The organism is Pseudomonas fluorescens, from assembly GCF_000730425.1.
GTDB classification, from domain to species: Bacteria; Pseudomonadota; Gammaproteobacteria; order Pseudomonadales; family Pseudomonadaceae; genus Aquipseudomonas; species Aquipseudomonas fluorescens_X.
The window spans coordinates 3436575-3491270 of the sequence record NZ_CP008896.1; the positions used below are offsets into that span (position 1 = coordinate 3436575).

The window sequence follows — 54696 nt, forward strand, 5'->3', positions numbered from 1 at the left end:
TAGTCAAGACCGACCATCCACAGGCCCAACGCGAACAGACCGAACACCACCAGTGCCACACTCCAGTGAATAACAATGCTGACCCAGCCGTAGCGGGTCGATGTGTTTCGTAGTTGCATTCCCCAAATCCCGTAAGAGCCGTGCCCAAGACTAGCGTTTTACCTATCGATATAAAGCGGAAATTTTTGCTTTGAAAGATCGATTTATCCGATCTTGAGCCTATGAACAGTAAATTAACTAGGGATTAAGGACTATTCAGCACAAACGTGACAGACCGTCCTGCATTTACCACCAATTCATCGTTCATGGGTTGTGACACCGCCCGCCATTGCATAGGCTTGCGCGATTGTTTTGCCTGCGCGGTTCACGGCAGCGCTTCGAGGAGACTAAAACATGGGCTTGAATAACCAGTGGATGCAACGCGACCTCGCGGTGCTGTGGCATCCCTGCACCCAGATGAAAGACCACCAGCAACTGCCGCTGGTGCCGATCAAGCGCGGCGAAGGCGTGTGGCTGGAAGACTTCGAAGGCAAGCGCTACCTCGATGCCGTCAGCTCCTGGTGGGTCAACGTATTCGGCCACGCCAACCCGCGCATCAACCAACGCATCAAGGATCAGGTGGACCAGCTGGAGCACGTGATCCTCGCCGGGTTCAGCCACCAGCCGGTGATCGAGCTGTCCGAGCGCCTGGTGAAGATCACACCCGAAGGCCTGACCCGCTGCTTCTACGCAGACAACGGCTCATCGTGCATCGAAGTCGCGCTGAAGATGAGCTTTCACTACTGGCTCAACCGCGACCAGCCGAAGAAAAAGCGCTTTGTCACCCTGACCAACAGCTACCACGGCGAAACCATCGCCGCAATGTCGGTAGGCGATGTGCCGTTGTTCACCGAGACTTACAAGGCCCTGCTGCTGGACACCATCAAGGTGCCGAGCCCGGACTGCTACCTGCGCCCCGAGGGCATGAGCTGGGAAGCACACTCGCGCAACCTGTTCCAGGCCATGGAGCAGACCCTGGCAGACCACCACGAAACCGTCGCCGCGGTGATCGTCGAGCCGCTCATCCAGGGCGCCGGTGGCATGCGCATGTACCACCCGGTGTACCTCAAGCTGCTGCGCGAAGCCTGCGACCGCTATGGCGTGCACCTGATCCACGACGAAATCGCCGTAGGCTTCGGCCGTACCGGCAGCCTGTTCGCCTGTGAGCAGGCAGGCATCCGCCCGGACTTCCTGTGCCTGTCCAAGGCCCTGACCGGCGGTTATCTGCCACTGGCCGCCGTGGTCACCACCGAAGAGGTGTACAGCGCCTTCTACGACGACTATCCAACCCTGCGTGCCTTCCTGCATTCCCACAGCTACACCGGCAACCCGCTGGCATGTGCGGCGGCCCTGGCGACCCTGGATATCTTCGAAGAAGACAACGTCATCGAGAACAATAAGGCCCTGGCCCAGCGCATGGCTACGGCCACCGCCCACCTGGTGGACCATCCCCATGTGTCCGAAGTGCGCCAGACCGGCATGGTGCTGGCCATCGAGATGGTGCAGGACAAGGCCACCAAGACCGCCTACCCCTGGCAGGAACGACGCGGCCTGAAAGTGTTCGAGCATGCCCTGGAGCGTGGTGCACTGCTGCGGCCCCTGGGCAGCGTGGTGTACTTCCTGCCGCCCTACGTGATTACCCCGGAGCAGATCGACTTCCTGGCCGAAGTGGCCACTGAGGGCGTTGATATCGCCACCCATAGCAAAGTCAGTGTGGCCGTGCCCAAGGACTTCCACCCAGGCTTTCGCGACCCCGGCTAACCCTCCTACAGGAAAACCGTCGCTCCCGCTGCATAGCAACACACACATTATTTGCAGAGAACAGAAATGAGACTGTCCCGTTTTTTCACCGATACCCCGCTGAGCCTCGGCGACCACGAGTTGCCTGAAGCCCAGGCGCATTACATCAGCCGCGTGTTGCGTATGAACGAAGGCGATGCCGTGCAACTGTTCGACGGTTCTGGCCAGGAGTTTCGCGGCAGTCTGCTGGAAGTCGGGAAAAAACGCGTGACGGTGCAACTCACCGAAGCCTTCGCCGGCCCGCTCGAATCGCCGTTGCACATTCATCTGGGCCAGGGCCTGTCCCGTGGCGAGCGCATGGATTGGGCGATCCAGAAAGCCACCGAGCTTGGGGTCAACGCCATTACGCCGATCTTCAGCGAGCGCTGCGAAGTGCGCCTCAAGGACGAACGTGCCGACAAACGCCTGCTGCACTGGCGCCAGGTCGCCATCAGCGCCTGTGAGCAATGCGGGCGCTCTACGGTGCCGGTGATTCACCCACCACAGTTGCTGGCTGATTGGTTGAAACAGGTCGAGGCAGATTTGAAGTTGGTGCTGCACCCGGTGGCGGCACCGCTGGTGAGCCACGCCAAGCCGTCGAGCCTGGCGTTTTTGATCGGGCCGGAGGGTGGCTTGACCGATGGCGAAGTCCAGACCGCACAAGGCGCCGGCTTCCACGCCGCACGGCTCGGCCCGCGAGTGCTGCGCACCGAGACGGCGCCCGTCGTCGCGCTATCCGTCGCTCAACAACTCTGGGGCGACTTCTAAGCCCACTTTGCAAACCCAATCAAACGGTAGGCGCTGGCTTGCCTGCGATGGCGGCATCAAGGCCTGCGCAAGACTTGCGGGCCTCATCGCAGGCAAGCCAGCGCCTACCGTTTTGATCGGGTGCTCGCCTGTTTATTCCACCGGATCGCTGACCGGCTTGGCAATAATCGCCTTCAGCTCGCTGGTCATGGGGAATTCCAGGTTCAAGCCCTTCGGCGGGATCGGCTGCTCAAACCAGCGCTGGTAGATCCCATTGATTTCCCCCGAGCGGTACAGCTCGCCCAGGGTCTCGTTGACCACCGCCAGGAACTGCGGGTCGTCCTTGCGCACCATGCAGCTGTAGATTTCCCGCGACTGCTCCTCGCCCACCACCACCCACTTGTGCGGGTCCTTGGCCTTGGCGCGCTCGCCGTAAAGCAAGGCGTCATCCATATAGAACGCCACGGCCCGGCCCGATTGCAGCATCTGGAACGCTTCGCCATGGTCCTTGGCGCTGATCACCGACATCTTGAGCTTGTGTTCATGGTTGTAGCTCTTGAGGAACCGCTCGTTGGTGGTGCCGGCGGTGGTCACCACGTTCTTGCCCCGCAGGTCAGCGAAGCGTTGGATGCCGCTGTCTTTGGCCGTGAGCAACTGGCCCTTCACGTAGATAAAACCGTAGGAGAACGCCACCTGCTTCTGCCGCTCGGCCGTGACCCCGGTGGAGCCGCACTCAAGGTCCACGGTGCCGTTGATCACCAACGGGATGCGCGTCTGCGAGGTGACCAGGTTGTACTTCACGTTGAGCGCAGGCACGCCGGTCTTCTGTTGGATGCGCTCGACAATCTTGCTCGCCAGGTCCACCGAATAGCCCATGGGCTTGCCGGTAGCGTCACCCACATAGGAAAACGGCACCGACGCATCGCGATAGCCCAGAGTAATGCTCTTGGCATTCGCGACCTTGGCCAGGGTGCCCGTCAGCAGCGCTTCATTGGCCTGGGCCTGGGCCGTCAACAACAGCCCCAGTGCAGTGCCGATCAACGTGATTTTTTGCATTGTTATTCTCCGTTGGTTTTCTTGTTATGGACGGCGGACAGCGATGACGCTGATTTCCACCAGCACACTCGGGCGTGCCAGCTCCGCCTGCAGGGTGGTGCGGGTCGGTGCCTGGCCGGGCGTAAGCCAGGCAGACCAGGCATCATTCATCGGCGCAAAGCCCTCCTGGATGTTCTTCAGGTAAATGGTCGCGTTGAGCAGATGATCCTTGTCGCTGCCGGCCTCGGCCAGCAGCGTATCAATCTTGGCCAGCACTTCCTTGGTCTGGGTGGCGACATCCAGGCCCTCGCCCGGCACCTGGCCGGAGAGAAACACCAGGTCCTGGAAAGCCACGGCGCCCGACAGGCGATTATTGCTGTTGATCCGGGTGATGGTCATTGCGCAGCCCTATGCAGCGCGGGGCGCGAGGCCCTGCATGTCAATGGAAGTTCTGTGCTGGCCGATCAGCTCGGCCAAGACCTGGCCGCTGCCACAGGCCAGGGTGAAACCCAGGGCCCCATGACCCAGGTTGAGCCACAGGTTGCGGTAAGCGCTGGCACCGATCAGCGGCACGCCGCTGGGCGTTGCCGGGCGCATGCCAGCCCATTCGATGGCCTGGCTGTAATCGCCGGCCAAAGGGAACGTCTCACACGCCTGGCGCTTGATCAGGGCCAGGCGCTTGGGCTCAAGGCCGCTGTCAAAACCGACGATGTCGACCATCGCCGCCACCCGCAACTGCTCGCCGATCCGTGCATAAACGATCTTGCGGTCGTAGTCGGTGATGCTGATGCGCGGGGCGGCATGCCGCTCGCCAATCGGCACGCTCAGGCTGTAACCCTTGAGCGGGTACAACGGCAGTGCGACGCCCGGCAAGGCCAACTCGGGGCTGCGCACCCCCGCCGCCAGCACCAGGTGCTGCACCGGCATCACCTCGTTGCCCAACTCAATCGCCTGCACCGCGCCGTTGGCGTGGCGCATACCCGTGACCCTGCGCCCCAGCACAAACCGGCAGCGTCCCGACGCCTCAAGACGCACGGCCAGCTGCTGGCAGAAGGCGTGACAGTCCGCCACTTCTTCATTGGGCGTGTAGATCCCCCCGACAAAATCCTTCGCCGCCAGGGTCGGTTCCAGTCGCGTGCAATCCGCCGCCGACAACACTTGCTGCTGCAGGCGATCGAGCACCTTATTGCGAGCATGCTCAAACGTGTGATGGCTGCGAAACGTCACCAGCTTGCCATTGCGCTGCCAGTCAAAGCCGTCCAGCCCGTCCTCTTCGCGCCATTGCTGCAAGATGCCCTGGCTCAAGGTGGCCAGGCGCAACAGATGGCTGGCATTGCGCTTGTTCACCGAAGCCCGGCACGCCCCCAGGAACGAGGCCATCCAGCGCCATTGCGCCGGGTCCAGGCGTGGGCGCAGCTTCAACGGCGAGTCGCCGCGCAGCAGCCAGCCAATGGCTTGCAAGGGCACACCTTTGTCCGCCAGCGGCGCGACGTAGCGATAGGACAGTTGGCCGCCATTGGCAAAACTGGTCTCGCTGCCCAGGTTGTCCCGGGCTTCGACTATCGTCACGTCCATACCGGCGCGCACCAGGGCATAGGCGCTCGCCAGACCGATGACCCCACCGCCTATGATGCAAACCTGCTGAGCCATGTCGATTCCCGAGCGTTGTAATGAGCGCCCAAGGTTAGGGGCAGGTGACAGGCGCCGGACAATGAATAAAGATGGGCCACCTATAAACAAAGGTTATGGGCCCGCCATGCGCTTGCGTCATATCGAAATCTTCCAGGCCATCCGCCAGACCGGCTCGGTCAGCGCCGCCGCACAACTGCTGCACGTCTCGCAGCCGGCGGTGACCAAGGTGCTGCAACACGCCGAGCTGCAGCTGGGTTTCCCGCTGTTCCTGCGTATACGCGGCAAGCTGCAGCCCACCCCGGAAGCCCTGGCCCTGGAGCGGGAAGTCGACAAGGTCAGCGAAAGCCTGCAAGGCGTGCGGCGCCTGGCCCAGAACCTGCGGCGCGCGCCCGGCCAAAGCCTGCGCATCGGCGCCACGCCGGCCCTGGCCTTGTCGTTGTTGCCTCCGGCCATTGGCGAGTGGACCCAAGGCTACCCGGACATCGCCTGCGAATTGTCCAGCGCTCATAGCCGCGAGTTGGTGCAGAACCTGTTGATGCGCGAGATGGATGTGGCACTGACGCTCAAGTCGCCGGACCATCCGGGGCTCAAGGCCCAGGCGCTGGCCCACGGCGTACTGGTCGCCCTGGCGCCACGGGGATACTGGCCGGCGACCGAACAAGGCAAACCCTTGCCCCTGATGGCCCTGGCGGGCGCGCCGTTGATTGGCCTGTCCAGTGCCGACCCGCTGTCGGCGCGGCTCGACAGCTACCTGGAAGCGGTCGAGCCACCGCCCAGGGTGCGTATTTCAGTGCAGACCTATTCCCTGGCCCGGGCCATGGTGGAATCCGGCGCCGGCCTGGCCGTGATCGACCCTTTCACCGCGCTGGGCGCCTCCACCGAGAGCACCTGCATCCGGCCCCTGGCCCCGCCGCTGCCCATCACCTTGTATGCCCTGACCCGCGCCGATGAACCGCCGCCGCATATGCTGGCGAGCCTGCTGGAGATTTTCGCCCACCGTGCCCAGGAACAGTTAGACCGCCTCTAAGCCGGCGCCTACAGAGGTGCGTCAGAGCACATAGCGCATGATCGCCACAAAATGCAGCAGGCTGCCGCCGATCACAAACAGATGCCAGATCCCGTGGGAATGCCGCAAACGGTGCTCCAGGGCAAAAAAGATGATCCCCACCGTGTACAACACCCCACCCGACGCCAGCCAGATAAACCCGTGCGTACCCAGCGCGGCAATCAACGGCTTGACCGCCACCAGCACGATCCAGCCCATCACGGCGTAAATCACAATCGACAAAATGCGCGCCTCGGAACGCGGCTTGATCTCCTGCAAGATCCCGATCACCGCCAGCCCCCAGACAATCCCAAACAACGTCCAGCCCCATGGCCCGTTCAAAGTCACCAGGCAAAACGGGGTGTAGCTGCCGGCGATCAGCAGGTAGATCGAAAAGTGGTCGACCTTCTGCATGATCGCCTTCTTGCGACCGCGCACGCTGTGATAAACCGTCGAGGCGCTGTACAGCACCAGCAGCGTAAACCCATAGATTGCCACGCTGACGATCTTCCACGGACTGCCGTCCATACTCGCCACCACCAGCATCCACACCGCGCCGATAAAGGCGGCCACGGCACCGAGCAAATGGCTCCAGGCGTTGAATCGCTCTCCGTGATACATGTGTTGCCGACCTCCAAAAACGACTGCACTGGCCCCCAAGGCTCATGCCCCAAACGCGATAGTGCAAGGCTGTTATGACGGCCCAGAGGCTTTAAGGGCACAATCGAACGCATTCGAACAAGAGCCACCGCCATGTTGATTGACGAAGAATTCACCCTCAAGAAGTTGGAAATCTTCCTGGCCTTCATGCGCACCGGCAACCTGGCCCGCGCCGCCGCCGAGTTGCAGACCAGCAATGTCAGCGTGCACCGGGCCATTCACTCCCTGGAGAACGCCCTGCGCTGCCCGCTGTTCAAGCACGAAGGGCGCAACCTCACCCCGCTGGAAAGCGCCTACGTACTCGAAGAGCAGGCACAGAAGCTGGTGCAGGAGGTGGTCGACAGCGTGCGCCTGACCCGCGAGGCCGCTGGCTTCTGCGCCGAACGCTTCAAGCTCGGCGCCCTGTATTCGCTGACGGTCAAGACCGTGCCGCAACTGATCATGGGCCTGAAAATCCGTCGCAGCGAGCTGAATATCGACCTGATCCTGGGCTCCAACGTCGACCTGATGTACAAGCTCAAGAACATGGAAGTCGACGCAATCCTGATCTCCCTAGACGACCAGGCCATCGAGCCGGACTGCGCGCAGATCCAGCTGTTTTCCGATGACATCTTCCTCGCCACCCCCGCCGACTCGCCCTTGGACCGCGAACAGGAGATCGACCTGGCCCAGGTGCGCGACGCCACCTTCATCACCCTGACCCAAGGCTTCGCCACCCACCAGGACGGCGCACGGGTGTTCAAGCAGGCGGGGTTCGAGCCGAAGGTGGCGATGCAGGTCAACGACATCTTCACCTTGCTGAGCATGGTCAGCTCGGGCGTGGGCTATGCATTGCTGCCAGGCAGGATTGCGGCGGTGTATGAGAACCGGGTGAAGCTGATTCCCTTGCAGGCGCGCTACCGGTTGCAGCAGCACATTGGTGTGGTGTTCTTGAAAGCCAAGGAGCGCGATCCAAATTTGCTGGCGTTGTTGGCGGAGTGCCGGATGTATGCCAACCGACAGGTTGCAGTCTGAAAGACCGCCATCGCAGGCAAGCCAGCTCCCACCGTTGAATGTGTTCACAAATCAAAATGTGGGAGCTGGCTTGCCTGCGATAAGGCCCTATCTTTCAACAACGATCTACGCACTACCCCACCAACCCCCGCATCAGCAAGAACAACAACGAAGGCCCCAGCAAACACCCCAGCGCCGTATAAAACGCCGCCGTCAGGCAGCCATAAGGCACCAGCTTGGGATCTGTCGCTGCCAACCCGCCCGCCACACCGCTGGAAGTCCCCATCAGCCCGCCAAAGATCACCGCGCTACGCGGGCTGTTCAGGCCGATCAGCGGTGCCACGAACGGGGTCATCACCATCACCAGAATGGCCTTGATCAACCCCGCCGCGATGGACAGTGCCATCACCTCGGAGCTGGCACCGATCGCCGCCCCGGTAACGGGCCCGACGATATAGGTCACGGCCCCGGCGCCAATGGTGGTCAGGCTCACCGCATCGGTGTAACCAAACGCCATGGCCACTGCGACGCCCGCGATAAATGACGAGCCAACGCCCACAAACAGGGCAAGCACCCCCACATATCCAGCACGCTTGAGCTCATCGACACTCACCCCAAACGCGGTGGCGACGATGGCAAAGTCACGCAGCATCGCCCCGCCCAGCAGGCCGATGCCCGATAGCAGCGGGATATCCACCACGCCCTTGGCGCCCCCCGTAAACGCACCGCCCACATAGGACAAAACCAACCCCAGCAGGATCGCGATGGCTGAACCATGCAGGCGGCCCTTGGTGAATGTGTCGCTGATCCAGTAGGACACCCACATGGTCAGGCCGATAACCGCAAAACCACTGATCAGGCCGTAACCGGTGATGACTTTCAGCAGGGACTCGTACATGGCGCTCACCCTGCCGACTTGGTGGTGGCGACCGCATCCGGCTCACGGTTGCCGATGCGTACCAGCACCGGCACCAGGGCAAACGCCACCAGCACCGCGCAGGTGCCGGCGAGGATCGCCATAGGGCCGCCACTGATGGCGCCATACACGTTTTGCTGGGCAGCCATGGCCACCACAATCGGGATATACACGGCTGCCCAGAAGCTCACGCCCTGCTCCGACTTGCCGGTAAACAGGCCACGCTTGCCCAGGTAACTGCCCAGGCCGATCAGCAGCAACATCGCGATCCCCACTCCGCCGACGTTGGCCGGGATGCCCATCCATTTGCCCAACAGCTCGCCGACAAACAGGCCCGCCAGGGTACACAAGGCCAGAAACGCCACACCGTAAATAATCATGCTGGTAGTCCTCTTGATGCTTGATCGAAATTGTTGTTTTTGTGCTTCGAAAGCCAAGGTCATGCTTTATCGATGATGGCGGTCCTCCTGTTCCAGCAGGGCCTGCAAGGTGTCCAGGCGGGCACCTTCAAAGGCGATCACGGTTCCCTGTTCAAACACTCGCCGCGACAGGCCGGTCAGCACCGCACCCGGCGGCAGTTCGATCTGCAGGCGCACACCCCGCTCATAGGCGCTTTGCACGGTGCCGCGCCAATCGACGACGCGGCACATGTTGAAGGCCAGGTCGTCGCGCAACTGCGCAGGATCGCGGATCGGCCGCGCCCGGGTGCTGCTCAGGTAAGTGATGGTCGGCGCCTGGAGCGCGACCTGGGCGAACGCTTCAGCGAGGACCCGGGCCGGTTGCTCCAGCAGTACGCAGTGGGACGGCACGCTGACGGCCAGGCGCTTGGCCACGCCCTGGCCTTTGACGCGGTTGGCCACCCATTGCATGGCTGCATCGCTGCCGGCGATCACGCATTGATTGTCAGCATTGATATTGGCCAGGTACACCGGGGTCTGCGCGCTGTGGATCTCGGCGAGCACGCTTTCCACGCGGGATAACTCCAAGCCGATCAGCGCCGTCATGCCATAGCCCTGTGGATAAGCCTGCTGCATCAGCTCACCGCGCAGGCTGACCAGCCGCAGTGCGTCGGCAAACGCCAGGGCCCCCGCGATCACGGCAGCCGGATAAGCGCCGATGGACAGGCCGGCCACATAGTCCGGCGCATGTTGCAGTTGACGGGCATGGGCCACGCCTGCGATCAACAGGCACAGTTGCACGGCGCGGGTACTGGCCAGGGCTTGCGCCGAATCGAGCTGGCGCACCTCTTGCGCCAAGGCCTCGCTGGCTTCGTCGAGGAGGCTGGCGGGCAACTGCTGGAGCATGCCCGGGCGCTGGGCGCCCTGCCCAGGGAACACCAAGAGGCTGCTCATGCCACAGCCTGCCATGGGTCACTGACCAGGTGCGCGCCGCCGGTGCTTTTGAGCAGCACCCGCCGCGATCCCCCTGCCCATTCACGCAAGGCTACCGCGCCATACGGCGTTTGCAGTTGCAGATCCACGGCACACGGCACCGCATCCAGAATCGCCAGCAGATCCTGGGCCTCGCCGCGCTCAAGACGCTCGGGAGTGCGCAGCAGCAAATCCAGATCGCTCTGGGCATGCAGGGCTTCAATGCCCGTGGCCAACTCGAAACCCGCGCTGCCGGTAACGCCCCACCTCTTGTGCGCCAGTACCGGCCGCAGTTGATCGAGGGCGCGCAACGCCGGCAAGTCCCGGGGCGAGATCACTCCACACAAGGCCTCCGGCGTTACGCGCCGTTGCACGCACGCCACGGGCATCACGGCCGCAAAGCGCTGCTCACGCAAACGCCCGCGCACCCCCACCGCCACATAGCCGGGTTCGGCCAGTGCCCGGCGCACCACCACCGGGTGCCCCGTACCGATCGCCTCCAGTACCCAGGCCGGTGCCTCAGTGGGCAGGTGCGCCGGGATCATGCCCCAGAGCAAGTCGTGGGCGTTCACCATTGCTCCCGCAGCAACCGGCGTACATGGCTGGAGGCAGCACGGTTGGCGGCGCCCAGGCGCCCCCGCAAATCCCGCACGCCGCTGTCTTGCACCTCCTGGATCGCCCGTACCAGACAATCCCTGACCCGCACCAGATCGTCGGCCGACGGTTGTTCGATCTGGCTGACCGCCAGGGTTTCCCAGAGCAAGCCGAGGCTGGCATAGCTGTCGATGTCATAGGCCATGGGCGGCACGCTGGCGGCCAGGGTTTCCAGTTCTTCGACGCTGCGCAGGGTCACCCGCGCCGCCGAGGCCTTGCCCATGGCGTGCACCATTACCCCAGGGTCACGCAGGGCAATCAGGCGATTGGCCTGGTAGCCATGGGCGAGAAACGCCCCGGACATGGCCTTGCCCACCAGCAGCCCGATCACCGGATGCCCGGCCAGGCGCGCACGGGCATAACTGTCCGCCGCCGCCGCCAGGGCTTGATGAATCCCCAGCGCTTCTTCGCGGCGGCCATAGGCCTGGCTCGGCACGTCGACTATGGCAACTATCGGGCGTTGATCGCCGCTGGCGATGGCCTGATCCACCGCCTTGGCCAAGCCCCAGCCTTCCAGCAAACCGACTTCACCATGACGCGCGCGTGGGAAGCGGTTGGCGGCATCCGGCACGACTGCGATAAAGCGCACGGCCTGCCCGCCGAGCACGCCATCGGCGACTTTCAGCGACGCCGGTAACCCCGTCAGCGGCACCGCGCCGGCGCTCAATGCGTTGAACCACTGCAAGCCTCTCATGGGCGTTCTCCCTGATACAGGTTGCGAACCGTGGCCGGCTCGATCTGGGGCTCGGCATCCAGCGCAGCCAGGCGCGCCAGGTAGTGGTCGGCCTGGCGGCTGCGTTGCGTTACCGGCAGGCCTTGTTGCAGCAGTTCACTGATCTGCTGTCGGATCTGCGCCACATCGTCCGCCACATAACGGTCGGCCAAACCACTGTTGAAACGCTGCTCGCCGCCGGTCAGGCTCCAGATAAACGGTCGGTCGCGGGAGTCGTATTCTTCAAGGCCGGCTTCCTGTTCGATCACTTGCGGGCCGTTCAGGCCCAGGCGCGCTTCGCGGGTCACCAGCAGGTAGCTGCACAGGCCCGCCGCGATGGACATACCGCCAAAGCAGCCAACGCTGCCGGCCACCACGCCGATCACCGGCTGGTATTGACGCAGGTCGACAATCGCGGCGTGGATATCGGCAATCGCCGCCAGCCCAAGGTTGGCTTCCTGCAAGCGTACGCCGCCGGTTTCCAGCAGCAGCACCGCACGCGTCGGGACGCCGTGGCGGTTGTCCTCGGCGGCCAGTTCCAGGGCCCCGGCAATTTTTGCGCCGCCCACTTCGCCCAGGCTGCCGCCCTGGAAGTTACCTTCGATGGCGGCGATCACCAGCGGCAGGCCATCGAGCGTGCCCTTGGCGATCACCACGCCATCGTCGGACTGCGGCACCACGCCCTGGCGGCTCAACCACGGCGACATCACGCGCTGGAACGGGTCAATCAGTTCCCGGTAGCTGCCGGCATCCAGCAACGCCTTGGCCCGCTGGCAGGCGCCGAGTTCGACAAAGCTGTGCCGGTTGCGTAAATCAGTCATGGCCAAGCTCCTCGAAACCTTGCTCCAGGCGCAAGCGCACTACGCCTGGGGTGGCACCAAAGTCGTGGATCTGAATGTTCAAGGCCGGCGGGGTCTGTTCCTGGAAGATCCTCTGGAACAGGTGTTGCCAGCGTTGCTCGGCGCCATTGACCGAGGTTTGCACCTGGATACTCAGGGTGCCCGCCGTGCCCGGCTCCAGCAGCACTTCAAGGTCGCCGGAACCGACGCACCCCACCAGCGCACGGCCTTTGGGCGGCTGCCCGGCGGGGAATTCAAAGGATAGGTTTTCCATCAAAACACTCCGTCGCAAGACTCGATACGGTCGATAAACAGGCAGGCGGCCAACAGGTCGGCGGCGCCACCGGGGGAGGCGTTGAGCGCCAGCAACTGCTGGTCCAGTTCGTTGAGGCGCCGCCGCCCGGCCAGGCTTGCGCTGCCGCCCGCGTCCAGCACGGCCTGGGCCCCCAGTTGCATGGCCTGCAGGCCCTCGGTGCCGGCGCGGTACAGCACGCAGGTATCGGCCAACTGCGTCATGATCGCCAGCAGTGCATCGAGGCGCGCGTTCTGTTCGCCATGTTGTTGCAAACGGCTTGCGTGCAGCTGCGGCAGGCCCCGTTGCAGCACCGAGGGGAAGCCCAACTGCGCTTCTTCCCGGGCGCCACGCACGCCATAGCGCTGTGCGACTTGCGCGCCATGGCTCAATGGTTGCGGCGCATAACGGTCATTGAGCAGGGCCAGCCGCGCGGCGCGCAGGGTCAGCCCATTGGCCGTGCGCGAGGCAGGCGCCAGCGCGGCGGCGGCCACCAGCAGGCCGAGGGCCCAGATCGCGCCACGGTGAGTGTTCACGCCCCGGGTGGTGGCGAGCATCGCCTGTTCGCCTTCCCGGCCGATACGACCGAGGGCCTCGCGTAACGGCAGGCCGATCTCGCCCAGTGCAATTGCCGCTTCGGCCATCGCCTTGAACGCCGGCCACAGGGCCAGCGCCGAGGCATGCATCAGGCCCAGGTGCAGATCGCGGTGGGCGCCATTGCCGCGCCGATCCACCAGCGCCGGCTTGGGCGACAGGTCCGCTTCATCGATCAGCGCGTCGACCGCCAGGTCTGCCAGTCGCTCGGCCAGGGTCAGTGTGTGCAATTTGAGTGCGTGCATTTACCAGCTCCTGAACTTGGCGGGCGGGTTGTACAGGCCACCGGACCAGTCCACCAGGTCGGCCACGCTTTTGGCCGCCAGCAGCTCGCGGGTGGCATCGGTGCGGCGGATGCCGAGGTCTTCGGGCAAGGCGATCAGGCCCTCGCGGCGCATGCGCGCGGTGTCCTTGGGGTTGTGGCGCAGGCCGATGGCGGTCACGCCGGCCACCGCGGCGATCATCGCCTGGCGCTCTTCCAGGGAGCGGGCCTTGTACAGGTAGGCGATACCTTCTTCGGTGAGCAAGTGGGTCACGTCATCGCCGTAGATCATGATCGGCGCCAGGGGCATGCCGCTTTTGCGCGCTACGTCCACCGCGTCGAGGGTTTCGACGAAGGTCGGTTTGCCGCCCTCCTGGAAGGTCTCGACCATCTGCACCACCAGCTTTTTGCCGCGCTCCAGCAGGGCTTCGGGGGCATCGCCGTGGCGCATATCGAGCCAGGCCGGGGTGCCGTGGCGGCGCCCGCGCGGGTCGTGGCCCATGTTCGGCGCGCCACCAAACCCGGCTAGCCGGCCCCGGGTCACGGTGGAGGAATGACCATCGCCATCCACCTGCAAGGTGGCACCGATAAACAGGTCCACTGCGTATTGGCCCGCCAGTTGGCAGAACATCCGGTTGGAGCGCAGCGAGCCGTCGCGACCGGTGAAGAACACATCCGGGCGCGCAGCAATGTAGTGCTCCATGCCCAGTTCGGTGCCGAAGCAATGCACGCTCTGGACCCAGCCGCTTTCGATGGCGGGGATCAGCGTGGGGTGCGGGTTGAGGGTCCAGTTGCGGCAGATCTTGCCTTTAAGGCCCAGGGATTCGCCGTAGGTCGGCAGGATCAGTTCAATGGCGGCGGTGTTGAAACCTATGCCATGGTTGAGCGACTGCACATTGTGTTTTTCGTAGATGCCACGGATCGCCATCATCGCCATCAGCACATGCACCGGCTTGATGTGCCGGGGGTCGCGGGTGAACAGCGGTTCGATATAGAACGGCTTGTCGGCCACCACCACGAAATCCACCCAACTGGCCGGGATGTCCACCCGGGGCAAGTCGCTGACGCCATCCACCAATTGGTTGACCTGCACGATGACGATACCGTCGCTGAAGGCCGCCGGTTCGATCAGCGCCGGGGTGTCTTCGGTACTGGGGCCGGTGTAGATGTTGCCGGCGCGGTCGGCCATGAAGCCGGCAGACAGCACCACGTTGGGAATCAGGTCTACGACCAGCCGCGCATAGAGCTCGATGTAGGTATGGATCGCGCCGACTTCCAGCAGGCCGTCTTCGAGGAGCTGGCTGATGCGCAGGGACTGGGTGCCGGCGAAGGAAAAGTCGAGCTTGCGCGCGATGCCCTTTTCAAACAGGTCCAGGTGCTCGGAGCGCCCGACGCTGGGCATGATCATGTGCAAGTCGTGCAGTACGGCCGGGTCGGCCTTGGCCAGGGAGCGCGAGAGGAAGTCGGCCTGCTTCTGGTTATTGCCTTCCAGCACCACACGGTCGCCGGGCAGGATCAGGGCTTGCAGGGCCTCGACGATCCTGTCACTGGGCAGCACGGCCCCATTGGCAAACGCCTGGACCAGCCCGAGGCGCCGCTGTTTCTCATCGCGCCGCCGCGTCCAGCGCGAGTCGGGGGTTAGGGTTGTTGTCATGATCGCTCCACGGGTTCGCTGTCGTGGGGCTCACCATAGGAGTGAATCGGGGGGGCATCAATCAAGCTGGGGGGTGGAATGTTACGGTTGGAGTAACGGTCAGGCAGGAGCTGGCTTGCCAGCGATGGCGGCCGAACCGTTGATGCATCGTTGGCTGCGCTACCGCTATCGCCGGCAAGCCGGCTCCTACAGGGGCGCGCGTTGCCATGCCAGGCGGTTACGCCACACGGTCCAGCCCATGGCGATGCCCGCCACAAGATGGAACCCCAGCACCGCCGCCAGGCTCCAGTTCACCAGCGCCCACACTGCCTGCGCATACACGGGCAGCAGTAACAGCAACAGCCCAAACAACAGCCCCACGCCCAGCTGTTCCCACTTCATCAACCGACGCAGCTGGAAGACCATCACACAGCCCAACGCCGCGCCGAGGAAAGCCAACAACAGCCCCAACACGGCATGCACCGGCACCTTAGGCCAGCCCAAGAACCACAACGGCAGGCAGATCGCAGACAAGACGAGTGAGCACACGAGAACAAACACGAACAGGTATTCAAAGACCGTCAGGCCCCAGGTCCGGATACTGGTGCGGGTCTGTTCGATTTCGGCCTTGCTCGGTCCTTCGGAAATGGCCACCGCGAGCAAGCCCGAGCCCAGACCGCCCAGGCTCATGACCACCAGATTGATCACCACCCCTTTGAGTTCTTTACCCGTGGCACTGAGCGTGAGGACTTCCAGATACCCCAGGATAAGCACCGCGCCCACCGACGAAATCCCGAAGCCCGCAAGCTTGCCGCGCCTTGTCGGGTATTTCATCGTCACGCCGGCCGTAACCACCAGCACGAGGAACCACAACAGCAGGGCACCGGTAAACGGGGTGAGGGTGTACAGCCAGGCAAATACGTCAAATAGCCACATTGTGTTGTTGCTTCCACCGAAAGACTGCTTGGGTTATCGGCGGGTTTACGTGGGGCTTTACCCGAGCAGCCATCAGTCCCCAAAAGGGAACGGACGGTCCCTTTTGGGGACTGATCACACTTTACCCAGCGGCCGCAGGCGATATCTGCTCCAGCGCGCGCTCGATCAGCAGTTGGCCCAGTTCGTTCATTTGTTGGATGGCCAGGAGTACGCCGCGCTGGGCGGCGCGAAAACGTGCGGGAAAAATCTGAGGACCGCGTCCCCACCAATCATTCCTACAAACTTTTAGGGTTGTTGCTCGGATATCGCCTCACTAGCCTTTGGGATTTGAATCATCTCACCAGCAGAACATTATGAATCTGACCCTGGAAGCCGATACAAGGCCATTGCAGAGCGTGATGCATCACATCACAATCCATTCATGATCGTCAGTTGGAAACACAAGGGCCTCCAGCGTTTTTATGAAACAGGATCAACCAAAGGCATCAACGTGGGTCACGCGAAACGCTTGCGTCGTGTGCTGCTGATTCTGGATAGCGCAATCTCCCGGGATGGCGCTTTCATCGGCTCAAAGGCGATCTGCTCGGCTACTGTTCCGTCAGCATCAGCGGTAACTGGCGCATCATTTTTCGTATGCTGGATGATCACGTCGAACTGGTTGATTACCTTGACTACCATTGAACAGGGACACTACATGGGTATGCACAACCCACCACATCCCGGCGAAATCCTGCTTGAGGATGTGATGCCCAGCTTGGGCATCACCATTACCGAAATGGCCCGGCGGCTTGGCTTTGCCAGGGAAACATTCTCCAGGATCCTGCATGGTCACGCGCCAGTCAGCCCGGACCTTGCCGTGAGGCTGGAGCGGGCAGGCATCAGCAAAGCGCGGTTATGGCTGTCGATGCAAAGTACCTACGATCTTTGGCAAGCAGAGCACCGTGAACAACCGTTCATTGAGCGTTTTGCGCAGATCGAGTAAGGCCGGCACCGCCGCTCCCGCATTCAGGCCAGGCCGGCCTTTACCAGCAGGGCTTCCAATCCCATCAGGTCCGGCACTCTCGCCACATGCTCGCCGACCTGTACCGCCGCCAGTTCCAGCGGCGACAGCGGTACGTCCACGTAACTCAACTGGCTGTCGAGCTTGTAGGAGCGGGGAATACCCTGGATCACCAGGGCAATGAACTTCAATGTGGGCCGCCCGCCCAAGGCGTTGAGCACCACGATCCGTGCGCGTTCGCTGACGATGCTCGCGTCGCCGCAGGCCGCCTCGAAGCTGATCAACGGCAGTTGCTGGTCGCGCCAGGCCACTTGCCGCAGGTACCACGGCGGCGCGTCGCTGGCCGGTTCGCCGCGCTGGAAGTCGATCAGCTCGGCCACCGCCACGTTGGGCAGCAGCAAGTGGCGGTCGGCCAGGGGCAGCAGCAAGCCGGTGAGTTGACTGGTGCGGTGGTCAAGCATGTTTCGGGCTCCAGTAGGCAATGCTTTCGAGCAACACCGACTCTTGATAGGGCTTGCCAAGGTAGTCGTTGACGCCAATCGCCATGGCCCGGTCGCGATGTTTCTGGCCGGTACGCGAGGTGATCATGATGATCGGCAGGCGTTTGAGCCGCGGGTCGTTGCGTACCTGGATCGCCACTTCAAAGCCATCCATGCGCGGCATCTCGATATCCAGCAACATCAGGTCGGGGGTGTGTTCTTCGAGCACGGCGATGGCGTCGATGCCGTCCTTGGCCGTCAGTACGTTCATACCGTTGCGTTCCAGCAGGCGGCTGGTGACTTTGCGCACGGTCACCGAGTCGTCTACCACCAGCACCAGCAACCGCTGCTTTTTCTGCGGCTCGTTGACCGCCAGCGCGCTGTCCGCCGCCTGGGCCGGCAAGGCCGGGGCCAGGGCGCGGATATGCGCCAGCAGGTCGATGATCAGCACCACCCGGCCATCACCGAGGATGGTTGCCCCCGACAGCCCTTGCACTGCCGCAAATTGCGGCCCCAGGCCCTTGACCACGATTTCCCGGGTGCCGGCCATATCGTCCACCTGCACCGCGATGTGCCGTTCGTTGCACTGCATCAGCAGCACCGGCAGCGGTTGGTTTTGCCCCAGCAGCTTGGGCCGGGCCACGGTGTGCAACAGCTCGCCCAGGTAATACAACTCGTAGCGCTGGCCCGCATAGTCATACACCGGCGGATCCAGCTGGTAGTGCCCCTCCAGCTCGTTGGGCAATACGCGCACCAGGCCCTGGATGGTGTTCAGCGGCACCGCGTATTGATCCTCCGCACACTGCACCATCAACGCCCGGTTGACCGATACGGTAAATGGCAGGCGAATGCGAAAGTGCACGCCCGCCCCCGGGGTGGAGTCGATCACCATGCTGCCGCCAAGTTGGCGCACTTCTTCATGCACCACGTCCATGCCCACGCCGCGCCCGGAAATCTGGGTGATTTTTTCGGCGGTGGAGAACCCAGGTTGCAAGATGAACTGCAACACATCGCGGTCGCTGATCTCCATATCCGGGTCCAGCAGGCCCCGTTTGATCGCTTTGCGCCGCACCGCATCCAGCGGCACACCGGCGCCGTCGTCGCGCATATCGAAGATGATATCGCCACCCTCGTGGCTCAGGTCCAGGGTGATCCGGCCCTTCTGCGGTTTGCCCGCCAGCAGCCGTGCATCCCGTGATTCCAGGCCATGGTCGACGGCGTTGCGCAGCATATGCTCCAGGGGCGCGGCCATGCGCTCCAGGACGTTGCGGTCCATTTCGCCTTCGGCATTGCCGACCACGAATTCCACGTCCTTGCCCAACTCGCCGGCCACTTGCCGCACGATGCGCTTGAGGCGCGGCAACATACGCTCGAACGGCACCATGCGCGTGCGCATCAGGCCTTCTTGCAGCTCGGTGTTGATCCGCGCCTGCTGCTGCAACAGGTTCTGCGCGTCCTGGTTACGCTGGTCGAGGGTTTCCTTGAGATCCAACAGGTCCGAGGCCGACTCGGACAACGCGCGGGACAGCTGCTGCAACTGGGAGTGGCGATCCATTTCCAGCGGGTCGAACTCTTCGTAGCCCAGGCGCTCGGTTTCGGCGTGCTGGCGGCTGAGGATCCGGCCCTGGGTCTCGGTATCGAGGCGGCGCAATTGGTCGCGCATACGCTCGATGGTGGTTTCTACCTCAGTGAGGGCGGTGCGGGCGTCGTTGACCTGCTGCTCGATACGCCCCCGGAAAATCGAGGTCTCACCGGCGAGGTTGACCAGGTCATCCAGCAGTTCGGCGGAGATCTTCACCATGTCTGCGCCCGGCTCGCTGGCCGCCGGAGCTTCAGGTTTGCCGGCGGGCATCGCGGCCGGGGCAACCTGGGCTTCGGTGGGCTGGACCAGGCTTTTGATGCGCTCGATCAGGCGCTCCACCGAGCCCACCGGCAACCCCGCCGCCACCGCCTCGACCATCTGTGCCAGGCGGTCGTGGCAACCTTGCAACAACGCAAACAGCTCCGCCGTAGGCGCCAGCAGGCCGGCCGACAGGCCTTCGTAGAGAAACTCCAGCTCGTGGGCCAGGTCACCGATAGGCCCGATCTCGACCATGCGCGCGCCGCCCTTGAGGGTGTGCAAGTCGCGCAGCAGGGTCTCGACTTCCTGGCGGCCCTGTGGCTCGGCCTGCCAGCGCAGCAGCGCGGCGCCGGAGCTGTCGAGGATGTCGGCCGCTTCTTCAAGAAAGATATCCAGCAGCTCGGGATCACTGCCACCGCCCTGTGCCTCGGGCGGCGTGGGCAGCGCCAGCGGCGTGGCATTCTGGCGCACCTCGCGCAAGCGGCTGACCAGGGCACTGGAATCACTCAAGGGTAGCTGCTCTTGCAACTGCTCCAACTGCAAGGCCAGGTGTTCATGGCTGTCCATCAGCACTTGGGCTATTTCACCGCAGTAGCTGTAGCGTCGGTCCACCAGGCCCTCGTACAGGTTTTCAAGCTCCTGGGCCAGATCGCCCACCGGGCCGATTTCGGCCATGCGCGCACCGCCCCTCAGGGTGTGCAGGTCACGTTGCAGGGACGACAGCGGCGCCACGCCGTCGGGCTCCAGCAACCAGCGCTTGAGAGACTGCCCGGCGCTGTCGAGGATATCCACCGCCTCTTCAAGGAAGATCTCGACGATCTCATCGTCCACCGCCCAGTCCTGCTGCAATTGCGAGGTGGCCGCGCCCAGTTCGGCAATGCTCAAGGCACGGCTGCCATCCGTCTTGATCAGGCCGGTGGCACCGGGGTCCAGGCCTTCATCGAGCAACTCGCGCAAGGCCTTCATCCGCAAAGGCGCCGGGCTGATTTCCTGGCCGGCGGCCAGTTGGTCGAGCATGTTGATCAAGGCTTCATGGGCCTGCGCGGCCTCATGGAAAAACCGTTCGCTGACCGCCAGGCTGCTCTCTTCCACCGCGCCATACAGGTCAAGCAAGGCTTCGCACAGTTCATCCATCGGGTGCAGGTCGGCCAGGTGCGCGCCCTCGCCCAGGGTGGTCAGTTCGTCCAGCAGTGCGCTGAGTTCCTGGCGCTCACCAGGGTGTTGCTGCCAGTGCCGCAAAAGGCTTTCGGCGTCGAGCAGGATGTCCATGCCCTGGGCCAGGAAATTGCTGATCAACTGGGGGTCGCGCTTGACCCGCAGGCCCGTGCTCGGCGCATTGAGGAACGCCTCGAGCTGGCTGTCGAGGCGCGCCTGGGTGCGCTCGATCAAGGATTGCGCGCCGTCGATGGGGACCAGGGGATCGCTGTCCAACTGGCGCAAGCCGCGCTGGAACAGCGCTTCGCCCTCCAACAGCAGGTCGATTTCATCCAGGTCCAGCGCCAGGCGATGGGCCTTGTACTCGCGGGTCAGGTGGTCCAGCGGCCGCGCCAGTTCGGCAATCGGCAACACCCCCGCCATGTAGGCGCTGCCCTTGAGGGTATGCAGGGCACGTTGCAGCTCATCGCTGACAGGCAGCGGCATCTGTTCGGTGGCCTGGTGCAAAAACCGGTTGAGACTGTCCAGGTGGCCCAGTGCCTCGTTGCGGAAAATCTCCAGCAACTGCGGGTCCAGCGTGTTGTCGTCGGGTTCCACGGCAACCGGTAACGGGGCTCCGCTGGCCAGGGCATGGGCGCGTGCCGCGAGGTGGTCAGCGTCATCGCGCTGGCGCTGAGTGCCCGAGGCGAACTCGGCGATCAACGCGGGCAACAGCAACACCACATCGTCCAATACCGCCTGAACCTCAGGGCCGGGCGCGACGACGCGTTCGATCACGCGGTTGAGCAGGTTCTCTACAGCCCAGGCCAACTCCGCCAATACCAGGGCCCGCACCATGCGCCCGCTGCCTTTGAGGGTATGGAAGGCGCGGCGCATGTCGCTCAGGGCGGTCTTGTCGGCCAGGCTGGCAGCGCCCTGGGGAACCAGGCGCTGCAACACTTCCAGCACCTCTGCCGCTTCTTCCAGGAACACTTCACGCAGTTCGTCATCCACCGGGTCTTCGTCGGCCGGCGGCGGCAGCAGGCTGCCCGGGCGTTGCAGGGCCGGGGGGTTGAGACGCGGGGTCGGGCTGGCCAGGGCCTGCGCCAGGGTCGGGGAGTCAGGTGGCAACTCCTCGCCCAATGAGGATCGTTCCTGGCGCCAGGCGTGCTGCGCTTGAACCGGTGCATACCCCAAGGCTGCGAGCCCTTTGTAGGCGATATCGAGGACACGCTCGCCGGGCGCATCCGGGTCCTGGAGCATGCGTTCCAGGTAGTGCTCAAGGCTGGTGAGCGCATCGGCAAAATGCTCAAGCTCCAGCGCCGGCGGGGCAATCTTGTGGACCATCAACTGCTCATCAACGTAGTCGTTCAAGCCCCGCATCAGGCTCGCCGCACGGGGCAACGGGATCATCGCCAAGGCGCCACGCACCTGGGTCAGCAGCTGCGGCAATGACTCCAGGCGCTGCGCGTCCCACTGCGCTTGCATGCAGTCGATCACCAGTTCCCGGGCCTGCTTGAGGCACTGGCACGACTCCTTGATCACCAATTGGTGGATCTGGGTCAGGTCGGTGGTGGGCAAACGGCTGTCTTCGCGACTTTGTGGCTCAACGGTGCCGACCATGCCAGCCAGGGTAGCCTCGACATAAAGCAGGGCACCTGCGACATCCATCAATACCGCGTCGTTGGGCTCGCGCTGCCCCTGGGCCAGGCCCTGGACCACCACCAACTGGTCGATGATGACTTTGCGCGGCTGGCCAAACCCCAGCACCGCGAGGGTATCGGCGATCTGCCGCAGGGGCGCCAGCAGGCTGTCCAGGTCCGAGAGGTGCTGGCGGTCGCTGCGCACGAACAGGTCCAGGCGTTCCTTGACCCGCACCAACTCCTCACACAACGCGCCAAGCACCGAGCCCATGGCGTCACGGTCCGGTCCGGTCAGGCGCGCGCGCTCGGCATCGACCACGGTGCTGTCAGGCAACGCTTCATCCAGGCCGTAGCGCTCCTTGAGGCTTTGCATGCGCGGCGTCGGCCGGGTGACTTTGGCGATATAGAACAGCAGGCTCTTGAGCAACTGGTCCGGCGCCGGGGTGTTGATGCCTTCGATGCCCTGGACCTGCAGGCGCTTGAGCACCTTGTCACAGCTCTTGAACAGGCTGCGCAACGCCGGGCTGTTGGCGATGACACCCGTGAGCATGCCTTCGGCCAGTGCCGAGGTGACTTGCCACAACGCCAGCAACGGCGCGCCATGACACAGCGCTTCCAGTTGGGCGAAGACCCGCGCCATGTCTTCCAGGTTGCTCGGGCCGTGGTCTTCACGCAGTAGCCCGGCCAGGCCCTGTTGCAGCATTTGCCGCCATCGCTGCAGTTGCTCGGCAAAATCCGCCGGTGCACGTTGGGCCAGGGCGTCATCGGGCAGCGGCGCGATCACCGGCAGTTGTGGGCTGAACAGGCTGGTTTCCGAGAGCAGGCTTTTGCCGTGCGCGCTGCGCAGGTCGTTGAGCAGCGGCAACACCACCAGGGGCAAGTCACGCCGGGCGCTGTGGACACGGTCCAGGTACAGCGGCAGTTGCCCAAGGGCCTGTTGCAGCAGGCGAATGCCTTCTTCGCGCTGGCTGACATGCCCGGCCTGCAGGGCCTGGGCCAGGTGTTCCATTTCTTCGGCGAGCAGTGCCGCGCCGTAGAACTCGACCATTTGCAGGGCACCGTGGACCTGGTGAATGCCTTCCAGGCACTGCGCGAGGGCCTCATCGCTGGCCTCGTCGGTATAGGCCTCCAGCGCCGAACGGGCCTGCTTCAGGGTGTCGGCGATCTCGCCCTTGACCCATTCGAGGGCGACGTAGTCGTGCCGGTCAACCATAACGACTCCCGTCTGAATGGGTGAAAAGTGAGAATCCATGTGGGAGCGGGCTTGCTCGCGAAAGCGCTGGGTCAGTCGGCACACTAGATGACTGATACACCGCTTTCGCGAGCAAGCCCGCTCCCACATTTAGATTGCGCTGGTTTTGGGGGGGCATGTCATTCATTGGTCTTGCGCACGGCCGGCAAGGTGAAACCCGACACCGAGCGGCGCAACTGGCTGGCCATTTTGGCCAGGTTGCCAATGCTCTCGGCGGTGGCCGTGGAGCCTGATGAGGTCTGGCTGGTGATCTGTTGGATCACGTTCATGGTCAGTGAGATCTGCCCGGCCGACGAGGTTTGCTGCTGCGCGGCATTGGAGATGCTCTGGATCAGCGCGGCCAGGGTCTTGGACACCCCCTCGATTTCTTCCAGGGCGACCCCGGCATCCTGGGCCAGGCGCGCGCCGCGCACCACTTCGGTGGTGGTCTGTTCCATGGAGATCACCGCTTCGTTGGTGTCGGCCTGGATCGCCCGTACCAGGTTCTCGATCTGCCGGGTGGCGGCCGACGAGCGTTCGGCCAGGCGCTGCACTTCATCGGCCACCACCGCAAAACCGCGCCCGGCATCACCGGCCATGCTCGCCTGGATGGCGGCATTGAGGGCGAGGATGTTGGTCTGGTCGGCGATATCGTCGATCAGGCTGACGATATCGCCAATTTCCTGGGACGACTCCCCCAGGCGCTTGATGCGCTTGGCGGTGTCCTGGATCTGTTCGCGAATGTTGTCCATGCCGTGGATGGTGTTGTGCACCACCTCGTTGCCCTTGTTGGCGATCTCTACCGAACGTTCGGCCACGGCAGAGGACTCGGCGGCGTTGGCCGACACCTGGTCGATGGATCGGGCCATCTGGTTGATCGCGGTCGAGGCTTCGGCGATCTGCTGGGCCTGGTGCTCCGAGGCCTGGGCCAGGTGCATGGCGGTGGCCTGGGTTTCCTGCACGGCACCGGCCACTTCACCGGCGGTGAGGTTGATGGTCGCCACCAGGTCGCGCAACTGGTCCACCGAATAGTTGATGGAGTCGGCGATGGTGCCGGTAAAGTCTTCAGTCACCGAGGCGGTCACGGTGAGGTCGCCGTCGGCCAGGTCTTCGATTTCGTCCAGCAGACGCATGATCGCGTTCTGGTTGCGTTCGTTCTTCTCGGCGGTTTCGCGCAACTGGCGATTGGTCTCGCGCACCATCACCAGGCCGATCAGGATGATCGAGGCCAGCGCCAGCAAGCCCAGGACATAGCCGCCGATGGTGTCGAGGGTGCGTCCACCGGCCAGGTTTTCAAAACCGATGGCCAGGTGCGAAGCTTCATCGAGCAGGGTTTGCGACAGGCTGAAGATGTTGCTCGCCGAGGCGCGCACCTGGAACAGTTGCGGCGAGGTTTCGAGGATTTCATCCACGGAGCCGGAGACAAACTCGAACAGTTCGGCAATCTCCGCCAGACGCGCCCGGGCGTCCGGGTCCTGCACCTCGCTGATCGTCAAGCCGGCGCTGCCCTGGAGCATGCCGGCCAGGACCTGGCCAAAACGGTTGGCATCGCGGCCAAAGGCGTCGGCGGCCTTTACCGCTGTGTCATCCCCCGCCAACACCGTGTTGACCGCCCCCAGGATGCGCTCGGCCAACAGCGATTGGCGCTGGGCCACGGCGACCTGGCTGGCAGGCGCGCCGCGCTGCAGCAGGATCTCGACGACCTTTTCCGACTCCAGTTGCAATTGCGGCACAGTTTCGGCCAGGGTCGCCGCCACTTGATGCAGGGACAGCACCGTCTGCTCGCTGGCCAGGATCACGTCGGTATTTTTCAGCAAGGCTTCCCAGTCATGCTGCACGGCGCGCATTTCGCTGCGCACGGCGCTGGGCGCGGCGGGCAGGCCGGTGGCCGGGTCGCCTTTTTTCAGGTAGCTCCAGCGCTGGGCAAAATCATTGCGCGCCTCGCTCAACAGCTTGAATGCAGCAGCCTTGCCAGCGGCGGCCTCCGTGGCGTTCTTGGCAATGCGCTGGGACAGCACCCGCAACTCGCCGGCGTGGCCGATGTATTGCTTGTCATAGGTGGACTGGGTGTTGAGGTACGCAAAGTTGGCGAACAGCAGCATGATGAAAATGATCAGCGCGATAAACAGCACGATGATCTGCGAACGGCTACGGGAGGCTTCCTGTGGCTTGACGGGGGTGGCGGTGCTCATGCGGCAACATCCAGAAAGCCCGGGGCCTGGGCCAGGGCAAAAGGGCTGAAGACCTGCCACAGCGGGTCGCCGCTGAACTGGCCTTGGATAAACGCGGCGCTGGCGGCGGGCGTGGTGGATGCCACCGGGCGGAGCAGGTCCTGGGCAAAATGCTGCAGGCCGACCACTTCATCCACCAGCAGGCCGACAAAGGTGTCTTCGTGTTCGATCACCAGCACCCGGCGTTGCTTGCGCGCGGTCGACAGTTCATAACCGAAGAACCCGCACAGGTTGATCACCGGCAGCAGGCGCCCGCGCAGGTTGGCCACGCCCCTGACCCAGGGCTTGACCCCGGGCATCAGGGTGCAGCGCGGCTCATGCAGCACCTCAGCGACTTCGCCCATGGGCGCCACATACCAATGCTCGCCCAGGCGGAAACCGATGCCGCTCCAACTGTGGGAACGGGTTTCCTGGGAGGGCAGGTCAGCGGCCAGCAGGCGACAGCGGCGGTCGATGTCCAGCAGCAGTTCAAAGGCGGTTTGCGACTCGGTCATGGAGGCGAGCCGTCAGGGCTTGAGCACCAGTTTCAGGACTTCGATCAGCTTGTCTTCTTCCACCGGTTTGGTCAGGTAGGCCTTGGCACCCTGGCGTTCGGCCCAGATCCTGTCGGTTTCCTGGTCCTTGGTGGTGACGATGATGATCGGGATCCCGTTGGTTTCCGGCTCCTTGGATAACTGGCGCGTGGCCTGGAAGCCATTGAGGCCGGGCATGACGATATCCATCAGGACGGCATCGGGCTTTTCCTGGCGGGCCAGGGCCACGCCATCGGCACCATTCTCGGCCTTGAGGACCTGGTGGCCATGCTTTTCCAGCATGCCGGTCAGTTTGTACATTTCAGTCGGTGAATCGTCGACGATCAGAACGCGTGCCATGGTCTTCCCCACTACATTGGTTGACGCAAGCCCCCGGGGGCTGGGTCAATGTGCTTGTTCTACTGCAGCGAACCCCGGCACACAGGCCTTGATCGCACTCAGCAGTTCTTCCTTGCTGAAAGGCTTGGTCAAAAATTGATCGACGCCGACGATACGCCCCTTGGCCTTGTCGAACAGGCCATCCCTGGACGACAGCATGATCACCGGGATGGCCTTGAACGCCGGGTTGTTCTTGACCAGGGCGCAGGTCTGATAGCCATCCAGGCGCGGCATCATGATGTCGACAAAGATAATGTGCGGATGATGGTCAACGATCCTGGCCAGGGCATCAAAACCGTCGATGGCCGTGATGACTTCACACCCTACGTTCTTCAACAGCGTTTCAGCGGTGCGGCGAATCGTTTTCGAGTCGTCGATCACCATCACTTTCAAGGCGTTGGAATGCTGTTCCATATCTGCTCTACCATCGCCACAGCGAATCGGTTTTCGGTGTGTACTGCCGGACAATGCCTGGGACGAGCGCCAAAACCCTTGCCGTGCAAGGGCCGACACGCCATGGCAGCCTTTTTAGCACAGACTGGGGAGGCAATCTATCGGCCGACCGGCAAGGTGGTTTTTCCTTGACCCACAACAGCCGCAGCGCCACTCTGACGCCACTTTTATGCGCCCTTATTTGCTAGAGGAAATCACCCATGAGCGTTCGCGTCGGCATTGTCATGGACCCTATCGCCAGCATTTCCTATAAAAAGGATAGCTCGCTGGCCATGCTGCTGGCCGCCCAGGCCCGCGGCTGGACCCTGTTCTATATGGAACAGCGCGACCTTTACCAGGGCGACGGCGAGGCGCGGGCACGGATGCGCCCCTTGCAGGTGTTCGCCAACCCGCAAAAGTGGTTTGAGCTGCAAGACGAGGTCGACAGCCCCCTGAGCGACCTGGACGTGATCCTGATGCGCAAGGATCCGCCGTTCGATATGGAGTTCGTCTACTCCACCTACCTGCTGGAGCAGGCCGAACGCGCTGGCGTGCTGATCGTCAACAAGCCCCAGAGCCTGCGCGACTGCAACGAGAAGCTGTTCGCCACGCTGTTCCCGCAGTGCACGCCGCCCACTGTGGTCAGCCGCCGCGCCGATGTGCTGCGTGAGTTTGCCGCCAAGCACGGTGATGTAATCCTCAAGCCGCTGGACGGCATGGGCGGCACCTCGATCTTCCGTCACCGTGCGGGTGACCCGAACCTGTCGGTGATCCTTGAGACCCTGACCGCCCTGGGCACCCAGCAGATCATGGGCCAGGCTTACCTGCCGGCGATCAAGGACGGCGACAAGCGCATCCTGATGATCGACGGCGAGCCGGTGGATTACTGCCTGGCGCGTATCCCGGCGGCCGGCGAGACCCGTGGCAACCTCGCCGCCGGTGGTCGTGGCGAAGCCCGCCCGCTGAGCGACAAGGACCGCTGGATCGCCGCCCAGGTTGGCCCGACCCTGCGAGAGAAAGGCCTGCTGTTCGTAGGACTTGACGTAATTGGTGAGCACCTGACGGAAATCAACGTCACCAGCCCCACCTGCATCCGCGAAATAGACAACGCGTTCGGCACCAATATCGGCGAAATGCTCATGGCAGCCATTGCCGACAAGCTACAAGCCAAGTGACATAGAACAGCCGGAGATAAACCGACATTGCGCTATCATGCCCCACCTGTGAAACGCGCGATGTTGGTTTTCCTGTTATGACGCTTCCGTCCGACCTGCCCCCCGAACTCAGCCACAGCGGTGTACGCCCGGCTGATCGGCTCGGATTTACCCTATTTCTGGCAGCGCTGATTCATTTGGCGCTGATCCTCGGCCTGGGCTTCACGTTTGTCGAACCCCAGCAAATCAGCAAGACCCTGGAAATCACCCTCGCCACCTTCAAGAGTGAAAAGAAGCCCGAGAAGGCTGACTTCCTGGCCCAGGACAATCAGCAGGGCAGTGGCACCCTGGATAAAAAGGCGGTGCCCAAGACCACCGAAGTGGCGCCTTTCCAGGACAACAAGATCAACAAGGTCACGCCGCCGCCAGTGGCCAAGCCCGAAGTCAAGCAGGCCGCGCCCAAGGCCGCCGTCACCACCGTTGCGCCAAAGCCCCAGAAGGCCGTAACCCAGCGTGAAGCCGTGAAGACCGAACCGGCACCCAGCAAACCCGCACCGACATTCGACGCCTCGCAACTTTCCAGCGAAATCTCCAGCCTGGAGGCCGAACTGGCCAACGAACAACAGCTGTATGCCAAACGCCCGCGCATCTACCGGCTCAACGCCGCCTCGACCATGCGCGACAAAGGCGCCTGGTATAAGGACGAATGGCGCAAGAAGGTCGAGCGCATCGGCAACCTGAACTACCCGGACGAGGCCCGGCGCCAGCAGATCTACGGCAACTTGCGCCTGCTGGTGTCGATCAACCGTGACGGTTCGTTATATGAAGTGCTGGTGCTGGAGTCGTCCGGCCAGCCATTGCTGGACCAGGCGGCACAACGCATCGTCCGCCTGGCGGCACCATTCGCCCCGTTTACCGGCGACCTGGCCGATATCGACCGCCTGGAAATCATCCGCACCTGGCGCTTTGCCAAGGGCGACCGCCTCTCCAGCAACTGATCCCGCTTGCCGGCGATGAGGCCCTATGGCTGATTAAAGGCGCCATCGCCGGCAAGCCGGCTCCTACAGAGGGAGGTGTCGAGCGCAAGGCCACATTCCTACGCATCCCCAGCTTGTCAGTTCGTCCCTCCAACGCCACACTAGCGGGCATGAAAAATGTCAGCCCGACTTACCTCAAGCACCACTTCCTGATCGCCATGCCCCATATGGCCGACCCGAACTTTGCGCACACCTTGACCTATATCGTCGAGCACACGGCCAATGGCGCCATGGGGCTGGTGGTCAACCGCCCGCAGGAGCTGAACCTGGCGGATATCCTTGAGCAACTGCGCCCGGAGATCGATCCACCCACCTGTTGCCAGGCAGTGCCGATTTATTTTGGCGGCCCGGTGCAGACTGACCGGGGCTTTGTCCTGCACCCCAGCGGCCCCACGTTCCAGGCAACCGTCGACCTGGAAGGTGTGTCCCTGTCCACCTCCCAGGACGTGCTGTTTGCCATCGCCGATGGCGTCGGCCCGCAGCAGAGCCTGATTACCCTGGGCTACGCCGGCTGGGAAGCCGGGCAACTGGAAGAAGAGCTGGCCAACAATGCCTGGCTGACCTGCCCCTTCGATGCCGACATTCTGTTCAATACTGCCAGTGAGTTGCGCCTGAATGCCGCAGCCGCGCAGTTGGGGGTCAACCTCAGCCTGCTGACCAGCCAGGCAGGGCACGCCTGATGGCCTTGCGACTGATCCTCGGGTTTGACTACGGCACCAAGCAGATCGGCGTGGCCGTTGGCCAGGTGATCACCGGCCAGGCCCGTGAGCTGTGTACCTTGAAGGCGCAGAACGGCATACCGGACTGGAATCAGGTCGAAGCCCTGATCAAGGAATGGAAGCCCGACGCGGTGGTGGTCGGCCTGCCGCTGAACATGGACGGCACCCCCAGCGACATGTGCCTGCGCGCCGAAAAGTTCGCCCGTCGCCTCAACGGCCGCTACAACCTGCCTTTCTATACCCACGATGAACGCCTGACGACCTTCGAGGCCAAGGGTGAGCGTCGCGACCGTGGCGGGCAGAAAGGCAGCTACCGCGACAACCCGGTCGATGCCATTGCCGCCGCCTTGCTGTTGCAGGGCTGGCTGGATGAAAACACCGCTTTATTTGAATCCTGACTGACGCGGCTTGCCGCGTCTTCTTACGTTTGAGCCCGGACTTTGTCGGCGCCACGCTGCCCAAGCCCTTGAAGGAGCCACCATGAGCCTGCCCAATCCCGCCGAACTGATCCGTCAGATGGCGACGAGCCTCACGAGCCACTTGCAACACCGCGCCATCAGCGAGCCACGCTTTATTGGCATCCGTACCGGTGGCGTGTGGGTCGCCCAGGCCTTGCTGCAAGAGCTGGGCAGTGATTCGCCCCTGGGCACTCTGGATGTGTCCTTCTACCGTGATGACTTCAGCCAGAACGGCCTGCATCCCCAAGTGCGTCCGTCAGAGCTGCCATTCGAAATCGAAGGCCAGCACCTGGTGCTGATCGATGACGTGTTGATGAGCGGCCGCACCATCCGCGCCGCCATGAACGAGCTGTTCGACTACGGCCGCCCGGCCAGTATCACCCTGGTCTGCCTGCTCGACCTCAACGCTGGCGAACTGCCCATCAGCCCGGACGTGGTCGGCGCCACCCTGTCCCTTTCAGCCCGCCAGCGGGTAAAATTGTCCGGTCCCACGCCGCTCGAACTCGAACTGCAAGACCTCGCCCTTTAATCCGCCTTGTAAAGAGTCCCCGCGATGACGCCTCTAGATGCCAAGCGCCCGCTGCAGCTCAACGCTCAGGGCCAGCTGCAACACTTCCTGTCCCTCGACGGCCTGCCCCGCGAATTGCTCACTGAAATCCTCGACACTGCCGACTCGTTCCTTGAGGTCGGCGGCCGGGCGGTGAAGAAAGTCCCGCTGCTGCGCGGCAAGACCATTTGCAACGTGTTCTTCGAGAACTCGACGCGCACCCGCACCACCTTCGAACTGGCGGCCCAGCGCCTGTCGGCCGACGTAATCACCCTGAACGTCTCCACCTCGTCGGCAAGCAAGGGCGAAACCCTGCTCGACACCCTGCGCAACCTGGAAGCCATGGCGGCCGACATGTTCGTGGTGCGTCATGGCGACTCGGGCGCGGCGCACTTTATCGCCGAGCACGTGTGCCCGCAGGTGGCGATCATCAACGGCGGCGATGGCCGTCACGCCCACCCGACCCAGGGCATGCTCGACATGCTCACCATCCGTCGACACAAGGGCGGCTTTGAAAACCTCTCGGTGGCCATCGTCGGCGATATCCTGCACTCGCGGGTGGCGCGCTCGAACATGCTGGCCCTGAAAACCCTCGGCTGTCCGGATATCCGCGTGATTGCCCCGAAAACCCTGCTGCCGGTAGGCATCGAGCAGTATGGGGTAAAGGTCTACACCGATATGGCCGAAGGCCTGAAAGATGTCGACGTAGTGATCATGCTGCGCCTGCAACGCGAGCGCATGGCCGGTGGCCTGCTGCCCAGCGAAGGCGAGTTCTACCGCCTGTTCGGCCTGACCACCGCGCGCCTGGCCGGCGCCAAGCCGGATGCGATTGTCATGCACCCAGGCCCGATCAACCGTGGGGTGGAGATTGAATCGGCGGTGGCCGACGGGCCGCACTCGGTCATTCTCAACCAGGTCACCTACGGCATCGCAGTGCGCATGGCCGTGCTGTCCATGGCCATGAGCGGGCAAACGGCCCAACGTCAATTCGAGCAGGAGAACGCCCAGTGAAGCTCAGCATTCTCGGCGCCCGAGTCATCGATCCGGCCAGCGGCCTGGATCAAACCACTGATCTGCACCTGGAAGCCGGCAAGATCATTGCCATCGGCGCCGCTCCCAGCGGTTTCACTCCGGTCGAGACCATCGACGCCAAGGGCCTGGTGGCCGCGCCTGGGCTGGTAGACCTGAACGTTGCCCTGCGCGAGCCGGGCTACAGCCGCAAAGGCAGCATCGCCAGCGAAACCCAGGCTGCGGCTGCTGGCGGTGTCACCAGCCTATGCTGCCCACCGCAGACCAAGCCAGTGCTGGACACCTCGGCGGTGGCCGAGTTGATCCTCGACCGCGCCCGCGAGGCCGGCAATTGCAAAGTATTCCCCATCGGCGCCCTGAGCAAAGGCCTGGACGGCGAGCAACTGGCGGAGCTGATTGCCCTGCGTGATGCCGGCTGCGTGGCTTTCGGCAATGGCCTGGAAAGCTTTCGCAGCACCCGCACCCTGTGCCGCGCCCTGGAATATGCCGCCACCTTCGACCTGACGGTGATCTTCCATTCCCAGGACCACGACCTGGCCGAAGGTGGCCTGGCCCACGAAGGCCCCACCGCCAGCTTCCTGGGCCTCGCTGGCATTCCGGAAACCGCAGAAACCGTGGCCTTGGCCCGTGACCTGCTGCTGGTGGAGCAAAGCGGCGCGCGCGCGCACTTCAGCCAACTGACCAGCGCCCGGGGCGTGGCCCTGATCGCCCAGGCCCAGGCCCGTGGCCTGCCGGTGACCGCCGATGTGGCGTTGTACCAGTTGATCCTGACCGATGAAGCGCTGATCGACTTCTCCAGCCTGTACCACGTGCAACCGCCACTGCGCACCCGTGCCGACCGCGACGGCTTGCGCGCAGCAGTGAAGTCCGGGGTGGTTTCGGCAATTTCCAGCCATCACCAGCCCCACGAGCGGGATGCCAAGCTGGCACCGTTCGGTGCGACCGAGCCTGGAATCAGCAGCGTCGAGTTGCTGCTGCCGCTGGCGATGACGCTGGTGGAGGATGGGTTGCTGGACCTGCCAACGTTACTTGCCCGCCTGAGCTCAGGCCCGGCTGACGCGCTGCGCCTGCCAGCGGGCAAGCTGGCAGTGGGTTCGGCGGCGGATCTGGTGCTGTTTGATCCGGCCAGCTCCACGGTGGCGGGCGAGCAATGGTTGTCCAGGGGTGAAAACTGCCCGTTCATCGGCCACAGCCTGCCGGCGAATGTGCGCTACACCCTGGTGGATGGACGGATCAGCTACCAGGCTTGATCCAGAACTGAAGCGGGCACAGTCAAATGTGGGAGCGGGCTTGCTCGCGAAAGCGGTGTATCAGTTAACAAATAGGTCGACTGATACACTGCTTTCGCGAGCAAGCCCGCTCCCACAATTAGATCCTCACAAGGCTGGAGATGATCAGCGACCGCCCAGGCGCTCGGCATTGCGGATCGAAACCTGCGTGTTCAGCGTCCAGAAGTCATACAGCACGCCAAGCAGGAACAAGCCGCCCGTCACCAGGTACAGCAGGCCGGTGAGCCATTTGCCCTGATACATGCGGTGCAAGCCAAACACCCCAAGAAACGCCAACAAAATCCAGGCCACGTTGTATTCAATAGGCCCTGCGGTAAAACGCAGGTCGGCTTCGCGGTCCATGGCCGGGATCAAAAACAGGTCGATCAACCAGCCAATCCCCAGCAAGCCAAAGGTGAAGAACCAGATCGTCCCGGTCACCGGCTTGCCGTAATAAAAGCGATGGGCCCCGGTAAATCCGAAGATCCAGAGCAGGTAACCGATCATCTTGCTGTGAGTGTCCTGCTGCGAAACATCCTGTCGATAGGTGTTCATGAATGACCTCTTTTGCCTCGATAGATAAATATTTCTGGTTTCTTTGTGACTTTTTTACAGGCACCCGACGTACGGCAAATGTTATCGTCGCTTCCCTCAAACCCTTATGCCACCTGACTTGTGTAGGACAATTGCGGCAGTTCGTCGCGGTTTTCCTGATTTTGACGTCAAGGTTCAGTCGACAAACGGCCTGAGAAAGACACTAAAAGCTGTTATAAAGTTGCGCGCAAACCAACAAGAGCCTGCCTGATGCGACCATTTTTAAAGACATGGCTAACCATTTGCCTATTGATGCCACTGGCCGCCCACGCCACCAATCGTGAGCAACGACTTCCGAACGTTAATGGTTTCACTCCTAAAGCCCATACCACTACTACCAGCTCCGCCAAATCGGTAAAGCTCACCGTCAAGCGCCCGGCTCAAGTGAGCAAGGCCAACGTTAAAGCAGTTCCCGGCCTGGTAGCGAGCAATAACCAGCAAAGCAGCAAAGTCTTGAGCCGTGCGGTCAACGTGCTCGGCACCCCTTATCGTTGGGGCGGCAGCAGCCCAAGTAAAGGCTTTGATTGCAGCGGCCTGGTGAAATACGCCTTCAATGACGTGGCTGCGGTGGACTTGCCACGCACCTCCAATGCCATGGCCAGCGGCCACGGGCAGAAGGTCGATCGCAAGGACTTGAAGCCCGGCGACCTGTTGTTCTTCAAGCTCAAGAGCCGCCAGGTCAATCATGTTGCCATCTACCTAGGCAATGACCGCTTTATCCACGCGCCGCGTCGTGGCAAGTCGGTCAGCATCGACACCCTGAAAAAGCCGTTCTGGAACAAGAACTACGTGATTGCCAAACGCGTGCTGCCTAAAGAGCAGAACAACCTGCGGATTGTGCAACGCTGATTCAAGGCTGAAATGCGGTAAAAACATGTGGGAGCGGGCTTGCTCGCGAATGCAATAGATCAGCCACCAAAGAGGGTGACTGACACACCGCATTCGCGAGCAAGCCCGCTCCCACGTTTGATTTTTATTGCCCGCAAGACCTCACATGTCGGTAGGCACCCTCGCCTTCTGCTGCGCCTCTTCCCGGCTGACGACCCCTTCCCCGACCAACCCCTTCAAGCTCATATCCAAGGTCTTCATCCCCAACGCCCCACCGGTCTGGATCGCCGAGTACAGCTGCGCCACCTTATCCTCACGGATCAGGTTACGGATCGCCGGCGTGCCCAACATGATCTCATGGGCCGCCACGCGCCCGCCGCCGACTTTCTTCAGCAAGACCTGGGAAACCACCGCTTGCAGCGACTCCGAGAGCATCGCGCGGACCATGGCCTTCTCCCCCGCCGGAAACACATCCACCAGCCGATCCACGGTCTTCGCCGCCGAGTTAGTGTGCAAGGTGCCAAACACCAAGTGCCCGGTTTCAGCAGCCGTCAGGGCCAGGCGGATGGTTTCCAGGTCGCGCAACTCGCCCACCATGATCACATCCGGGTCTTCGCGCAAGGCGGAGCGCAGGGCGGTCGAGAAGCAGTGGGTGTCGCGATGCACCTGGCGCTGGTTGATCAGTGCCTTGCGCGACTCATGGACAAATTCGATGGGATCCTCAAGGGTCAGGATGTGCCGGTGGCGGGTGCTGTTGAGGTAATCGATCATCGCCGCCAGGGTGGTGGACTTGCCCGACCCCGTGGCGCCGGTCACCAGCACCAGCCCCTTGGGCAGCTCGGCGATACGCCGGAATATATCGCCCAGCCCCAGGGTTTCCAGGCCCTGGACCCGGGACGGAATCGCACGAAACACCGCGCCCATTCCCCGGTGTTGCTGGAACACGTTGGCGCGAAAGCGCGCGACGCCCGGTAATTCGAAAGAAAAATCCGTTTCAAGAGACGTTTCGAAATCCTTTTGTTGGTGTTTATTGAGGAGCGGGCTGAGCAAGTCCGCAACTTGCGTAGCACTCAGTAATGGCCAATCGAGTGGCACAACCTCGCCATCGACTCTCATCCTCGGCGCCAACCCTGCCGACAGATGCAGGTCGGAGGCGCCCCGGCTGACGCTTGCGGCCAGCAGTTCAGTGATATCCATAGGGCTATCCATTTCCAGTAGAATGCCGCGGACTCCATATCCGCGGGTGCAACTTTAATGTCGACCATAGCAGACAATATCGGCCTGGTTACCGAGCGGATCCGTGCCGCAGCCCAGGCCGCGCAACGGGATGCAACCAGCGTGCACTTGCTGGCGGTGAGCAAGACCAAACCCGCGCAAGCCGTGCGCGAAGCCTATGCCGCCGGAATGCGCGACTTCGGCGAGAACTACTTGCAGGAAGCCCTTGGCAAACAAGCCGAATTAACCGACCTGCCCTTGAGTTGGCACTTTATCGGCCCCATTCAATCGAACAAGACGCGCGCTATCGCCGAGCATTTCGCTTGGGTGCACTCCGTGGATCGCCTGAAGATCGCCCAACGCCTGTCCGAGCAACGCCCGGCCGACCTGCCGCCGCTCAATATCTGCATTCAGGTCAATGTCAGTGGCGAAGCCAGCAAATCCGGCTGTACACCGGCCGATCTGCCAGCGCTGGCCGAAGCGATCCAGGCCCTGCCCCGTTTGAAGCTGCGGGGCTTGATGGCGATTCCCGAGCCCACCGACGACCGTGCGGCACAGGATGCGGCGTTCGCGACCGTGCGTGACTTGCAAGCGAGACTGGACTTGGGGCTCGACACACTTTCCATGGGCATGAGCCATGACCTTGAGTCGGCCATTGCCCAAGGGGCCACCTGGGTGCGGATCGGTACCGCCCTGTTTGGTGCCCGCGACTACGGCCAGCCATGAAAATGGCTGACTTCCATCTGAGTAAGGAGCTGTCATGAGCAGCACGCGTATAGCCTTTATCGGCGCCGGTAACATGGCGGCCAGCCTGATCGGCGGCCTGCGGGCCAAGGGCCTGGAAGCTTCGCAGATTCGTGCCAGCGACCCAGGCGCCGAGACCCGCGCCCGGGTGAGCGCCGAGCACGGCATCGAAACCTTTGCCGACAATGCCGAGGCCGTCCAGGGCGTCGACGTGATCGTGCTGGCAGTCAAGCCACAGGCCATGAAGGCCGTGTGCGAGGCCTTGCGCCCAAGCCTGGCACCGCAGCAACTCGTGGTATCGATAGCCGCCGGCATCAACTGCGCCAGCATGAACAACTGGCTCGGCGCCCAGCCCATCGTGCGCTGCATGCCTAATACGCCATCACTGCTGCGCCAGGGTGTCAGCGGCCTCTACGCCACCGCCCAAGTGAGCGCCGGGCAACGCGAGCAGGCCGAGGAGCTGTTGTCAGCCGTGGGCGTGGCCCTGTGGCTGGACGAAGAACAGCAACTGGACGCCGTCACCGCCGTGTCCGGCAGTGGCCCGGCGTATTTCTTCCTGTTGGTCGAAGCCATGACCGCTGCGGGCGTGAAGTTGGGCCTGCCGCGGGAAATCGCCGAGCAACTGACCCAGCAGACCGCCCTCGGCGCCGCGCATATGGTGGTGTCCAGTGATGTGGATGCGGCCGAGTTGCGCCGTCGCGTGACATCGCCCAATGGCACCACTCAGGCGGCCATCGAATCATTCCAGGCCGGGGGCTTTGAAGCCCTGGTCGAAAAAGCACTGGGTGCCGCCGCGCACCGCTCGGCCGAACTTGCCGAACAACTGGGTCAATAAGGAGCCAATATGATTGGTTTGAACACCGCAGCCGTTTACGTACTGCAAACCCTCGGCAGTCTTTACCTGCTGATCGTGCTGTTGCGCTTTGTCCTGCAACTGGTACGCGCCAACTTCTACAACCCGCTCTGCCAATTCGCCGTGAAGGCCACCCAGCCGCTGCTCAAGCCGTTGCGCCGGGTGATCCCGAGCCTGTTCGGCCTGGACATGTCGTCGCTGGTGCTGGCGATCCTGGTCCAACTGGCGTTGATGGCCCTGACGCTGTTGCTGACCTACGGCACCATGGGCAACTTCCTGCAGCTGCTGGTCTGGGCCGTGATCGGCGTGACCGCGCTGTTCCTGAAGATTTTCTTCTTCGCCCTGATCATCAGCGTGATCCTATCCTGGGTCGCGCCAGGCAGCCACAACCCTGGCGCCGAATTGGTCAACCAGATCTGCGAGCCGGCCCTGGCGCCGTTCCGCAAGATCCTGCCCAACCTGGGCGGCCTGGATATCTCGCCGATCCTCGCGTTCATGGTGCTCAAGCTCCTGGATATGCTGGTCATCAACAACCTGGCAGCAATGACCATGATGCCGGACATCCTGCGCCTGCTGATCTGACCATTGCAGGAGCCGGCTTGCCGGCGATGGCACCTGCAAAAACGCCATCGCCGGCAAGCCGGCTCCTACACAAACAAGCGGGCATCCGCCGGGACAAGGTTCGCTTGCCGCTAGCCCCCCCTCTCTTTAGACTTACGCCTCATTTAAACGAGAGCAGGGTCGATGCCAGCTGCCTTCCCCCCCGATTCTGTTGGACTGGTCGTGCCCCAAGTGGCGCACTTCAGCGCCCCCCTGGCCCTGGCCTGCGGTCGATCGCTGCCGGCCTATGATCTGATCTATGAAACCTACGGTGAGTTGAACGCCACGGCCAGCAATGCCGTGCTGATCTGCCACGCCCTGTCCGGGCATCATCACGCCGCCGGCTACCACAGCGCCGACGAGCGCAAGCCCGGCTGGTGGGACAGCTGCATCGGCCCCGGCAAGCCCATCGACACTCACAAATTCTTTGTGGTCAGCCTGAACAACCTCGGCGGCTGCAATGGCTCCACCGGCCCCAGCAGCCTCAACCCCGAAACCGGCAAACCGTTTGGCGCCGATTTCCCGGTGCTGACCGTGGAGGACTGGGTGCACAGCCAGGCACGCCTGGCCGACGTGCTGGGCATCCGGCAATGGGCCGCGGTGATTGGCGGCAGCCTGGGCGGCATGCAGGCCCTGCAATGGACCATCACCTACCCCGACCGTGTGCGCCATTGCCTGGCGATTGCCTCGGCCCCCAAGTTGTCGGCGCAGAACATCGCCTTCAACGAAGTGGCGCGCCAGGCGATCCTCACCGACCCCGAGTTCCACGGCGGCTCGTTCCAGGAAGCCGGGGTGATCCCCAAGCGCGGCTTGATGCTGGCGCGGATGGTCGGGCATATCACCTACCTGTCGGATGACTCCATGGGCGAGAAATTCGGCCGTGGGCTCAAGAGCGAGAAGCTCAACTACGACTTCCACAGTGTCGAATTCCAGGTCGAAAGCTACCTGCGTTACCAGGGCGAGGAGTTCTCCGGGCGTTTCGACGCCAACACCTACCTGCTGATGACCAAGGCCCTGGACTACTTCGACCCGGCGGCAAACTTTGATGACGACCTGGCGAAGACCTTCGAGGGCGCCACGGCCAAGTTCTGCGTGATGTCGTTTACGACCGATTGGCGCTTTTCCCCAGCCCGTTCCCGCGAACTGGTGGACGCGCTGATGGCCGCGCGCAAAGACGTGTGCTACCTGGAGATCGATGCACCGCAAGGCCACGACGCCTTCCTCATCCCGATCCCGCGCTACCTGCAGGCGTTCAGCAATTACATGAACCGCATTACATTGTGAGAAAGCCATGAGAGCCGACCTGGAAATCATCCAAGACTGGATCCCCGCCGGCAGCCGCGTGCTCGACCTGGGTTGCGGCGATGGCGAACTGCTGAGCTGGCTGCGCGACAACAAGCAAGTCACCGGCTACGGCCTGGAAAACGACCCGGACAACATCGCCCAGTGCGTGGCCAAGGGCATCAACGTGATCGAGCAGGACCTGGACAAGGGCCTGGGCAACTTTGCCAGCAACAGCTTCGACATCGTGGTGATGACCCAGGCCCTGCAGGCAGTGCACTACCCGGATCGGATCCTCGACGAGATGCTGCGCGTCGGCCGCCAATGCATCATCACCTTTCCCAACTTCGGGCACTGGCGCTGCCGCTGGTACCTGGCCACCAAGGGCCGCATGCCAGTATCGGATTTCCTGCCGTACACCTGGTACAACACGCCCAATATCCACTTCTGCACCTTCGAGGACTTCGAAGCGCTGTGCAGTGGGCGCGAAGCCAAAGTCATCAACCGCCTTGCCGTCGATCAACAGCACCGTCACGGCTGGGCAAGTAAGCTATGGCCTAATCTTCTAGGTGAGATCGGGATTTATCGGGTCAGCAGTCCTGGCCTGACCGACCATCAAATTGCCGTCTAACCATTTTCGAGGAGGACGATCATGAGTCGCCTGGCTATTTTTCTACTCACCGCCTGCCTGGGCGCCAGTGCCATGGCCGCCGGCCCTATCGACAGTAATCGGCAGAAGGCGTTTGGTGATATCACCGTGCACTACAGCACCTTCACCTCCAGCTTCCTGCAGCCCGAGACGGCCCAGGCCGTGGGTGTGGTACGCAGCAAGAACAAGGGCATGATCAATGTCTCGGTGATCAAGGGCGTGGAACCCGTGGCGGCGCAAGTGACCGGCACGATCAAGGACTTGACCGGCAAGAGCGAAATGCTGACGTTCAAGCAAATCACCGAAAAAGGCGCGATCTACTACCTCGCCCCCTATTCGGTGCCGCAGCAGGAATTCCGCACCTTTACCATCAATGTTGAAACCGGCGGCAAGGCCCACGGTTTCAATTTCACCCAAGAACTGTTCCCGGCCGAATGATGAACCTGACACAACTCGTACTGGCCAGCCATAACGCCGGCAAACTCAAGGAACTCCAGGCCATGCTCGGCGAATCGGTGCAATTGCGCTCGATTGGCGAGTTCAGCCAGGTGGAGCCGGAGGAAACCGGCCTGTCGTTCGTCGAAAACGCCATCCTCAAGGCCCGCAATGCCTCGCGCATTTGCGGCCTGCCGGCATTGGCCGACGATTCAGGCCTGGCGGTAGACTTCCTCGGCGGCGCTCCTGGCATCTATTCGGCGCGCTATGCCGACGGCAAAGGCGACGCGGCGAACAACGCCAAGCTGCTGGACGCCCTCAAGGGTGTGCCGGATGCCGAGCGCGGCGCGCAGTTTGTCTGTGTGCTGGCGCTGGTGCGACATGCCGACGATCCGCTGCCGATCCTTTGCGAAGGCTTGTGGCACGGGCGCATCCTGCATGCCGCCAGCGGCGAGCATGGCTTTGGCTATGACCCGCTGTTCTGGGTGCCAGAGCGTAATGTGTCCAGCGCCGAACTGAGCCCGGCCGACAAGAACCAGATCAGTCACCGCGCCCGTGCAATGGATTTGCTGCGCCAGCGTCTGGGCGTGAAATGACCCAGAACACCTCCGCGCAGCCACTGATCCTCGGTGGCGCGCAAACACCTCGGGCGGCCCTGCCCCATTTGCCGCCCCTGGCGCTCTACATCCACATCCCGTGGTGCGTGCGTAAATGCCCCTATTGCGACTTCAACTCCCACACCGCCAGCAAGGTGCTGCCGGAGCAAGAGTATGTCGACGCGTTGCTGGCAGATCTGGATCAAGATCTGCATGCGGTGTATGGCCGCCCGTTGAGCTCGATCTTCTTTGGCGGCGGCACGCCCAGCCTGTTCAGTGCTGCTGCGCTGGGCCGGCTCCTGGAAGGGGTGGAGCAACGCATCCCGTTTGCCTGCGATATCGAGATCACCCTGGAAGCCAACCCAGGTACCTTTGAGCAAGAGAAGTTCGTCGCCTACCGCAAGCTGGGGATCAATCGCCTGTCCATCGGCATCCAGAGCTTCCAGCAGGAAAAACTCCAGGCCCTGGGGCGTATCCACAACGGCGACGAAGCCATACGCGCCGCCGGTATGGCACGCCAGGCCGGGTTCGACAACTTCAACCTGGACCTGATGCACGGCTTGCCCAACCAATCCCTGGACGACGCCCTGGGCGACCTGCGCCAGGCGATCGCGCTCAAACCGACCCATCTGTCGTGGTACCAACTGACCCTGGAACCCAACACCGTCTTCTGGAACCAACCGCCGACGCTGCCGGAAGACGATACCCTGTGGGATATCCAGGAAGCCGGCCAGGCCCTGCTCGCCGAACACGGTTACGCGCAATATGAAGTCTCGGCCTACGCCCAACCGGGCCGGTCCGCACGACATAACCTCAATTACTGGAGCTTTGGCGATTTTATTGGCATCGGCGCCGGCGCCCACGGCAAGCTCAGCCATCCAGACGGGCGCATCGTACGCACCTGGAAAACCCGCGCACCAAAGGACTACCTCAACCCGGCGAAAAACTTTCAGGCCGGAACGAAAGAGCTGACCAATGAAGAGTTGCCTTTCGAGTTCCTGATGAACGCCCTGCGCCTGACCGATGGCGTAGAAGCCAAACTGTATGCCGAGCGCACCGGCCTGGACCTGGCCAGCCTGGATGAAGCCCGCACGGATGCCGAACAAAGTGGCTTATTGCAGGTCGAACCGTCACGCCTGGCGGCTACGGACCGCGGGCAACTCTTTCTCAATGACCTGCTGCAGAAGTTTTTGAGCTGATCGCTCTAAGGAAATCGAATGGATCTGGTACTCGACCTGCTCGCCACCGTATCCCGCTGGAGCCGTAGCAACCTGTCGGAAATATCCCTGGCGCTGGTAGGCTGCCTGCTGGTGCTGTTTGGCGCCGATATCAAGGGCTGGGTCGAGGCGCGCCTGGGCAATATCGCCGGCGCCTTGCGCGTACCGCTGATGGCCCTGCTGTGCATGATCGGCAGCGGTGCGGCGTTGATCTACGCTACGCCTTGGATTGTGCGGGGCTTGAGCCAGTTCAATAACTACAGCCTGGCGCCGGTGCTGTTGGTGGTGCTGGTACTGATTGGCGTGGTTGCCGACCGCCGCTGACTAAAAGCCCACCACAAAACAACTGTAGGGGCTGGCTTGCCAGCGATGCAGGCACCTCGGTACATCAGTGATACCGATGTGATGCTATCGCCGGCAAGCCGGCCCCTACAGTTGAGCGCATTTCAGCTTTCTGGCTGTTTACGCCAGCTTCTCGAACTTCAAATCCCAAACCCCATGCCCCAGCCGCTCGCCACGGCGCTCGAACTTGGTGATCGGGCGTTCCGCCGGGCGCGGTACGCATTGGCCATCTTCTGCCAGGTTGCGATAGCCAGGAGCGACGTTCATCACCTCCAGCATATATTCCGCATAGGGCTCCCAGTCGGTGGCCATGTGCAGGATGCCACCGACCTTGAGCTTGCTGCGGACCAGTTCCGCGAAGGACGCCTGGACAATGCGGCGCTTGTGGTGACGGCTCTTGTGCCATGGATCCGGGAAAAACAGCATCAGGCGGTCGAGGCTGTTGTCGGCGATGCAGCGGTTGAGCACCTCGATCGCGTCGCAGTCATAGACCCGCAGGTTTTTCAGGCCCTGGGTCAACACGCCGTTCAGCAGTGCACCCACACCCGGCCGGTGGACTTCAACGCCGATAAAGTCTTGCTCGGGCGACGCTGCGGCCATTTCCAGCAGGGAATGGCCCATGCCGAAGCCGATTTCCAGAGAGCGCGGGGCCGAACGGCCGAACACCTGGTCGAAGTCCACCGGCGCATCGGCCAGGGGCAGGACGAACAACGGCGTGCCTTGGTCCAGGCCTTTTTGCTGGCCTTCAGTCATGCGCCCGGCACGCATCACAAAGCTCTTGATACGGCGGTGCTTGGACTCGTCGCCTTCTTCCACGGGGTTCGGCGTTTCGTTTGATTCAGTCATCAATGGCTCTTACTTGATCAGACCATCCAGCGGCGAGGAGGCGCTGGCGTAAAGTTTTTTCGGCATACGCCCGGCGAGGTACGCCAGGCGGCCGGCGACAATCGCGTGTTTCATGGCTTCGGCCATCATGATCGGTTGTTGTGCGTTGGCGATGGCCGAGTTCATCAGCACCGCTTCGCAGCCCAGCTCCATGGCAATGGTGGCATCGGACGCGGTGCCGACACCGGCATCCACCAGCACCGGGATCTTGGCTTCTTCGAGGATGATCTGCAGGTTGTACGGATTGCAGATCCCCAGGCCAGTGCCGATCAGGCCGGCCAGCGGCATGACCGCGATGCAGCCGATTTCGGCCAGTTGGCGGGCGATGATCGGGTCATCGCTGGTGTAGACCATCACGTCGAAACCTTCCTTGACCAGGGTTTCGGCGGCCTTGAGGGTTTCGATCACGTTGGGGAACAGGGTTTTCTGGTCCGCCAGCACTTCCAGTTTCACCAGGTTGTGGCCGTCGAGCAGCTCACGGGCCAGGCGGCAGGTGCGCACGGCTTCGATGGCGTCGTAGCAGCCGGCAGTGTTGGGCAGGATGGTGTAGCGGTCCGGCGGCAGGATATCCAGAAGGTTCGGTTCGCCCGGGTTCTGGCCGATATTGGTGCGGCGTACGGCCACGGTCACGATTTCGGCGCCCGAGGCTTCGATAGCCAGGCGGGTTTCTTCCATGTCGCGGTACTTGCCGGTGCCTACCAGCAAACGCGACTGGTAGGTGCGACCGGCCAGGACGAAGGGCTTATCGCTACGAACGATGCTCATGGGAAATCCTCGAGTTGGGGTGAGGTTCTGCAGAATTCGGGTAGTAGCCCCAAGGCTAGCCGCCGCCGATGGCGTGGACCACTTCGACCTGATCGCCTTCGGCGAGGGCGGTTTCGGTGTGCTGGCTACGCGGGACGATATCCTGGTTGAGCTCCACTGCGACGCGACGTTCAGTCAGTTCCAGACGGGTCAGCAGGGCCGCGACGGTTTCGCCGTCGGGCAGTTCATAGAGTTCGCCGTTCAATTGAATGCGCATGCCACGGGCCGCCATCGTTTTTAGGGGCCAGCATTCTAGCCTGATCGTGACCTGAAGGTCAGCTACAAGCGTCAGGCGGTCAGTTGCAGGCGCCAGGCAGCTAGCCCCAGGCACAGCCAGCCAATCAGGAACGCCAGGCCGCCAAACGGCGTGACGATCCCCAACTTGCCAATGCCGATGGTGGTCAGCAGGTACAGACTGCCGGAGAACAACAGGATACCGACGCTGAACGACACCCCGGCCCACATCACCAGGCGCCCGGGAATATGCGCCGCCAGCAACGCCACGCCAAACAGCGCCAGGGCATGCACCAGTTGGTAGGTCACGCCGGTATGGAAAATTGCCAGGTATTCGGCAGTCAGGCTTTTTTTCAGGCCGTGGGCGGCAAACGCGCCGAGGGCAACACCGGTAAAGCCGAAAAAAGCAGCCAACATCAGAAAGCCACGCAGCATGAGGAACTCCAGTCAGATTCAAGGGGCCGGGTCTGTATAATGGCCCGCTCAACGGGTTCGGCCAAGCCATCTCTATGCTGCGTGTCCTCTTCAGTCGTGTTCTCAAAATCGTGAAATGGTTTGTCATCGGCAGTGTTTTGCTGGTGCTGCTGTTTCGTGTCGTCCCGCCGCCCTTCACGGCGCTGATGGTCGAGCGCAAGATCGAGTCCTGGATCGACGGCGAGCCCATCGACCTGCAACGCACCTGGGTGGCGTGGGATGAGATCTCCGACGACCTGAAAATGGCGGTGATGGCCGGCGAGGACCAGCGCTTCCCGCAGCATTGGGGCTTTGATTTCGGTGCGATCCAGGCCGCCCTGTTGCATAACGAGCGCGGCGGCTCGATTCGTGGTGCCAGTACGCTGAGCCAGCAGGTGTCGAAGAATCTGTTCCTGTGGACCGGCCGCAGTTATTTGCGCAAGGGCCTGGAAGCCTGGTTCACCGGGCTGATCGAGATCTTCTGGCCTAAGCAGCGGATTCTTGAGGTGTACCTCAACAGCGTGGAATGGGACGAAGGGGTATTTGGCGCAGAGGCAGCGGCCCGGCATCACTTTGGAGTGAGCGCAAAGGGGCTTTCGCGGCAACAGGCCAGCTACCTGGCAGCAGTGCTGCCTAATCCACGGGTGTGGAGTGCCAGCCATCCCACGGCGTATGTGGCACGGCGGGCAGCGTGGATTCGTCAGCAGATGGGGCAGTTGGGCGGCACCGGCTATTTGAATGAGCTGAACAAAACCCGCCAGGCGCCGTGGTCCAACTGACACCACACAAAACCTGTAGGAGCCGGCTTGCCGGCGATAGCGGTGTATCAGACAGATCGCCATCGCCGGCAAGCCGGCTCCTACAGGGCCACACAAACAAAAATGCCCCGATCTTTCGATCAGGGCATTTTTTTGGTCGTTCGCTGCGTGTTAGGCGGCGATCGACAGTTTCAGCTTGTTCATCGCGCTTTTCTCAAGCTGACGAATCCGCTCGGCCGACACGTTGTACTTTTGCGCCAGGTCGTGCAGCGTGGCTTTTTCTTCTGCCAGCCAGCGCTGGTAGAGGATGTCACGGCTGCGGTCGTCCAGCACTTCCAGTGCTTCGTGCAGGTTGTGGTTGGAGTTGTCGCTCCAATCGGCATCTTCCAGTTGACGCGCCGGGTCGTACCGGTGGTCTTCCAGGTAGTTGGCCGGCGATTGGAAAGCACTGTCGTCGTCCGCTTCAGCGGCCGGGTCGAAGGCCATGTCATGGCCGGTCAGGCGACTTTCCATCTCACGCACTTCCCGAGGCTCCACGCCGAGGCTTTCGGCCACGCGGTGGACTTCCTCGTTGTTCAGCCACGCCAGGCGCTTCTTCTGGCTGCGCAGGTTGAAGAACAATTTGCGCTGGGCCTTGGTGGTCGCCACTTTCACGATGCGCCAGTTGCGCAAGATGAACTCGTGGATTTCCGCCTTGATCCAGTGCACAGCGAACGAGACCAGGCGCACACCCATTTCCGGGTTGAAGCGCTTTACAGCCTTCATCAGGCCGACGTTGCCTTCCTGGATCAGGTCAGCCTGGGCCAGGCCGTAGCCGCTATAGCTACGGGCGATATGTACGACAAAACGCAGGTGGGCGAGCACCATCTGCCGAGCCGCCCCCAAATCCTGCTCATAGTAGAGACTCTCGGCCAGTTCACGCTCCTGCTCGGGCGTCAGCAAAGGAATGCTGTTGACCGTGTGCACATAGGCTTCCAGGTTCGCGCCTGGGACCAGAGCATAAGCAGGTTGCAAAGAAGTGGTCATACGAAAAAACCTCCGACTCACATAACTCGTGCAGTTCAGCACTGCGAAAATTGACCGGAAACCGTAGGACAAGTTCCCTATAAACGCTGAAAGGTCAATACAAGCAAAAAGACACTATTTCGGCGCCAGCTCCCTGAGATGGCGTGCGACTGCGATCCATGCACCGATATAACCCAACAACACTGCGCCAAGCAAGAGTGATAGACCATCGGCAGCGGGCACGCCAGCCAAGGCAAAGTCACTGCCATACAAACCGGCCAGGCCGACTACCGCGTCGTTCAGCCAATCCAGGCCAAACGCCAATACGCCCCAGGACAGAATCCCCGCACCGAAGCCATAAAGCGCGCCCATGTACAGAAAAGGACGGCGCACATAGCTGTCTGTGCCGCCCACCAGTTTAATCACTTCTATCTCGGTGCGACGGTTTTCAATATGAAGACGAATGGTATTGCCTATCACCAAAAGTAATGCAGAAACCAGCAACACCGTCAGGCCGAAGACAAACCGGTCGCCCAGCTTGAGAATCGCCGCCAGACGCTCGACCCAGACTAAATCAAGCTGCGCCTGTTGTACCTTGGGCAATTCAGCCAATTTTTGTCTTAATGCTTCAAGGGCCGTCTTGTCGATTTCATTCGGCGTCACCAGCACCACACCCGGCAACGGGTTCTGCGGCAACTCCTTGAGCGCCTCGCCCAGACCGGATTGTTGCTGGAACTCTTCCAGCGCCTGGTCGCGACTGATGTACTCGGCATCCGCCACGCCCGGCAGGTTCTTGATCTGCTCGCGCAAGGCCTCGCCTTCAGTGGCACTGGCATCCAGTTGCAGGTACAGGGAAATCTGCGCCGCGCGCTGCCAGGAACCGCCCAGGCGCTCGACATTATTAAGCAACAATGACAAACCCATCGGCAGGCTCAACGCCACTGCCATCACCAGGCAGGTGAAAAAACTGCCAATCGGCTGCTTGCCCAGGCGACGCAAGCTGTCCACCAGGCTGGCGCGATGGCTTTCGACCCAGGCGTGCAGCAAGGTGCTGAAGTCAGGGCCGTCATCCTCATCGCGTTTCTTTTTCTGTGGCTGAGGGTCGGCCGCTTTCGGCGCTACTCGCTCGGAGACTTTAGGGCTGCGGGTGGCACTCATACGCCGGCCTCCCCATCACCAATCAGGCGGCCGCGCTGCAGGGTCAGCATGCGATGGCGCATGCGCGCGATCAATGCCAGGTCGTGGCTGGCAATCAGCACGCTGGTGCCCAGGCGGTTGATGTCTTCAAAGACGCCCATGATTTCCGCGGCCAGGCGAGGGTCGAGGTTACCGGTGGGTTCGTCCGCTAGCAGCAAGGCCGGGCGATGGACGATGGCGCGGGCAATGCCGACACGCTGTTGCTGGCCGGTGGACAGGTCGCCGGGATACAGGTCGGTCTTGTCCGACAGCGCTACACGCTCCAGGGCAGAATCCACACGCTTGACGATTTCGGCCTTGGACAGCCCGAGGATCTGCAATGGCAGGGCGATATTGTTGAACACCGTGCGATCGAACAGCAATTGGTGGTTCTGGAACACCACGCCGATCTGCCGGCGCAGGAACGGGATCTGTGCGTTGCTGATAGTGGCCAGGTCCTGGCCCGCCAGCAGCAGTTTGCCAGTGGTTGGGCGCTCCATGGCCAGCAACAGGCGCAGCAAGGTACTTTTGCCGGCGCCGGAATGACCGGTGACAAACAGGAACTCGCCACGGCGCACCCGGAAACTCAGCTCATGCAAGCCCACATGCCCGTTGGCGTAGCGCTTGCCCACCTGCTCAAAACGAATCATGAACGCTCCCGCTCGGCAAACAGTGCCTGGACAAAGGGCTCAGCCTCAAACGTGCGCAGGTCATCAATACCTTCGCCAACACCGATATAACGAATCGGCAGCCCGAACTGTTTAGCCAGGGCGAAAATAACCCCACCTTTGGCCGTGCCATCGAGCTTAGTCAACGCCAGGCCAGTCAGTTGCACGGTCTGATTGAATTGCTTGGCCTGACTGATCGCGTTCTGCCCGGTACCGGCGTCCAGCACCAACAGCACCTCGTGCGGCGCATCGGCGTCAAGCTTGCCCATCACCCGGCGGACTTTCTTCAACTCTTCCATCAGGTTGTCTTTGGTATGCAGGCGACCGGCGGTATCGGCGATCAGCACATCGATGTTGCGGGCCTTGGCGGCCTGCACCGCGTCGAAGATCACCGAGGCGGAGTCGGCGCCGGTGTGCTGAGCGATCACCGGGATCTTGTTGCGCTCGCCCCATACCTGCAATTGCTCCACGGCAGCGGCGCGGAAGGTATCACCGGCGGCGAGCATGACTTTCTTGCCTTCCAGCTGCAGCTTCTTCGCCAGCTTGCCGATGGTGGTGGTCTTGCCGGCGCCGTTGACGCCGACCACCAGGATCACGAAGGGTTTTTTCTCGGTAATCACCAGCGGTGCTTCCACTGGCTTGAGCATGGCGGCCAGTTCGGCCTGCAATGACTTGTAAAGCGCGTCGGCGTCAGTGAGCTGCTTGCGCGCGACCTTCTGGGTCAGGCTCTGAATGATCACGCCGGTGGCTTCGACGCCCACGTCAGCGGTCAACAGGCGAGTCTCGATATCTTCGAGCAACTCGTCATCAATGATTTTCTTGCCCAGGAACAGGCTGGCCATGCCTTCGCCGATGCTGGCGCTGGTTTTGCTCAGGCCTTGCTTGAGGCGAGCGAAGAAGCCGGTCTTGCTGGTTTCAACAGGTACGGCGACAGGCTCGGCAACCACGGCAAGGGGCTCGGCAACTACGGGCTCGACCACCCGCAGGGCCGGCTCAAGCACGACTGGCTGGGGCTCGACGGCTACTTTTAGCGGCTCGACAAACACGGGGATCGGCGGTGCTACGTGCTCGGCCTGCACATCCTCGACCAGCGCGACAGGCTCCTCAGCCACAGGCAATGACGGCCATGGCTTGTGCTCCGGCTCCGGCTCCGGCGCAACCTCCACCACCGGCTGCAAGACCGGCTCGGCGGCAGGCAACACCACCGGCGCCGGCACCTCGACGACAGGCTCGGCCACCGGTTCAATCACAGGTTCCGCCTGTAAAACAGGCTCGGGCACGGGCTCAGGTTGGGCTTGCGGCTGTTCGACGACGGTTTCCTGCGGCTTTTTGCGCAGCCATCCGAACAGGCCTTTTTTCTCGCCAGCCGCAGCTGGGCTCTTCTTGTCGTCGTTGGAACCAAACATGGAGGACGGCTATCTCACGGTAGCGACGCGCCAAGGTGGCGCCTCGGTAAATAATATTCGATGCGCAACAGACTGTTTTTTAGCCAGCTTGTTCATGCGCAGCATTTTGTGAGGCGTGAATACAGCCTCAACAAATCGATTCAATATAGGACTGAAGCGATAAAATCGGCGAAAAGCGGATTAAAAACGGGGAAACCCACCGATAACTCCATCTTTACGACGACTGGATCCGAAACGATATGACAGCCGCAGTGGCCGCCGCTAATACGGATCAGTATCCTAGCACCTCCTCGCCCGCCGACGCTAAGACCAAGCGGGCAGCCCAACAGGTTAAAAAACGAATGAATGCTCTAGCCCGCCGCGCCGCAGGCCTGCTGCTCAGCACAGTTTGTCTGCCCCTTTCAGCCTTGGCTGCCGCCCCTCAACCCACCCATGAATTCACCCTGGACAACGGCCTCAAGGTTGTCGTGCGCGAAGACCATCGCGCCCCGGTGGTGGTCTCGCAGGTCTGGTACAAGGTCGGCTCCAGCTATGAAACCCCTGGCCAGACCGGCCTGTCCCACGCCCTGGAACACATGATGTTCAAGGGCAGCTCCAAGACCGGCCCCGGCGAAGCCTCCCTGATCCTGCGTGATCTGGGCGCCGAAGAAAACGCCTTCACCAGCGACGACTACACCGCCTACTACCAAGTACTGGCCCGCGACCGCCTGGGCGTTGCCCTGGAGCTGGAAGCCGACCGCATGGCCACCCTGCGCTTGCCAGCCGATGAGTTCAGCCGCGAGATCGAAGTCATCAAGGAGGAGCGCCGCCTGCGCACCGATGACAATCCGATGTCCAAGGCCTTCGAACGCTTCAAGGCCATGGCCTACCCGGCCAGTGGCTACCACACGCCGACCATTGGCTGGATGGCCGACCTGGATCGCATGAAGGTCGAGGAACTGCGCCACTGGTACCAATCCTGGTACGTGCCGAACAACGCCACCCTGGTGGTGGTCGGCGACGTGACCCCGGACGAGGTGAAAACCCTGGCCCAGCGTTACTTCGGCCCGATTCCAAAACGTGACGTGCCACCCGCGAAAAAACCCCTGGAGCTGGCCGAGCCAGGCGAGCGCCTGCTGACCATGCATGTACAGACCCAGTTGCCGAGCGTCATCCTGGGCTTCAATGTCCCAGGCCTGGCCACCGCCGAAGACAAACGCTCGGTCAACGCCCTGCGCCTGATCTCGGCGTTGCTCGATGGCGGCTACAGCGCACGCATCCCGAGCCAGCTGGAGCGCGGTGAAGAATTGGTGTCCGGCGCCTCGACCAGCTACGACGCCTACACCCGCGGCGACAGCCTGTTCACCTTGAGCGCCACACCCAACCAGCAGAAGAAGAAAACCATGGCCCAGGCAGAAGCCGGGCTCTGGCGCCTGCTGGATGAACTCAAGGCCAAGCCACCCACCGCAGAAGAGCTGGAACGCATCCGCGCCCAGGTCATTGCCGGCGTGGTCTACGAGCGCGACTCCATCACCAGCCAGGCCACGGCCATCGGTTCCCTGGAAACGGTCGGCCTGTCGTGGAAACTCATGGACACCGAGCTTGCCGAGCTGCAAAGCGTGACGCCCGAGGACATCCAGAAGGCTGCGCGTATGTATTTCACCCGCGAACGCCTGAGTGTCGCCCATGTCCTGCCCGAGGAGACCACTCATGAGTGATCGCAAAAACAATCGCCTGGTGCTGCCCGGCCTGATCGTCGTAACCCTGGTGGCGGCGGTCGCGGTGTATATCGGTCGCCCGGACGAATCCGTCGCCAGCCCGGAACTGGAGCAGGCCAAATCCAGCACGCCCCTGCAATCCTTGGCAGAGCTGGACGGCAAGAGACCGACCAACCGCGAACTCAACGTGCAGACGTGGCGTACCGCCGAAGGCGCCAAGGTGCTGTTCGTCGAAGCCCACGAATTGCCGATGTTCGACATACGCGTCCTGTTCGCGGCCGGCAGCAGCCGGGACGGCAACACGCCGGGCCTGGCCCTGCTGACCAACGCCATGCTCAATGAAGGTGTGCCGGGCAAAGACGTGGGGCAAATTGCCGCCGGCTTTGAAGGCCTGGGCGCCGAGTTCAGCAACGGCTCCTTCCTCGATATGGCGCTGGTGTCGTTGCGTAGCCTCAGTAGCACCGATAAGCGCGAGGCCGCCCTGACACTGTTTGACCAGGTAATCGGCCAGCCGACCTTCCCTGCCGACTCCCTGGCGCGGATCAAGAACCAGCTGCTGGCCGGCTTCGAGTACCAGAAACAGAACCCGAGCAAGCTGGCAGGTATCGAGTTGTTCAAACGCCTGTACGGTGATCACCCCTATGCCCATTCGAACGAGGGCACGCCCGAGAGCATTCCGGCCATCACCCAGGCACAGTTGAAGGCATTCCACGCCAAGGCCTACGCCGCTGGCAACGCGGTGATCGCTCTGGTCGGCGACTTGTCCCGGGCCGAGGCCGAGGCCATGGCGGCTAAAGTGTCCGCATCCCTGCCCAAAGGCCCGGCGCTGGCGAAGATCGTCGAGCCGACCGAACCCAAGGCCGGCCTGAGCCACATCGAGTTTCCATCCAAGCAGACACACCTGATGCTCGCACAACTGGGCATCGACCGCGCCGACCCGGACTACGCAGCCCTGTCCCTGGGCAACCAAATTCTTGGCGGCGGTGGCTTTGGCACCCGCCTGATGAGCGAAGTACGCGAGAAGCGCGGCCTGACCTACGGCGTCTACTCGGGCTTCTCGCCGATGCAGGTGCGTGGCCCCTTCATGATCAACCTGCAGACCCGCGCCGAAATGAGCGGCGGCACCTTGCGCCTGGTGGAGCAAGTGCTGGCCGACTACCTCAAGACCGGACCGACGCAAAAAGAACTGGATGACGCCAAGCGCGAACTGGCTGGCAGATTCCCGCTGTCCACCGCGAGCAACGCCGATATCGTCGGGCAATTGGGGGCCATGGGCTTCTACAACCTGCCGCTCAATTACCTGGAAGACTTCATGCAGCAATCCCAGGCCCTGACCGTCGAACAGGTCAAGGCCGCACTGAACAAGCACTTGAGCAGCGATAAAATGGTGATCGTGACCGTAGGTCCCACCATCGCGCAAAAGCCACTACCGCCCCCCACTGATAAACCTGCCGAGCAGCCGCTCGGGGTTCCGGAGCATTAATGGCTAGCCCATCGCGCCCTAAAAAACCTGTCCACAACGTTCATAACGGTGTGGGCCAACTGCGCATCATTGGCGGTCAATGGCGCAGCCGCAAGCTGAGCTTCCCCGATGTAGTGGGTCTGCGTCCGACGCCGGACCGAGTCCGTGAAACCCTGTTCAACTGGCTCGCACCGTACATCGAAGGGGCCAAGGTGCTTGACCCGTTCGCCGGCAGCGGTGCGTTGTTCCTGGAGTCCCTGTCCCGTGGCGCAGCCCTGGGCCAAGCCCTGGATGCGAGCAACGTGGCGGTGTCCAGCCTGCGCGAACACCTGGGCACCCTGCGCTGCACCACCGGTCACGTACAGACAGCCGATGCCCTGCGCTACCTGGAAACCCAGCCGGCCAGTGCATTCGACGTGGTGTTCCTCGACCCGCCGTTCAACCAGAACCTGTTGCCGACAGTCTGCACGCTGCTGGAAGAGCGCCAATGGCTGGCCGATGACGCGTGGGTCTACACCGAAAGCGAAGCGGCGCCTTCGACCCTGGGCCTGCCGGGCAACTGGCGCCTGCACCGCGAGCAAAAATCCGGGCGGGTGTATTACGCGTTGTGGCAACGCACGGCTCTGGCCCACTAAAACGCTGTAGGCGCGGACTTATCTGCGGGATGCCGGGAGGAACCCGGTGAGCTTGAGCCCTTCGCGGGCAAGCTCGCGCTTACAGGGCAGGTATTCATGACACCGCTAGCCAACCGCTTCATCCCTGCCTTTGGACTCGGCAACCCACATCTGCAAACGTTGTGGGGGCCGCTCTGGCGCCCCACCACCCACCTCGAGCGCCAGCGCGAACGGCTGTGGCTGGAAGATGGCGACTTTCTCGACCTCGATTGGCATGGCCCGCACGATCCGCATAGGCCCTTGGTGCTGGTGCTGCATGGGCTGACCGGCTCGTCCAACTCACCCTACGTCGCCGGCCTGCAAAAGGCCCTGGCCAGCCAAGGTTGGGCCAGCGTTGCGCTAAATTGGCGTGGTTGTTCCGGTGAACCCAACCTGCTGGCTCGCAGTTATCACTCCGGCGCCAGTGAAGACCTGGCAGCCACTATCGCGCACCTGCGGGCCAAGCGCCCGTTGGCGCCGCTGTATGCCGTGGGTTACTCCCTGGGCGGAAACGTGCTGCTCAAGCACTTGGGCGAAACCGGCGACGACTCTGGCCTGCAAGGTGCGGCGGCGGTATCGGTGCCGTTTCGCCTGGACCAGTGCGCCGACCGCATCGGCCTGGGGTTTTCACGGGTCTATCAGAAGCACTTCATGCGCGAGATGCTCGGTTATATCCGGGTCAAGCAGCGCCAGTTCCTGCAGGATGGGCGTGAAGAGGCGCTCAAGACCCTGGCCGAACTGGGCTCGCTGGAAAAAATGCGCACGTTCTGGGATTTTGATGGGCGCGTCACCGCACCGTTGCATGGTTATCTGAGCGCCGCGGACTATTACCGGCGAGCATCGAGTCGCTACTTCCTCGGGGCCATTCATACGCCGACGCTGATCATCCA

At 62.5% G+C, this 54696-nt stretch carries 58 protein-coding genes and 2 pseudogenes (2 of these 60 running past the window's edge); 28 read left to right on the forward strand and 32 right to left on the reverse strand.

Features of this window, described 5'->3' with window-relative positions; all coding sequences use genetic code 11:
* On the reverse strand, positions 1 to 119 hold the 5' end (the start) of the coding sequence (locus HZ99_RS15355; protein WP_038444083.1) for a cytochrome b. The gene continues 433 nt to the left of window position 1, outside the view; the window shows 119 of its 552 coding nt (coding positions 1-119); it begins with the start codon at positions 117 to 119; its stop codon lies off the left edge, out of view.
* A 274-nt stretch (positions 120 to 393) separates the two neighbouring features.
* On the opposite strand from HZ99_RS15355, the gene HZ99_RS15360 reads away from it, so the two are divergent.
* Positions 394 to 1800 carry an adenosylmethionine--8-amino-7-oxononanoate transaminase gene (locus HZ99_RS15360; protein ID WP_038444084.1) on the forward strand — a complete coding sequence of 469 codons (1407 nt, stop codon included), beginning with the start codon at positions 394 to 396 and terminating at the stop codon, positions 1798 to 1800.
* A 66-nt stretch (positions 1801 to 1866) separates the two neighbouring features.
* The gene (locus HZ99_RS15365; RefSeq protein ID WP_038444085.1) at positions 1867 to 2586 is read left to right on the forward strand and encodes a 16S rRNA (uracil(1498)-N(3))-methyltransferase; all 720 of its coding nucleotides are present in this window, start codon (positions 1867 to 1869) and stop codon (positions 2584 to 2586) included.
* Between the two features lie 132 nt (positions 2587 to 2718).
* Here HZ99_RS15365 and HZ99_RS15370 read toward each other — a convergent pair whose 3' ends face one another.
* The 3 genes from HZ99_RS15370 to HZ99_RS15380 are packed head-to-tail and all read right to left on the reverse strand — an operon-like array spanning position 2719 to position 5250.
* The gene (locus HZ99_RS15370) at positions 2719 to 3621 is read right to left on the reverse strand and encodes a transporter substrate-binding domain-containing protein (protein ID WP_038444086.1); all 903 of its coding nucleotides are present in this window, start codon (positions 3619 to 3621) and stop codon (positions 2719 to 2721) included.
* 24 nt (positions 3622 to 3645) lie between these two features.
* Entirely contained in the window at positions 3646 to 3999 is a 354-nt protein-coding gene (locus HZ99_RS15375; RefSeq protein ID WP_038444088.1) for a RidA family protein, read from the reverse strand.
* 9 nt (positions 4000 to 4008) lie between these two features.
* Entirely contained in the window at positions 4009 to 5250 is a 1242-nt protein-coding gene (locus tag HZ99_RS15380; protein WP_038444090.1) for a D-amino acid dehydrogenase, read from the reverse strand.
* A gap of 106 nt (positions 5251 to 5356) precedes the next feature.
* On the opposite strand from HZ99_RS15380, the gene HZ99_RS15385 reads away from it, so the two are divergent.
* The gene (locus HZ99_RS15385) at positions 5357 to 6259 is read left to right on the forward strand and encodes a LysR family transcriptional regulator (protein WP_038444092.1); all 903 of its coding nucleotides are present in this window, start codon (positions 5357 to 5359) and stop codon (positions 6257 to 6259) included.
* Positions 6260 to 6280: 21 nt separating this feature from the next.
* Here HZ99_RS15385 and trhA read toward each other — a convergent pair whose 3' ends face one another.
* Positions 6281 to 6898: a PAQR family membrane homeostasis protein TrhA gene (trhA, locus tag HZ99_RS15390; protein ID WP_038444093.1), complete on the reverse strand. Its 618-nt coding sequence runs from the start codon at positions 6896 to 6898 to the stop codon at positions 6281 to 6283.
* Between the two features lie 132 nt (positions 6899 to 7030).
* On the opposite strand from trhA, the gene HZ99_RS15395 reads away from it, so the two are divergent.
* Positions 7031 to 7951 (forward strand): LysR substrate-binding domain-containing protein, encoded by a 921-nt coding sequence (locus HZ99_RS15395; RefSeq protein ID WP_038444095.1) that lies wholly within the window; start codon positions 7031 to 7033, stop codon positions 7949 to 7951.
* A 112-nt stretch (positions 7952 to 8063) separates the two neighbouring features.
* Here the strand turns inward: HZ99_RS15395 and madM are convergent, their stop codons facing one another.
* The 11 genes and pseudogenes from madM to HZ99_RS29625 all read right to left on the reverse strand — a co-directional run.
* Complete coding sequence (madM, locus tag HZ99_RS15400; RefSeq protein ID WP_038444096.1) at positions 8064 to 8828, reverse strand: malonate transporter subunit MadM; 765 nt, start codon at positions 8826 to 8828, stop codon at positions 8064 to 8066.
* Positions 8829 to 8833: 5 nt separating this feature from the next.
* The gene (gene madL / locus HZ99_RS15405; RefSeq protein ID WP_038444097.1) at positions 8834 to 9226 is read right to left on the reverse strand and encodes a malonate transporter subunit MadL; all 393 of its coding nucleotides are present in this window, start codon (positions 9224 to 9226) and stop codon (positions 8834 to 8836) included.
* 66 nt (positions 9227 to 9292) lie between these two features.
* Entirely contained in the window at positions 9293 to 10198 is a 906-nt protein-coding gene (gene mdcH, locus HZ99_RS15410; protein WP_038444099.1) for a malonate decarboxylase subunit epsilon, read from the reverse strand.
* On the reverse strand, positions 10195 to 10791 hold the full coding sequence (locus HZ99_RS15415) for a malonate decarboxylase holo-ACP synthase (protein WP_038444101.1): 597 nt from the start codon (positions 10789 to 10791) through the stop codon (positions 10195 to 10197). The genes mdcH and HZ99_RS15415 overlap by 4 nt, the downstream gene beginning before the upstream one ends.
* A complete protein-coding gene (gene mdcE, locus HZ99_RS15420; protein WP_038444103.1) occupies positions 10785 to 11564 on the reverse strand; it encodes a biotin-independent malonate decarboxylase subunit gamma in 780 nt (259 codons plus the stop codon). Before mdcE ends, HZ99_RS15415 begins: the two co-directional genes overlap by 7 nt.
* The gene (locus HZ99_RS15425; RefSeq protein WP_038444105.1) at positions 11561 to 12403 is read right to left on the reverse strand and encodes a biotin-independent malonate decarboxylase subunit beta; all 843 of its coding nucleotides are present in this window, start codon (positions 12401 to 12403) and stop codon (positions 11561 to 11563) included. The genes mdcE and HZ99_RS15425 overlap by 4 nt, the downstream gene beginning before the upstream one ends.
* Complete coding sequence (locus HZ99_RS15430) at positions 12396 to 12695, reverse strand: malonate decarboxylase subunit delta (RefSeq protein ID WP_038444107.1); 300 nt, start codon at positions 12693 to 12695, stop codon at positions 12396 to 12398. Before HZ99_RS15430 ends, HZ99_RS15425 begins: the two co-directional genes overlap by 8 nt.
* Positions 12695 to 13552: a triphosphoribosyl-dephospho-CoA synthase gene (locus tag HZ99_RS15435; RefSeq protein WP_038444109.1), complete on the reverse strand. Its 858-nt coding sequence runs from the start codon at positions 13550 to 13552 to the stop codon at positions 12695 to 12697. The genes HZ99_RS15430 and HZ99_RS15435 overlap by 1 nt, the downstream gene beginning before the upstream one ends.
* On the reverse strand, positions 13553 to 15223 hold the full coding sequence (gene mdcA, locus HZ99_RS15440; protein WP_038444110.1) for a malonate decarboxylase subunit alpha: 1671 nt from the start codon (positions 15221 to 15223) through the stop codon (positions 13553 to 13555).
* Between the two features lie 186 nt (positions 15224 to 15409).
* Positions 15410 to 16138, reverse strand: a complete 729-nt coding sequence (locus HZ99_RS15445; protein ID WP_038444111.1) for a hypothetical protein — start codon at positions 16136 to 16138, stop codon at positions 15410 to 15412.
* A 121-nt stretch (positions 16139 to 16259) separates the two neighbouring features.
* A pseudogene (locus tag HZ99_RS29625) lies at positions 16260 to 16361 on the reverse strand (DUF6124 family protein); the annotation flags it as partial.
* A 198-nt stretch (positions 16362 to 16559) separates the two neighbouring features.
* On the opposite strand from HZ99_RS29625, the pseudogene HZ99_RS27875 reads away from it, so the two are divergent.
* Both HZ99_RS27875 and HZ99_RS15455 read left to right on the forward strand, forming a co-directional pair.
* Positions 16560 to 16819 (forward strand): annotated as a pseudogene (locus tag HZ99_RS27875) (type II toxin-antitoxin system RelE/ParE family toxin).
* A gap of 13 nt (positions 16820 to 16832) precedes the next feature.
* Positions 16833 to 17120, forward strand: a complete 288-nt coding sequence (locus tag HZ99_RS15455; RefSeq protein WP_181883268.1) for a HigA family addiction module antitoxin — start codon at positions 16833 to 16835, stop codon at positions 17118 to 17120.
* A gap of 23 nt (positions 17121 to 17143) precedes the next feature.
* Here HZ99_RS15455 and HZ99_RS15460 read toward each other — a convergent pair whose 3' ends face one another.
* From HZ99_RS15460 to pilG, 6 genes are all read right to left on the reverse strand, one after another.
* Positions 17144 to 17599: a chemotaxis protein CheW gene (locus HZ99_RS15460; protein ID WP_038444114.1), complete on the reverse strand. Its 456-nt coding sequence runs from the start codon at positions 17597 to 17599 to the stop codon at positions 17144 to 17146.
* A complete protein-coding gene (locus tag HZ99_RS15465; protein ID WP_038444116.1) occupies positions 17592 to 23447 on the reverse strand; it encodes an Hpt domain-containing protein in 5856 nt (1951 codons plus the stop codon). Before HZ99_RS15465 ends, HZ99_RS15460 begins: the two co-directional genes overlap by 8 nt.
* Positions 23448 to 23605: 158 nt before the next feature.
* Positions 23606 to 25657 carry a methyl-accepting chemotaxis protein gene (locus tag HZ99_RS15470; RefSeq protein ID WP_038444118.1) on the reverse strand — a complete coding sequence of 684 codons (2052 nt, stop codon included), beginning with the start codon at positions 25655 to 25657 and terminating at the stop codon, positions 23606 to 23608.
* Positions 25654 to 26190, reverse strand: coding sequence for a chemotaxis protein CheW (locus HZ99_RS15475; protein ID WP_038444120.1), 537 nt, complete (start codon positions 26188 to 26190; stop codon positions 25654 to 25656). The genes HZ99_RS15470 and HZ99_RS15475 overlap by 4 nt, the downstream gene beginning before the upstream one ends.
* 12 nt (positions 26191 to 26202) lie before the next feature.
* Positions 26203 to 26568: a twitching motility response regulator PilH gene (gene pilH, locus HZ99_RS15480; RefSeq protein ID WP_038444122.1), complete on the reverse strand. Its 366-nt coding sequence runs from the start codon at positions 26566 to 26568 to the stop codon at positions 26203 to 26205.
* Positions 26569 to 26613: 45 nt separating this feature from the next.
* The gene (pilG, locus tag HZ99_RS15485; RefSeq protein ID WP_038444124.1) at positions 26614 to 27021 is read right to left on the reverse strand and encodes a twitching motility response regulator PilG; all 408 of its coding nucleotides are present in this window, start codon (positions 27019 to 27021) and stop codon (positions 26614 to 26616) included.
* Positions 27022 to 27260: 239 nt separating this feature from the next.
* Here pilG and gshB point away from each other — a divergent pair, with 239 nt between their 5' ends.
* The 7 genes from gshB (at position 27261) to HZ99_RS15520 (ending at position 33233) form a co-directional block, all read left to right on the forward strand.
* Positions 27261 to 28214: a glutathione synthase gene (gene gshB / locus HZ99_RS15490; protein WP_038444126.1), complete on the forward strand. Its 954-nt coding sequence runs from the start codon at positions 27261 to 27263 to the stop codon at positions 28212 to 28214.
* 77 nt (positions 28215 to 28291) lie between these two features.
* Positions 28292 to 29191, forward strand: a complete 900-nt coding sequence (locus HZ99_RS15495; protein WP_038444128.1) for an energy transducer TonB — start codon at positions 28292 to 28294, stop codon at positions 29189 to 29191.
* Between the two features lie 149 nt (positions 29192 to 29340).
* The gene (locus HZ99_RS15500) at positions 29341 to 29910 is read left to right on the forward strand and encodes a YqgE/AlgH family protein (protein WP_038444130.1); all 570 of its coding nucleotides are present in this window, start codon (positions 29341 to 29343) and stop codon (positions 29908 to 29910) included.
* Positions 29910 to 30347, forward strand: coding sequence for a Holliday junction resolvase RuvX (ruvX, locus tag HZ99_RS15505; protein ID WP_005792259.1), 438 nt, complete (start codon positions 29910 to 29912; stop codon positions 30345 to 30347). Before HZ99_RS15500 ends, ruvX begins: the two co-directional genes overlap by 1 nt.
* Positions 30348 to 30429: 82 nt before the next feature.
* On the forward strand, positions 30430 to 30936 hold the full coding sequence (pyrR, locus tag HZ99_RS15510; protein ID WP_038444133.1) for a bifunctional pyr operon transcriptional regulator/uracil phosphoribosyltransferase PyrR: 507 nt from the start codon (positions 30430 to 30432) through the stop codon (positions 30934 to 30936).
* Between the two features lie 24 nt (positions 30937 to 30960).
* Complete coding sequence (locus HZ99_RS15515; protein WP_038444135.1) at positions 30961 to 31965, forward strand: aspartate carbamoyltransferase catalytic subunit; 1005 nt, start codon at positions 30961 to 30963, stop codon at positions 31963 to 31965.
* Positions 31962 to 33233 (forward strand): dihydroorotase, encoded by a 1272-nt coding sequence (locus tag HZ99_RS15520; RefSeq protein WP_038444137.1) that lies wholly within the window; start codon positions 31962 to 31964, stop codon positions 33231 to 33233. Before HZ99_RS15515 ends, HZ99_RS15520 begins: the two co-directional genes overlap by 4 nt.
* Positions 33234 to 33377: 144 nt before the next feature.
* Here HZ99_RS15520 and HZ99_RS15525 read toward each other — a convergent pair whose 3' ends face one another.
* The gene (locus HZ99_RS15525; protein WP_038444139.1) at positions 33378 to 33806 is read right to left on the reverse strand and encodes an NINE protein; all 429 of its coding nucleotides are present in this window, start codon (positions 33804 to 33806) and stop codon (positions 33378 to 33380) included.
* 249 nt (positions 33807 to 34055) lie between these two features.
* Here HZ99_RS15525 and HZ99_RS15530 point away from each other — a divergent pair, with 249 nt between their 5' ends.
* Entirely contained in the window at positions 34056 to 34694 is a 639-nt protein-coding gene (locus HZ99_RS15530; protein ID WP_038444141.1) for a C40 family peptidase, read from the forward strand.
* Between the two features lie 141 nt (positions 34695 to 34835).
* On the opposite strand, the gene HZ99_RS15535 is transcribed toward HZ99_RS15530, so the two are convergent.
* Positions 34836 to 35870: a type IV pilus twitching motility protein PilT gene (locus HZ99_RS15535; RefSeq protein ID WP_038444143.1), complete on the reverse strand. Its 1035-nt coding sequence runs from the start codon at positions 35868 to 35870 to the stop codon at positions 34836 to 34838.
* Positions 35871 to 35927: 57 nt separating this feature from the next.
* Here HZ99_RS15535 and HZ99_RS15540 point away from each other — a divergent pair, with 57 nt between their 5' ends.
* The 9 genes from HZ99_RS15540 (at position 35928) to HZ99_RS15580 (ending at position 42587) form a co-directional block, all read left to right on the forward strand.
* On the forward strand, positions 35928 to 36614 hold the full coding sequence (locus HZ99_RS15540; RefSeq protein WP_038444144.1) for a YggS family pyridoxal phosphate-dependent enzyme: 687 nt from the start codon (positions 35928 to 35930) through the stop codon (positions 36612 to 36614).
* Between the two features lie 34 nt (positions 36615 to 36648).
* Complete coding sequence (gene proC, locus HZ99_RS15545; RefSeq protein ID WP_038444146.1) at positions 36649 to 37467, forward strand: pyrroline-5-carboxylate reductase; 819 nt, start codon at positions 36649 to 36651, stop codon at positions 37465 to 37467.
* Between the two features lie 9 nt (positions 37468 to 37476).
* Positions 37477 to 38067 (forward strand): YggT family protein, encoded by a 591-nt coding sequence (locus HZ99_RS15550; protein ID WP_038444147.1) that lies wholly within the window; start codon positions 37477 to 37479, stop codon positions 38065 to 38067.
* Positions 38068 to 38229: 162 nt separating this feature from the next.
* Complete coding sequence (gene metX / locus HZ99_RS15555; protein ID WP_038444149.1) at positions 38230 to 39369, forward strand: homoserine O-succinyltransferase MetX; 1140 nt, start codon at positions 38230 to 38232, stop codon at positions 39367 to 39369.
* Between the two features lie 7 nt (positions 39370 to 39376).
* Positions 39377 to 39997 carry a methionine biosynthesis protein MetW gene (gene metW / locus HZ99_RS15560; RefSeq protein ID WP_029300485.1) on the forward strand — a complete coding sequence of 207 codons (621 nt, stop codon included), beginning with the start codon at positions 39377 to 39379 and terminating at the stop codon, positions 39995 to 39997.
* A gap of 21 nt (positions 39998 to 40018) precedes the next feature.
* The gene (locus HZ99_RS15565; protein WP_038444151.1) at positions 40019 to 40453 is read left to right on the forward strand and encodes a DUF4426 domain-containing protein; all 435 of its coding nucleotides are present in this window, start codon (positions 40019 to 40021) and stop codon (positions 40451 to 40453) included.
* Positions 40450 to 41046, forward strand: a complete 597-nt coding sequence (rdgB, locus tag HZ99_RS15570; RefSeq protein WP_038444153.1) for an RdgB/HAM1 family non-canonical purine NTP pyrophosphatase — start codon at positions 40450 to 40452, stop codon at positions 41044 to 41046. Before HZ99_RS15565 ends, rdgB begins: the two co-directional genes overlap by 4 nt.
* Positions 41043 to 42245, forward strand: coding sequence for a radical SAM family heme chaperone HemW (hemW, locus tag HZ99_RS15575; RefSeq protein WP_038444155.1), 1203 nt, complete (start codon positions 41043 to 41045; stop codon positions 42243 to 42245). The genes rdgB and hemW overlap by 4 nt, the downstream gene beginning before the upstream one ends.
* Positions 42246 to 42263: 18 nt before the next feature.
* Positions 42264 to 42587 carry a DUF3392 domain-containing protein gene (locus tag HZ99_RS15580; protein ID WP_029300493.1) on the forward strand — a complete coding sequence of 108 codons (324 nt, stop codon included), beginning with the start codon at positions 42264 to 42266 and terminating at the stop codon, positions 42585 to 42587.
* A gap of 138 nt (positions 42588 to 42725) precedes the next feature.
* Here HZ99_RS15580 and trmB read toward each other — a convergent pair whose 3' ends face one another.
* Genes trmB through HZ99_RS15600 form a run of 4 tightly spaced genes read right to left on the reverse strand, consistent with a single transcriptional unit; the run spans position 42726 to position 44963 of the window.
* Positions 42726 to 43451: a tRNA (guanosine(46)-N7)-methyltransferase TrmB gene (gene trmB / locus HZ99_RS15585; RefSeq protein WP_029300750.1), complete on the reverse strand. Its 726-nt coding sequence runs from the start codon at positions 43449 to 43451 to the stop codon at positions 42726 to 42728.
* A 9-nt stretch (positions 43452 to 43460) separates the two neighbouring features.
* The gene (locus tag HZ99_RS15590) at positions 43461 to 44255 is read right to left on the reverse strand and encodes a thiazole synthase (RefSeq protein ID WP_017845016.1); all 795 of its coding nucleotides are present in this window, start codon (positions 44253 to 44255) and stop codon (positions 43461 to 43463) included.
* 55 nt (positions 44256 to 44310) lie between these two features.
* Positions 44311 to 44526: a sulfur carrier protein ThiS gene (gene thiS / locus HZ99_RS15595; protein WP_038444158.1), complete on the reverse strand. Its 216-nt coding sequence runs from the start codon at positions 44524 to 44526 to the stop codon at positions 44311 to 44313.
* Positions 44527 to 44582: 56 nt separating this feature from the next.
* The gene (locus HZ99_RS15600) at positions 44583 to 44963 is read right to left on the reverse strand and encodes a DUF423 domain-containing protein (RefSeq protein WP_038444160.1); all 381 of its coding nucleotides are present in this window, start codon (positions 44961 to 44963) and stop codon (positions 44583 to 44585) included.
* A 74-nt stretch (positions 44964 to 45037) separates the two neighbouring features.
* Between HZ99_RS15600 and mtgA the strand changes: the two genes are divergently transcribed.
* Complete coding sequence (gene mtgA, locus HZ99_RS15605; protein ID WP_038444162.1) at positions 45038 to 45760, forward strand: monofunctional biosynthetic peptidoglycan transglycosylase; 723 nt, start codon at positions 45038 to 45040, stop codon at positions 45758 to 45760.
* A 150-nt stretch (positions 45761 to 45910) separates the two neighbouring features.
* Here mtgA and rpoH read toward each other — a convergent pair whose 3' ends face one another.
* The 4 genes from rpoH to ftsY all read right to left on the reverse strand — a co-directional run bounded on the left by rpoH (position 45911) and on the right by ftsY (position 49994).
* A complete protein-coding gene (gene rpoH, locus HZ99_RS15610; protein WP_003176698.1) occupies positions 45911 to 46765 on the reverse strand; it encodes an RNA polymerase sigma factor RpoH in 855 nt (284 codons plus the stop codon).
* Between the two features lie 114 nt (positions 46766 to 46879).
* A complete protein-coding gene (gene ftsX / locus HZ99_RS15615; RefSeq protein ID WP_038444164.1) occupies positions 46880 to 47902 on the reverse strand; it encodes a permease-like cell division protein FtsX in 1023 nt (340 codons plus the stop codon).
* Positions 47899 to 48570 carry a cell division ATP-binding protein FtsE gene (gene ftsE, locus HZ99_RS15620; RefSeq protein ID WP_003213784.1) on the reverse strand — a complete coding sequence of 224 codons (672 nt, stop codon included), beginning with the start codon at positions 48568 to 48570 and terminating at the stop codon, positions 47899 to 47901. Before ftsE ends, ftsX begins: the two co-directional genes overlap by 4 nt.
* Positions 48567 to 49994: a signal recognition particle-docking protein FtsY gene (gene ftsY / locus HZ99_RS15625; protein ID WP_038444166.1), complete on the reverse strand. Its 1428-nt coding sequence runs from the start codon at positions 49992 to 49994 to the stop codon at positions 48567 to 48569. Before ftsY ends, ftsE begins: the two co-directional genes overlap by 4 nt.
* Before the next feature lie 341 nt (positions 49995 to 50335).
* Here ftsY and HZ99_RS15630 point away from each other — a divergent pair, with 341 nt between their 5' ends.
* The 4 genes from HZ99_RS15630 to HZ99_RS15645 form a co-directional block, all read left to right on the forward strand.
* A complete protein-coding gene (locus HZ99_RS15630; RefSeq protein ID WP_038444168.1) occupies positions 50336 to 51691 on the forward strand; it encodes a M16 family metallopeptidase in 1356 nt (451 codons plus the stop codon).
* The gene (locus HZ99_RS15635) at positions 51684 to 53174 is read left to right on the forward strand and encodes a M16 family metallopeptidase (protein WP_038444170.1); all 1491 of its coding nucleotides are present in this window, start codon (positions 51684 to 51686) and stop codon (positions 53172 to 53174) included. The genes HZ99_RS15630 and HZ99_RS15635 overlap by 8 nt, the downstream gene beginning before the upstream one ends.
* Positions 53174 to 53788 (forward strand): 16S rRNA (guanine(966)-N(2))-methyltransferase RsmD, encoded by a 615-nt coding sequence (gene rsmD / locus HZ99_RS15640; RefSeq protein WP_038444172.1) that lies wholly within the window; start codon positions 53174 to 53176, stop codon positions 53786 to 53788. The genes HZ99_RS15635 and rsmD overlap by 1 nt, the downstream gene beginning before the upstream one ends.
* A gap of 96 nt (positions 53789 to 53884) precedes the next feature.
* A protein-coding gene (locus HZ99_RS15645; RefSeq protein ID WP_038444174.1) for a hydrolase crosses the window boundary here: on the forward strand, positions 53885 to 54696 show its 5' portion. It continues 187 nt past the right edge of the window; 812 of the gene's 999 nt are visible here — the first part of the coding sequence; the start codon lies at positions 53885 to 53887; its stop codon lies beyond the right edge, outside the window.

Excerpts from the sequence above, each read along its gene's own strand:
- HZ99_RS15360 (WP_038444084.1), top strand. The coding sequence starts at position 394 with ATGGGCTTGAATAACCAGTGGATGCAACGCGACCTCGCGGTGCTGTGG.
- HZ99_RS15600 (WP_038444160.1), bottom strand. The coding sequence starts at position 44,963 with ATGCTGCGTGGCTTTCTGATGTTGGCTGCTTTTTTCGGCTTTACCGGT.
- HZ99_RS15565 (WP_038444151.1), top strand. The coding sequence starts at position 40,019 with ATGAGTCGCCTGGCTATTTTTCTACTCACCGCCTGCCTGGGCGCCAGT.
- HZ99_RS15550 (WP_038444147.1), top strand. The coding sequence starts at position 37,477 with ATGATTGGTTTGAACACCGCAGCCGTTTACGTACTGCAAACCCTCGGC.
- HZ99_RS15525 (WP_038444139.1), bottom strand. The coding sequence starts at position 33,806 with ATGAACACCTATCGACAGGATGTTTCGCAGCAGGACACTCACAGCAAG.
- HZ99_RS15385 (WP_038444092.1), top strand. The coding sequence starts at position 5,357 with ATGCGCTTGCGTCATATCGAAATCTTCCAGGCCATCCGCCAGACCGGC.
- HZ99_RS15455 (WP_181883268.1), top strand. The coding sequence starts at position 16,833 with ATGGGTATGCACAACCCACCACATCCCGGCGAAATCCTGCTTGAGGAT.
- HZ99_RS15580 (WP_029300493.1), top strand. The coding sequence starts at position 42,264 with ATGGATCTGGTACTCGACCTGCTCGCCACCGTATCCCGCTGGAGCCGT.
- ftsX (WP_038444164.1), bottom strand. The coding sequence starts at position 47,902 with ATGAGTGCCACCCGCAGCCCTAAAGTCTCCGAGCGAGTAGCGCCGAAA.
- rsmD (WP_038444172.1), top strand. The coding sequence starts at position 53,174 with ATGGCTAGCCCATCGCGCCCTAAAAAACCTGTCCACAACGTTCATAAC.
- HZ99_RS15460 (WP_038444114.1), bottom strand. The coding sequence starts at position 17,599 with ATGCTTGACCACCGCACCAGTCAACTCACCGGCTTGCTGCTGCCCCTG.
- mdcE (WP_038444103.1), bottom strand. The coding sequence starts at position 11,564 with ATGAGAGGCTTGCAGTGGTTCAACGCATTGAGCGCCGGCGCGGTGCCG.
- pilH (WP_038444122.1), bottom strand. The coding sequence starts at position 26,568 with ATGGCACGCGTTCTGATCGTCGACGATTCACCGACTGAAATGTACAAA.
- trmB (WP_029300750.1), bottom strand. The coding sequence starts at position 43,451 with ATGACTGAATCAAACGAAACGCCGAACCCCGTGGAAGAAGGCGACGAG.
- ruvX (WP_005792259.1), top strand. The coding sequence starts at position 29,910 with ATGGCCTTGCGACTGATCCTCGGGTTTGACTACGGCACCAAGCAGATC.
- HZ99_RS15470 (WP_038444118.1), bottom strand. The coding sequence starts at position 25,657 with ATGAGCACCGCCACCCCCGTCAAGCCACAGGAAGCCTCCCGTAGCCGT.
- HZ99_RS15590 (WP_017845016.1), bottom strand. The coding sequence starts at position 44,255 with ATGAGCATCGTTCGTAGCGATAAGCCCTTCGTCCTGGCCGGTCGCACC.
- mdcH (WP_038444099.1), bottom strand. The coding sequence starts at position 10,198 with ATGAGCAGCCTCTTGGTGTTCCCTGGGCAGGGCGCCCAGCGCCCGGGC.
- HZ99_RS15630 (WP_038444168.1), top strand. The coding sequence starts at position 50,336 with ATGAATGCTCTAGCCCGCCGCGCCGCAGGCCTGCTGCTCAGCACAGTT.
- HZ99_RS15365 (WP_038444085.1), top strand. The coding sequence starts at position 1,867 with ATGAGACTGTCCCGTTTTTTCACCGATACCCCGCTGAGCCTCGGCGAC.
- metW (WP_029300485.1), top strand. The coding sequence starts at position 39,377 with ATGAGAGCCGACCTGGAAATCATCCAAGACTGGATCCCCGCCGGCAGC.
- HZ99_RS15465 (WP_038444116.1), bottom strand. The coding sequence starts at position 23,447 with ATGGTTGACCGGCACGACTACGTCGCCCTCGAATGGGTCAAGGGCGAG.
- HZ99_RS15445 (WP_038444111.1), bottom strand. The coding sequence starts at position 16,138 with ATGTGGCTATTTGACGTATTTGCCTGGCTGTACACCCTCACCCCGTTT.
- HZ99_RS15370 (WP_038444086.1), bottom strand. The coding sequence starts at position 3,621 with ATGCAAAAAATCACGTTGATCGGCACTGCACTGGGGCTGTTGTTGACG.
- HZ99_RS15515 (WP_038444135.1), top strand. The coding sequence starts at position 30,961 with ATGACGCCTCTAGATGCCAAGCGCCCGCTGCAGCTCAACGCTCAGGGC.
- gshB (WP_038444126.1), top strand. The coding sequence starts at position 27,261 with ATGAGCGTTCGCGTCGGCATTGTCATGGACCCTATCGCCAGCATTTCC.
- HZ99_RS15425 (WP_038444105.1), bottom strand. The coding sequence starts at position 12,403 with ATGACTGATTTACGCAACCGGCACAGCTTTGTCGAACTCGGCGCCTGC.
- HZ99_RS15495 (WP_038444128.1), top strand. The coding sequence starts at position 28,292 with ATGACGCTTCCGTCCGACCTGCCCCCCGAACTCAGCCACAGCGGTGTA.
- HZ99_RS15430 (WP_038444107.1), bottom strand. The coding sequence starts at position 12,695 with ATGGAAAACCTATCCTTTGAATTCCCCGCCGGGCAGCCGCCCAAAGGC.
- rpoH (WP_003176698.1), bottom strand. The coding sequence starts at position 46,765 with ATGACCACTTCTTTGCAACCTGCTTATGCTCTGGTCCCAGGCGCGAAC.
- HZ99_RS15540 (WP_038444144.1), top strand. The coding sequence starts at position 35,928 with ATGTCGACCATAGCAGACAATATCGGCCTGGTTACCGAGCGGATCCGT.
- HZ99_RS15380 (WP_038444090.1), bottom strand. The coding sequence starts at position 5,250 with ATGGCTCAGCAGGTTTGCATCATAGGCGGTGGGGTCATCGGTCTGGCG.
- HZ99_RS15475 (WP_038444120.1), bottom strand. The coding sequence starts at position 26,190 with ATGACCGAGTCGCAAACCGCCTTTGAACTGCTGCTGGACATCGACCGC.
- HZ99_RS15500 (WP_038444130.1), top strand. The coding sequence starts at position 29,341 with ATGAAAAATGTCAGCCCGACTTACCTCAAGCACCACTTCCTGATCGCC.
- trhA (WP_038444093.1), bottom strand. The coding sequence starts at position 6,898 with ATGTATCACGGAGAGCGATTCAACGCCTGGAGCCATTTGCTCGGTGCC.
- HZ99_RS15375 (WP_038444088.1), bottom strand. The coding sequence starts at position 3,999 with ATGACCATCACCCGGATCAACAGCAATAATCGCCTGTCGGGCGCCGTG.
- pilG (WP_038444124.1), bottom strand. The coding sequence starts at position 27,021 with ATGGAACAGCATTCCAACGCCTTGAAAGTGATGGTGATCGACGACTCG.
- HZ99_RS15415 (WP_038444101.1), bottom strand. The coding sequence starts at position 10,791 with ATGGTGAACGCCCACGACTTGCTCTGGGGCATGATCCCGGCGCACCTG.
- HZ99_RS15435 (WP_038444109.1), bottom strand. The coding sequence starts at position 13,552 with ATGCACGCACTCAAATTGCACACACTGACCCTGGCCGAGCGACTGGCA.
- metX (WP_038444149.1), top strand. The coding sequence starts at position 38,230 with ATGCCAGCTGCCTTCCCCCCCGATTCTGTTGGACTGGTCGTGCCCCAA.
- hemW (WP_038444155.1), top strand. The coding sequence starts at position 41,043 with ATGACCCAGAACACCTCCGCGCAGCCACTGATCCTCGGTGGCGCGCAA.
- ftsY (WP_038444166.1), bottom strand. The coding sequence starts at position 49,994 with ATGTTTGGTTCCAACGACGACAAGAAGAGCCCAGCTGCGGCTGGCGAG.
- rdgB (WP_038444153.1), top strand. The coding sequence starts at position 40,450 with ATGATGAACCTGACACAACTCGTACTGGCCAGCCATAACGCCGGCAAA.
- proC (WP_038444146.1), top strand. The coding sequence starts at position 36,649 with ATGAGCAGCACGCGTATAGCCTTTATCGGCGCCGGTAACATGGCGGCC.
- thiS (WP_038444158.1), bottom strand. The coding sequence starts at position 44,526 with ATGGCGGCCCGTGGCATGCGCATTCAATTGAACGGCGAACTCTATGAA.
- HZ99_RS15395 (WP_038444095.1), top strand. The coding sequence starts at position 7,031 with ATGTTGATTGACGAAGAATTCACCCTCAAGAAGTTGGAAATCTTCCTG.
- mtgA (WP_038444162.1), top strand. The coding sequence starts at position 45,038 with ATGCTGCGTGTCCTCTTCAGTCGTGTTCTCAAAATCGTGAAATGGTTT.
- HZ99_RS15530 (WP_038444141.1), top strand. The coding sequence starts at position 34,056 with ATGCGACCATTTTTAAAGACATGGCTAACCATTTGCCTATTGATGCCA.
- HZ99_RS15535 (WP_038444143.1), bottom strand. The coding sequence starts at position 35,870 with ATGGATATCACTGAACTGCTGGCCGCAAGCGTCAGCCGGGGCGCCTCC.
- ftsE (WP_003213784.1), bottom strand. The coding sequence starts at position 48,570 with ATGATTCGTTTTGAGCAGGTGGGCAAGCGCTACGCCAACGGGCATGTG.
- HZ99_RS15635 (WP_038444170.1), top strand. The coding sequence starts at position 51,684 with ATGAGTGATCGCAAAAACAATCGCCTGGTGCTGCCCGGCCTGATCGTC.
- pyrR (WP_038444133.1), top strand. The coding sequence starts at position 30,430 with ATGAGCCTGCCCAATCCCGCCGAACTGATCCGTCAGATGGCGACGAGC.
- mdcA (WP_038444110.1), bottom strand. The coding sequence starts at position 15,223 with ATGACAACAACCCTAACCCCCGACTCGCGCTGGACGCGGCGGCGCGAT.
- madL (WP_038444097.1), bottom strand. The coding sequence starts at position 9,226 with ATGATTATTTACGGTGTGGCGTTTCTGGCCTTGTGTACCCTGGCGGGC.
- madM (WP_038444096.1), bottom strand. The coding sequence starts at position 8,828 with ATGTACGAGTCCCTGCTGAAAGTCATCACCGGTTACGGCCTGATCAGT.